We start from the raw sequence: 57310 nt of genomic DNA on the forward strand, positions 1-57310 counted from the left end.
GCGCTATCTGCACCACAACTACGTGGTGGCCCTGCTCAACGACCTGTTCGGCATCCAGGCCCGCGGCGGCTGTTCCTGCGCCGGGCCCTACGGCCACCGGCTGCTGGCCATCGACACCGCCGCCTCCGACGCCTACCTGGACGAGATCACCCGGGGATGCGACGGCGTCAAACCGGGCTGGGTCCGGATCAACTTCAACTACTTCATCTCCGAGACGGTGCGCGACTATCTCGTCACCGCCGTCGAACTGATCGCCGCCCACGGCCACCGGCTGCTGCCGGACTACCGCTTCGACCCGCACACCGGCGGCTGGCACCACCGCCGCGCCCCCGCCGGACCGCCACTGCGGCTGTCCTCCTTCGGCTACGACGCCGAGGGCCGGCCGGTCGTCCGCGACGAGCGGCGCCGGGCGGGCGAGGAGTCGCTCGCCGGCCGGCTCGACGAGGCCCGGCGCCTGTTCGCCGCCCGCCCGGACGGCGTGGACGACGGGCCCACCGGACTGCCCGGGGACTTCGAGCGGATGCGCTGGTTCCATCTGCCGCCCGTGTGCTTGGAGCGGGGCGCGGGCCCGGAATGAATCCGCCCCGCCCCCTGTTGGCAGGGATACCCGCAGCAATACCCCGCCGGGTATAGAGAGAAGGAGAGCCGGGCCCATGCCGACGATTGAGCTGACCAAGGACAACTTCGAGGAGACCGTCACGAGCGCGGGCATCGTGCTGGTGGACTTCTGGGCCGCCTGGTGCGGACCGTGCCGGATGTTCGCCCCCGTCTTCGAGAAGGCGGCGGAGAGCCACCCCGACATCGTCTTCGGCAAGGTCGACACCGAGGCGCAGCCCGAACTCGCCGCCGAGTTCCAGATCTCCTCGATCCCGACGCTGATGGCCATCCGCGACCGCACCGTCCTCTACGCCCAGCCCGGCGCCCTCCCGGCCCCCGCGCTGGAGGAGCTGATCGGCAAGATCCGCGCCGTGGACATGGACGACGTGCGCCAGCAGCTCGCGGCCCGCGCCGGCCAGGCCTGACCGCCCGCCGGAGCCGGCCGCCCCGGGGCGGCCCCCGCCCCCGCCCGGGTCCGTCCCGACCGGATCCGTCCCGACCGGGACCGGATCCCCCGTTCCGCCGCACCGCCGCCGGAAACTCCCCCGATTCCGGCGCGGTGCGGCGCGGTGCGTGATATTCCACCGCACCGCGGAAAGCCCTCGCGGCCCAACGGCCCGAGGGCTTTTCGTCGTATTCCCCCGTGGCGAGCCGGCGGGGGCCCGGCCGCGGAACGCACCCGGGGCCCCGTAATCGCCGGGCGGACATCGAACCGCCCGAGGCGGGACGGATCTTCACCGCCCGGGCATCCGGGCCCTCATACGGCCGGGGAGCGCACTCCCGCGCCTATCGGTGAAATCGCCAGTCCTTTCCCGGCCGCGCAGCACGCGGAGCCCGGACCGCAGCAGGTCATGGCCGTGTCCGCCGGGCCTCCGGCGGCCGGCCGGTCCACCGCGCATTGACAGTGGAAAGGCCCGCCCCCATCTTTGGTGCACCCCCGGCCGGCGGGTGCCGCAATGGGCCGTGCAACGCCTCTCGCAGCGCCGCTTTTTCGTCATCGGGCCGGTTTCCCGGAAACGGTCGGCTTCTTTTCCGGACCGGGGGGCGCGGCAGCACGGATATGGATTCACCAACCCCCAGGAGGAAATCCATGGCCCCGAACCGATTAGTGCGCCGGCTCGCCGCTCTCGCGGCGGCGGTCGGCCTCGTGATCCTCGTACCGGCCACCGCGCAGGGCGACCCGACCGCCACCGCGCGGACCACGCGGACCGCGCAGGCCGCACAGGGCACGCAGAGCGACCCGGGTGCGCCCGGCACCGCGAGCGAGCGGCAGGGCGCGGCGGTGGAACGGACCACCACCGTGCGCTACGGCGCGTACACGATTCCGGCGTCGGCCGGCGAGGAGCACGGGGAGATCAGCAACCGGATCGCGCTCAACGTCGAGAAGCCGTGCACCAACTGCTTCATCACGAGCGTCAAGCCCAACCTCGTCTACGAGGACGGCTCGAACGCCAACGTCAACACCGGCCCGATGCTCCACCACATGGTGCTCTTCAAGGGCAGCGCGACCGACGTCACCTGCAGTCGCCCGGGTCAGCGGATCTTCGCCTCCGGCAATGAGCGGGTCGAGAGCGTGTTCCCCGACGGCTACGGCATCAAAGTCGGCTCCGGTGAGCGCTGGACGATGCTGTACGACCTGATGAACCACGCGGACACGGAGAAGACCGTCCACATCGAGCTGACCTTCACCCACGAGTCCGCCCTCTTCTCCGGCCGCAAGGCCCTCACTCCGCTCTGGATGGACGCCGGCGGCTGCCGCGGCAGCGAGTTCGAGGCTCCGGAAGGGGTCAGCGAGAAGAGCTGGACCTGGACCTCCACCGTCTCGGGCGAGCTGATCCACATGCGCGGCCATCTGCACCACGGCGGTACGGCGGTGAAGACGGAGAACCTCACCACCGGGCGGCTGCTCTGCGAGTCGGTGGCCGAGGAGGGCGGGACCCCCGAGTTCATCGACCTCCACGGGCGCACCGAGATCTCCGACATGTCCTCCTGCACGGGTACGCCACTGGGCGCCATCAGCCGCGGTGACGAACTGCGCATCACCAGCCGGTACGAGCTGACGGGCCACTCCCACCACGGCGTGATGGGGATCATGGTCGGCTGGATCGCCCGGAGCTGATCCGCCCCGGCCGCGGGGCCGCCGGGAGGGCCGCGACCGGTCCGAGGGCGGGGCCCCGCGGGCCCGCGGGGCCCGGGTCCGGAGCCCGATTCCGCAGCCCGGTCCAGGGGCGGGGCGGGCCCCGGTCCCGGCCGGGATCTCCTCCCGCGCCGCTCCGGCCACTCCGCTTCCCCCGTCCCACGGTTCCCCCACCCCCGCACCCCGCGGTCCGGCACCCCCGCGCCGCACCCCCCACCCGCAGAGAGGTGATCCCGTGCAGACGGACCGGCTCGGCGAACCCGTACTCTCCCTCTTCCGCGCCGTCACGGGGCTGATGTTCCTGTGCCACGGCCTGGCCTCCGTGTTCGGCGTGCTCGGGGGCAACCGGGGCACCGGCGAGGCCGTCCCCTTCGGTGTCTGGCCCGGCTGGTGGGCGGCCCTGATCCAGCTCGTCTGCGGCGCGCTCGTCATGGTGGGACTCCTCACCCGGGGTTCCGCGGTGATCGCGTCGGGCTCCATGGCGTACGCGTACTTCGTGGTGCACCAGCCGGACGGCCTGCTGCCGCTGGTCAACCAGGGCGAGCTGTCGGCGGTCTACGCCTGGGCGTTCCTGCTCATCGCCGCCCTCGGGCCGGGCCCCTGGGCGGTGGACGCCCTCGTCCGCCCTTCCGGCGGGCGGGGCGCCGGCCGCCGCGGGGCCGTCACCACGGCGGACTGACCCCGCGTCCACCGCGATCCCCGGAGGCCCCCGTAAGGGGCGGTTCTCCGGGGATCGCGCCGACCGGAACCGGCAGGAGCCCGGGGAGGAGGGCGGGAAGAGGGCCGCGGGAAGGACCGGAGGAACCGCGGCGGAGCGGCCGGGAACGATCGGTTCCGTGCAGACGCGGTCAACTGGGCGTCGTGGAAAGTTGACTGACTTCCATTTCGCGCAACAACCCGGTATCGCACCATCGCAGAAACCTTCTGTCCGCTTAACTGAGCGCCGGTCAACGTCGACGGGGGAAGGCAGCGCGTCCGGATGGGCAGACACAGCAGACAGAGTCACGCGGGGTACGTCCGGAGCACGGCCCTGCGGGCGGCGGCCGCTCTCGGCGTGGCCGGGACGATCGCCGTGGCGCTGGGCGCCTCGTCCGAGGACGACAGGACCGCCCGGGCCCGCGCCGACGTCCGCGCCCAGGACCGGGGGCCCGGCCTCCCGGCGAGCCCCGCCGGGTCTCCCGGGCCGGGAACGCGGACCTCCTCCGGCACCTTCTCCCCCGCGTCCCCCGCCGCGCCCCGGCCGGTGCCCGACGGCCCGGAGGCCGGCTCCCTGCGGAGCGGGGCCGCCGCGACGAGCACGCCCGGCGACCGGGCGGCGGACGACCAACGGGGCCGGGCCGGCGCACACGGCGCCGGGGCACGGGAAGCGCAGCGTCCGGGGCGGCAGCCCGGCGGCGGATCCGCCCCGGCCGGCGACCGGTCCGCGCCCGGCTCCGCGGACGCCGTGACGGAGCCGGGCACCGAGGAGCCGGCCGACGGCGCGGGCGGGGGGAGCGAGGACGGCGGCGAGAGCGCCTCGCCTGGCGGCATCGTGCACGGCGTCACCGGAGTGGTCGGCGGTCTCACCGGGGACCTCACCGGAGGACTCGGCTGGGGCGGCAGCCTGCTCACGGACTGAGCGGCCGGCGCCCCGGCGGCACCCCACCGCGTCCGGCCGTTCCCCCGGACCCCTTTCGCGCCCCTGTCCGGCCGCCCCTCCCGGCCCGGTTCGCGCGCCCCTCCTCCCCGCTCCGGCACAGCGCCGCGCGTGCGGGCCGCCGGCACTCCGGTGCCCCGCCCCTCCGGAGGCCCTCTCCCGCCTCCCTTCCGACTCCGGGCCCCGCGCTCCGCCGCCGCGCCGCGCGCGTGCGGCCGCCCGCAGCCGGCGCCCCGGCGGCGCCGTCCGTAGCGTGGGCACGCTTCCATACGCCCCTCACCAGGGCGTTAGCCTGCTGTGCATGCGAAAGGACAGCGGGAGCGGCGACAACGGTGACCAGGGCGTGCGCGCCGCCGGCGGACGGAGCGTCCCACCGGGTCCGCGCCTGCGCCGGGCCCGGCTGGGGACTTTCGCGTATTTCGCGCTCAACGGGTTCGTCATGGGCGTCTGGGTGGTGCACATCCCGTCCATCGAGGACAGGGCGGGCATCTCCCACGCCGTGCTCGGCTGGCTGCTGCTGTGCCTGGGCGCCGGGGCGGTCGCGGGCCTGCGGCTCGGGGGCTCGCTGAGCGACCGGTTCGGCAGTCACCGCACGCTGCCGGTGGCCGGGGTGCTGTGCAGCGGCTCGCTCCTGCTGCCGGGTCTGGCGGAGAACGTCTGGGCGCTGGGCGTCGCCGTGGTCGTCTTCGGCTTCGGCAACGGCTGTATGGACGTCAGCATGAACACCCACGCGGTGAGCGTCGAACGCGGCTACGGCCGGCCCGTCATGTCGGCCTTCCACGCTGTGTTCTCGGTCGGCGGGGTCCTCGCGGCCCTGGTCGGCGCCCGCACCATCAGCTGGGACTGGAGCGTGCCCCTCACCCTGGGCTGTATCGGCGGGCTCTGCGCGGTCGCCTCGGTGCTCGTCGCGCCGACCCTGCTGCGGCCCGGGACACTCAGCGCGGCGGAGGCAACGGCCGGGGGCCCCGGCCCGGAGGCGGCCGGGGCGCGGGAGGCGGCGCCCGCACTGGACGTGCCCGCACGGGAGGTGCCCGCACTGGACGTGCCCGTACCGGGAGAGGGCGCACGGCAGGACGGCGCACGGGAAGAGGCCCCGAAGGCGGCCCTGCCCCAGCAGCCCGCGCCCGTCGCGGAGTCGGTCCCCGCGCCGGCGGCCAAGCGGCGCCCGCCCCGCCGCGTGTGGGCGCTGGCCCTGCTGGCCCTGATCCTGATGCTCAGCGAGGGGGTGGCCTACGACTGGAGCGTGCTGCACGTGCAGACCGTGCTGGACGCCCCCGCCGCCACGGCCGCCCTGGCATACGGCGCCTTCGCCACGGCGATGACCGCCGGACGGCTGTCGGCGGACCGGATCGCGGCCCGGTTCGGTCCCGTCTTCGTGGTCCGGTACGGGGCCGGCCTGGCGGCGGCCGGGCTGACGGCGGTCGCGCTGTCGCCGTGGGTGCCGCTCGCCCTGGTGGGCTGGACGGTCTTCGGTCTCGGGCTGTCCGGCTGCGTCCCGCAGTTCTTCAGCGCGGCGGGCCATGCGGACGCGGAGGCCTCCGGCGCCAACGTCTCCCGGGTGGCGGGCCTCGGCTATCTCGGCATGCTGGCCGGGCCCGCGATCATCGGGCCGATGACGGCGTTCATGCCGCTGAACATGACGTTCTTCCTGCCGGTGGCCTTCTGCGTGACGGCGGTCTTCACCGCGGGCATCCTCCGCCCGCCGGCCCCCGTCCCGGCCACCGGGACCGCCGCACCGGCCCGGACCCGGGCCTGACGGAACGGCCGGGAACCCGGGACCGGAACCCGGGACGTCCGGGACCTGTGGACGATGCCGCGGCCGCCCCGGACGGGCAGACTGCGAGCATGGCCGTGGCAATGGTGGACGTGAACGGGCTGCGCAAGGTGTACGCGGGCAGACCCGTCGTGGACGGGGTGTCCTTCGCCGTCGAGGAGGGCGAGATCTTCGGCATCCTCGGCCCCAACGGCGCGGGCAAGACCACGACCGTCGAGTGCGTGGAGGGCCTGCGGACGCCCGACGGCGGCACCGTCCGCGTCGCGGGGCTCGACCCGGTGGCCGACCACGACGAGATCACCCGCATCCTCGGCGCGCAGCTCCAGGAGAGCGAGCTCCAGGCGAAACTCACCGTCCGGGAGGCCCTGGAGCTCTACAGCTCCTTCTACCGGGCACCGGCGGACTGGCGACTGCTCGGCGAACGGCTCGGCCTCACCGCCCACTTGGACGCCCGGTTCGAAAAGCTGTCCGGGGGCCAGAAGCAGCGGCTGTTCATCGCCCTCGCGCTGATCGGCAATCCCCGCATCGTCGTCCTCGACGAGCTGACCGCCGGACTCGACCCGCGCGGACGGCGCGACACCTGGTCCCTGATCGAGGACGTCCGCGACGCGGGCGTGACGGTCCTGCTCGTCACCCACTTCATGGAGGAGGCGCAGCGGCTGTGCGACCGGGTGGCGGTGATCGACCGGGGCCGGCTCGTCGCGCTGGACACCCCGTCGGAGCTGATCCGGCACGCCGCCAACGCGACCCTCATCTCCTTCACCCCCTCGCGGCCGGTCGGCCACGGGACGCTGGGCGCGCTGCCGGGAGCCGCGTCCGTCACGGAGAAGGCCGGCCGGATCACGATCGGCGGGACGGACGAGACCGTGAACGCCGTGATCGCGCTGCTCGTCCGGGAGGACATCACCGCGGAGCGGCTGCGCGTCGTGGACGCCACACTCGACGACGCCTTCCTCGACCTCACCGGACGGCGCCGGGAACCCGGCCCGGCCGGCCCGGCCGACGGGTCCGTCACGTCCGGTTCAGCCGCCGCCTCCGAGGGAGCGCAGTGAGATGCCCCTGCCCGCAGCACCGTCCGGCGCGTTGTCCCGCGCCCTGTCCCGCACCTCGTCCGGGACCGTGTCCCTCGCCGTCCTGAAGGCCGAGGCGCGGCTCTTCCGCCGGGAGCCCGGGGCGATCTTCTGGATCATCGCCTTCCCGACGATGCTGCTCGTCATCCTCGGCCTCATCCCGGATTTCCGCAGGCCCGGCGAGGGCCTCGGCGGGCTGCGCGTCATCGACCTGTACGTCCCGACGGTCGTCCTGCTGTCGACCATCACGGCGGGGCTGCAGAGCATGCCGTCCGTGCTCACCGGCTACCGCGAACGGGGCATCCTGCGCCGGCTCTCCACCACGCCGGCCCGCCCCGTGAGCCTGCTGCTGGCCCAGATCACCGTGCACTTCGGCGCGATCCTCGTCGCGGCCGCCGTCGCCCTGGTCGTCGGGCGGACCGCCTACGGCGTCGCCTTCCCGCGGCAGCCGTTCGGCTATGCCCTGGGATTCGGCATCGCGACGCTCAGCGCGCTCGCCCTGGGCACCGTCATCTCGGCGGTCTCGCCCAGCACCAAGATCTCGAACGTCCTGGGGTCGCTGGTCTTCTTCCCCGCGATGTTCACGGCGGGCGTCTGGATTCCGGTGCAGGTCATGCCCGGGACGCTGCGGACGGTCGTCGAGTTCACCCCGCTGGGCTCGGCGGCCCAGGCCCTCGGCCAGGCCTCGGCCGGGAACTGGCCGGACTGGACGCACCTCGGGATCAGCGCCCTGTGGGCCGTCGTCCTGGTCACCGCCGCGGCCCGCTGGTTCCGCTGGGAGTGACGGCCGGGGCGGGACGCGGCCGGGCACCCGCGCCCGGGCGGGCTCCGGGGGCGTCCCGGCCGGCGTGCGGAGCGGCGGACGCCTCCCGGTAGACGTGCGGGGCGACGCCCGTGACCTTGCGGAAGACCCGGCTGAAGTAGGCCCGGTCGTGGAAGCCGACGGCGCGGGCGATCGTCTGCACGCTGTCGTCGCTCTGCCGCAGCCGCTCCTTGGCGCGCTGGACGCGCAGCCGGGTGAGGTAGTCCCAGAGGGTCAGGCCGAGTTCGCGGTGGAAGAGGCGGCCGAGGTGGTTCTCGCTGACCCCGGCCGCGCGGGCCATCTGGCGGCGGGACAGCGGACGCCGGTAATGCTGCTCGATGTACGCCAGGGCGTGCCGTACGGGCGCGTGGGCGCGGTGCGCGCCCGGGTCGCCGCGGCGCGTCATCCGGGTCAGCAGGCCGGCGGTCTCCTCCTCGGTCAGGATGTCCCGGCCCAGCAGCATCAGCGCGGGATGCGGCTCGGCACGGCGCACGTCGTCGCGGGTGAAGCCGCGGTCGCTGAGCATCAGGACGGGGACGGCCGGCTGTTCCTGTCCGCCTTCCCGTCCGCGTTCCTGGCTCGCGATCTCGTACATCCGCTCGACGATGTCGAAGCCGTCCATGTCGGCGGGTTCGCGCGGGACGACGAGCAGGCAGGGCACGTCCTCCGCGAACAGCGCGAGCGCCGCCGTGCCGTCGGCCGCCGTGCGGACCGGGTGCCCGGGCAGCGCTCCGCCGAGCAGCCTCCGGAACCGCTCGCGGGACGCGGCGTCGCCGTCCACGACGACCACCGGGTCGGCCAGTCCGGGCGGACGCAGGGTGCGCAGGGCCTCGGCGAGATCGCGGCCGGCGACCGGGCCGTAGAGCAGGAACGGCGTGTGGCGGAGCGCGGGGTGGTCGTGCAGCCGCTGGACGGCGGACCACTCCTGCGGGCCGGGCCGGTCCGTGTCCCAGGCGACGGCCGCCGGGAGGGGAGCGGGGCCGGGAGCGGGGCCGGGAGAGGGGTTCCCGCCGGAGCCGTGGCCCGGGACGGGAGCGGGGACCGGGTTGCCGCCGGGGTCGAGGCCCACGCCGTGGCCCACGCCGGGGCCGGCGCCGGGGTGGACGTGGCGCAGGCCGTGGCCGGCGACCAGGGAGGCGATGTCGTCGTCCGGGTGCAGACGGCGCGGGTACAGCCCGCACCGGCGGGCGACCGCGGCGATCTCACGCGACGGGGCGCCGGCGGCGGCGACCAGCAGCGTACGGCCGTCCGGGCCGCCGCCGGGCGCGGGTGCCGGGGCGGCGCCGGGGGCGTCCGCCGGGGTGGGGAGCGGCAGTTCGAGCCGGAAGCCGTACCGGCCACTGTCCGTGCGGGCGGTGACCGATCCCCCGTGCAGCACGGCGAGACGGCGGGCGATGGCCAGCCCCAGCCGCATCCCGGGCGCACCGGAGGCGAAGGGCTGGAACAGGTCTTCGGCCCCGGCGGCCGGCGGGGCCGGTTCGGGCCGGGTGATGAGCACGCGGAGCAGCGGCGGCCGGACCTCGGCCTCCAGCGTCAGCCGGACGGCGCCGGGGCCGGGGCCGGGGCCGGATCGCGGACCGGAGCCGGGGCCCCGGCCGGAGTGCGGGCCGGGGTGCGGGCCGGGGTGCGGGCGGGGCCCGTCGGCCGGTGCGCGGAACGCTCCGTCGGCGGGCCCGTCGGCCGCCGCGTTCAGCAGGTTGAGCAGGATCTGCCGGAGGCGCGGGCCGTCCGCGCTGATCGCCGGGAGCCGTCCGGGCAGCCGGAGCCGCCAGCCCTCGCCGCCCGGACGGGCGCGGGCGGCGGTGTCGAACACCTCGGCGAGCAGGGGGCGGGGGTCGAGCAGGTGGCGGGAGAGGTCGAGGGCGTCGATCTCGGAGCGGGAGAGATCCAGCAGGTCGTCGATGAGCCGCAGCAGCCGGCCGGCGTGCTCGTGCGCGGTCCGCAGGGCGTCGGTCCGCTCGGCGAGCCGCTCGTCCGGACCGGGGAGGGCCGGGAGCGCCGGGGACCCGGACGGACTCCCGGACGAGACCCGGCCCCCGGCCCCGGTTCCGGCCGCAGCCCGGTTCTGCGCGGCTCCGGCCCAGAGGTGCGGTTCCGGCTCGAAGCCGGCACCCGAACCCGAACCGGAACCGGAGCGGTACGGGGGCCCGTTGCCGGCCGGAGCGGCCCTGGCAGGCTCCTCGGACGCGTCCTCGGTCCGGGCGCCCGCCCGGGGGGCGCCCGGCGCCGGCGGCGGCTCGGGCGGTGACTCCGGCGGCACCGGCGGCGGCTCGGGGCGGGTGTGGTGGAGGATCGCCTCGACCGGGGTGCGGAGTTCGTCGGTGGCGTTGTCGAGCAGCCGGGTCTTGAGCCGGTTGGCCTGCTCGGCCGCGTCCCGGGCGCGGCGCACCTCGTCGAACAGCCGGATGCCCTTGAGCGCCGCGCTGATCTGGTCCCCCAGCGCCCGGTACAGCGCGCCGTCCCGGTGTGCCGTGCCCCGGCGGCCGCCCGCGTCGAAGAGGGCGAAGCCCAGCTGCTCGTCGCCGATGTGGAGCGGTTCGGCGACCAGCGTCCAGCGCCGGTCGCCCGGCGGCAACAGTTGGTCGGGGAGCAGGAGTTCGGCACGGTACGGCGTGTCCGCCGGAAGGCCCCCGTCCGGGCCGGCGACGGTTTCCGTACCGGATTCCGTACCGGATCCCGCGTCGGACCCCGTGCCGGGCCGGGGTGCGACGGACGCGTCCCGTTCCTCGCGGGTGAGGACGGCGCGGGCCGGCCGGGAGAGGTCCGGAGGACCGGCCGGGCCGAAGGGGGCGGCGGCCGGCGCACCGGGGGCGGTTCGCGCCGGGGTGAACACCGACGCCCCATCCTCGTACAGGACGAGGCGGCAGCCGGCCACGCCGATGGGCGGCAGATGGCGGGAGAGCGCCCCGGTGAGGGCGTCGAGGTCGACGGCGGTGGTGAGCGCCGTGCCCAGTTCGCGCAGTCGGCGCGACTCCTGCTCCTCGGCCCAGCGCTCGCCCTCCAGCAGCCGGCCGGACTTGTCCGCGACCATCAACCGCGCCTGTCCGACGAGGCGTTCGACCCGGGCCGCGTCCACGGGTGGCGCGCCGGCGGTCAGCAGGGCGCGGGCCCGCAGCAGCGCGGCGTCCCAGGCGGCGGCGTCCTCGGACGTGCGGACCTCGCTGCCGATCAGCCGTTCCAGCAGCGGGAGGAAACCGGCACCGGCCGCGGAGCCGTGACGGAGCGCGGCGGCCAGTTCCGGCCCCGCCCCGGGAAGTCCGGCGAACACCCGCGCGGGCGGCACCTCGGGCGCCTCCGGGTCCGGTGGTGTGTCCGTCCCCTGGGTCACCAGCGGGGACGGGCAGCCGCAGGACCGGCGCGTCACCAGCGTGCCCGGCACCACGCTGCGCGCCGGCGGGCGTGTACCGCGCAGCCGGGCCAGCAGGGTGTCCACGGCCAGTTCCCCGAGTTCGGCGAAGGGCAGGGCCACCGAGGTGAGCGGCGGATCGGAGAGCCGGGCCTCCGGGGAGTCGTTGAAGCTGATGACCGCCACGTCCTCCGGCACCCGGACGCCCCGCCCGGTCAGGAAGCGCAGGGCGTCGGCCGCCAGGACGTCGCTGCACGCGACAACGGCGTCGAAGTCGCGCCCGGGGCGCAGCCCGCGGATGTCGAGCAGCACCCGCATCGCCGAGGCGCCCGCCCCGCTGCCGAAGTCGGCGGCGGCGGAGACCAGGGACCGGTCGAGCCGGAGGCGGTGCCGGGCCAGGGCGTGGGCGTAGGCGCGGTAGCGGTCGAGGGAGACGGGGTTGGCCAGCGGGCCGCGGATGCAGGCGAGCCGGCGGCGGCCGTGGTGCCCGACGAGATGGCCGACCGCGTCCCGCATGCCCGCGTGGTTGTCGAGGTGCAGGGTCTCGTGGCCGTCGAGACCGCGGTTGAGGCTGACGACCGGGAGTCCGCCGAGCCGCCGGGCCAGCCGCCCGGCACGGTCGCTCGCGGCGGGGAGGCCGAGGGTGGAGGTCCAGCAGATGACGCCGTCGAGCCGGTCGGGGCCGATGAGTTCGTAGAGCGCGTTGCGCGGCCCGCCGCCGGGGCGGAGCGGGCCGCCGGGTAAGCAGACGAGGTTGACGTCGTTGCGGTCGGCCGCGGCCAGCACGCCGGACCACAGGGTGGCGCCGACGCCGAGGTGGATGTTGGCCGTGACGAGGCCGAGGGTGAGGCGGCCACCGTCGTAGCGGCCCGCGGCGGGGCGGTCCGGGCGGCGGTCGGCCCGGCCGTCCGGGCGGCGGTCGCGGCGTGCGTCCGGGCTGCCGTCCGGGCGCGTGTCCGGGCGCGTGTCCGGGCGGCCGCCGGCGCGGCTCTCCCGGCCGCCGTCCGCGCCGTCCGGTGGCCGCGCCCGTACGGGCCCGTGTTCCGCCATGGTGCCTCGCTGGTCGTCGGAAACGACCCCGGGCCGCCGCGCGAGCGGCATACCGGCCGGGGGTCGTGGACGATAGCGGCGGGCCCGCGCCCGGACAAGGCCGGAGAGTTCTCCGGTCCTGCCCGGGCGCTGGGCCCGTGAGGGGAGCCGCCGCGGCGAAGCTGCCCGCGGTCCCCGGTGGTGCAGCGGGCCGGATGCGGCGCGGTCGTCCCCTCCTCACCCCGCCCGGTGAGAACGGAACCGACCGGCCGGACCGGCCCGGCGGGCCGGCCGGGTCAGATCTTCCCGACCCCCGCGCCCGCGGTGACGCTCGCCTTCACGCTGTCCGCGTTCTCGGCCGAGTAGCCGTACGGGATCGGCGCCACGCTGCCGCCGCTCTGTCCGGCACCGGAGTTGACGAACTTGTTGTTCACGGCGCGCAGCGTGCCCGGCCCGGAGGACGCCTCACCGAGGTGGAAGGGGTCCTCGGTGTTCTCGAAGTAGTTGCCCTCGACGAGCACCCCGGCGCCCTCGGTGGACGCGACGCCGTAACTGCCGACGTTGTCGAAGTAGTTGTTGAGGACGTGCACCGGGTTGCCGAAGCGGACCCGCGGGTTGCGCTGGTTGGTGCCGTCGAACCAGTTGTGGTCGTAGGTCACCCGGAGCTTGCCGGAGTCCTCGCCGCCGTTGCTGTCGGAGTGCCCGAGCAGCATGTTCTTGTCCTGGTTGTGGCTGCGGTTCCAGGAGACGGTGATCTGGTCCGAGGCCCGCTTGATGTCGACGCCGCCGTCCTTGGCGCCGGAGATGTCGTTGTGGTCGATCCACACCTTCGTCGAGTACTGGACGTTGATGGCGTCGTCGTTCGAACCCGTGAAGGTGAGGTTCTGGATGATCACGTTCGAGACCTTGCTGATGTTGAGCCCGCTGCCGGTGATCCGGCCGGAGGTGCCGACCCCGACGACCGTCTTGTTCGAGGCCACCTTGGTCATGGAGCTCAGCGAGATGGTGCCGTTGACCCTTACGGTCAGCGGGCTGCTGCTCTGCACTGCGTCGATGAAGGCGCTCGCGCTGGAGACCGTGACGGTGGAGCCGCCCGCTCCGCCCGTGGTGCCCGCGCCGAAGCCGACGGGAGAGGCGGCGGCCGCGGGGGCCGCTCCCTCCCCGCCCTGCCGCTCGGCGGCCCCGCCGCTGCCGGCGGTCAGCCCGCCGAGGGCGACGACGGTCGCCGTCACGGCGGCGGCGCTGGCCAGCTTGCATCGCGCGCTCGTCCTGCGCATGGAAATCTCCGTCCGATGTGGGGGATGTGAGGGGGAATCGAACCGTTCCTGCACCGGTGCCGCGCGGCCGGCATCTCCGACGATGTTAGGGCGGCCCCTGTGGACGATCAGGCGCCCCATGTGGACTATTGCGCCCGCCCGTTACCCATCCCGCCCGGCGCCGGTGCCACGGTGGGCGGCCGGTTCCCGCCCCGCCGTCCGGATCGTCCCCGCGCCCTGCCGGTGAACGCGCGCGGCGGCGCGGGCGGGGCCCCGCGGGTACGGCGGACGCGGGGGCCCGGCGTGCCGGGCCCGCCCCCCGCGCGGGCCCGGCGTCACCGTCGGCACCAACACCGGCGCCTCCCCCGGCTCAGCCGCCGGATGAGCCCGGATCAGCCCCCGTACGGGTGCCCGGCGCGGGCCTCGCGCAGGGCGCGGCCCCACCAGAGGAGCTGGTCGAGCAGGGTTTTCGCGGCGGCCACGGCGCCCTCGCCGTCCCCCCGGAGGCCGTCCTCGCCGAACCGGTCCCAGGCGTTGTGGAAGCTGACCGTGTCCCGCACCGTGACCGTGTGCAGCTCGGCGAAGACCTGCCGCAGATGCTCCACCGCCCGCAGGCCCCCGGACAGTCCCCCGTACGAGACGAAACCGGCCGGCTTCGCCTGCCACTCCTCCCGGTGCCAGTCGATGAGGTTCTTCAGGGCCGCCGGATAGCTGTGGTTGTACTCGGGCGTCACCACGACGAAGGCCTCGGCGGCCGCCAGCCGGGGGCGCAGCGCCTCCAGGGAGCGCGCGGTTCCGTCACCGGGCCGGCCCGAGGGCCCGGTGACCTCCAGCGGCAGCCCGGCCGGGTCGATCACGTCGACCTCCAGTTCGGGGCGCTGCCGTGCGGCGTCGGCGAACCAGTGCGCCACGGCCGTCCCGAACCGGCCCTCGCGGACGCTGCCGATGATGACCGCGAGCCGGAGCGGGGCAGACGGGGTGACAGCGGACGGCGCGACGGACGGGGAGGACACGGTGGTGAGAGACATCGGAAACTCCTCTGGGGAACTGATGGCCGAACGAAGACACGCGGCCGGCGACGCACACCGTCTTCCGGCTCGCCACAACAGCCTTCAACCTCAACGATGGTTGAGGTCAAGTGCCGCCGGCGCGGCCACCGGCACCGTCCCCGGCCGCGGCCCACCGGCCCCGGCGGCCGGGGCGAACCCCTGAGCCGGCCGGCCCGGACGGCCCGAGCCGCCCGTCGGCCGCGCAAGGCCCGGGAAACCCACGGAACCCGCACACGCCGTTCAGCACCATGAGTCCCGTTTGCAGTGCAACCTTGCGCCGTGCTGCCCTTGGCGGCCGGACCCACGGAGAGGAGCAGGCGGATGACGGACCTGGAAGCGGTCGCGAAGGAGGCGGCCGGTCCCCGGCGGAAGGCCGAGATCTTCGGCGCCACCCTCGATCTGCTCGCCGAGCGCGGCTACGACGAACTCACCATCGAACAGGCGGCCGAGCACGCCGGGGTCAACAAGACGACCATCTACCGCTGGTGGGGCTCCAAGCCGGAGTTACTCCGCGACGCCCTGCTGGACTCCGGCGTCCTCCGCGTCACGGTGCCCGACACCGGAAGCCTGCGCGGCGATCTGACCGCGCTGACCGACGCCGTGCGCGGCCTGCTCCGCGAGGAGCGCACCCGCGCCCTCGTCGAGGCGGCGCTCGTGGGGGCCGTACGCCACCCGGCGCTGCGCGAGCTGGTCGTCTCCCTGCTGGACGAGGGCTTCCTGCGGCGGCAGCCGATCCTGGAGCGGGCCGCGGCCCGGGGCGAACTGCCCGCGGGCTTCGATCCGAGACCCCTGGCCGACGCCCTGGCCGGAGCGCTGTGGACGCAGCTCCTGCTGCGGCGGCGGCCACCGGGCGAGGAGTTCACCCGGGCCCTGCTCACCCTGCTGCTGGACGGCTGCCGGCCCCGCCGCTGACCACCGGCCCGCGCACCCCGGCCGGCCCCGCCGGACCCGCGTACCCCGGCCGGCCCCGGCCGCGTCCCGCCACCACAGGACGCCGTCATCCGGCCCTGCCGCCCGCTCGCCCCCACCGCCGGGCGCAGCCATCGCCCGGGACACCCCGCGGCTGCCCGCGGACGCACCGGCGGCGGATGCCCCGGACTCCCCGCACCCACCGCACTGCGCCCAACGCCTCGGCCCGCGAGCGGGAGTTTGCCGCCGACAGCACGGGCAAGGCGCTGAAGGTGAGTGATACGAGCGAGATCCGGGTCGGCCGGCGAACCCTCACCCTGCACCGTCCGGACAAGGTCCTCTTCCCCGACGACGGCATCACCAAGGCGGACCTCGTCGAGCACTACCGCGCGGTCTCCCGGCGCATGCTCCCGCACCTCCGCCGGCGGCCGCTCATGATGGTCCGCCACCCCGACGGCATCGACGGCAAGCCGCTGGTCCAGAAGAACATTCCCGGTCACTTCCCCGACTGGGTGCACCGCGCCGAGGTCGCCAAGGAGAGCGGCGGCACCGTCACCCACGTGGTCTGCGACGACGCCGCCACCCTCGTTCACCTCGCCGACCAGGCCTGTATCACCCCGCACCGCTGGCTCTCGCGCGCAGACCGGCCGGACCACCCGGACCGGCTCGTCATCGACCTCGACCCGTCCGAGGGCGCCGGCTTCGAGGACGTGCGCTGGGCGGCGCACCGGGTGTGCGAGCTGCTCGACGGACTCGGGCTCCCCACCCTGCTGATGACGACCGGGTCGAGCGGCCTGCACATCGTCGTCCCGCTGGACCGGCAGGCGGACTTCGGCACCGTACGGGCGTTCGCGCGCCGCGCGGCCGGGCTGCTGGCGGAGCGCCACCCCGACCGGCTCACCACCGAGCAGCGCAAGGCCGAGCGCAAGGACCGGGTCTATCTGGACGTCCAGCGCAACGGCTACGCGCAGACGGCGGTGGCCCCGTACGCGGTGCGCGCGCTCCCCGGAGCGCCGGTCGCCACGCCGATAGCCCGCCGGGAACTGGACGACCCGGAACTCCACGCCCGGCGCTGGACGCTGGCCACGATCGGGGAGCGGCTGGCCGCCGACGACCCGTGGGCCGGGATGCCGCGCCGGGGACGCACGCTGCGGGCGGCGGAGCGGCGGCTCGCCGAGCTGTGACCGACGCGGGCGCGCGGCCGACGCGGGCGCGCGGCCGGAAACGACAGCGAGCGGCACCCGCGGACCCGTCTCCGATCCACCGATGCCGCTCAGCCGTCCTGCTCGGCCGTCCTGCTCGGCCGTCCTGCTCGGCCCGCCCCCGCCGGTCGTCCCGGCCGCCTCCGCCGCGTCGGCCGCACGAAACCGCGGGGGTCGCCCTCCTCAGGAGGAGGTCAGACGCCGATCGCGCCGCCGTCCGCGCGCCAGACGCAGACCACCGACGGGCGGACGAGCTTCCCGGGTCCGTCGGGCCACGCCGAGGCGGGGTTCTCGACCGTCGCCCCGTCCACCTCGCCCGGGTGCTGCACACAGACCAGCACCCGCTTCTCCTGCACGACCGGACCGCAGGTCTCGGCGCCGATCGGCACCGTCAGGAACTGCCGGACCTGGCCCTCGTGCCGGCCGCGGTCGGCCACGCCGAAGAGGCCGTCGTGGCTGCCGAGCGCGTTGCCGTCCGTGGAGAGCCACAGGTTGCCGTGCGGGTCGAAGGTGATGTTGTCCGGGCAGGAGATCGGGCTGACCTCCTCCTTGGGGAAGCCGGCGTAGTAGGTGGCCGGGTCCTCCGGGTCGCCGCAGACCAGGAACAGCCGCCAGGCGAAGCGTTCCGCCGTCGGGTCGTTGCGGCGCTCGGCCAGTTCCAGCACCTGGCCGTGCTTGTTCTCGTTGCGCGGGTTGGCCTCGTCGGCGGGCGCCTTGCCCGCCAGACCGCGCTCCTTGTTGTTCGTCAGCGCGACGTAGACGCGGCCGGTGCGCGGGCTGGCCTCGACGTCCTCGGGGCGGTCCATCTTGGTGGCGCCCATCTTGTCGGCGGCCAGGCGCGTGAAGACGTACACCTCCTCGGCGGTCATGCCCGGCACGTACGAGGTGTCGCCCTCGGCCAGCTTGATCCACTCGCCGGAGCCGTCGAACTCGCCGTCCCGGAGCGGCCTGCCGCTGCCGTCGACCTCGCTCGCGGGGCTGTCGCCGGTGAGCTTGGCGACGTAGAGCGCGCCCTCGTCGAGCAGCGTGAGGTTGTGCTCGCGGGCGGCCCGGCTGTGACCGCGCATCATCCGCTTGCTGGAGACGAACTTGTAGAAGTAGTCGAACCGCTCGTCGTCGCCCATGTAGACGACGGGGCGGCCGTCCCGCGTCAGCCGGGGCTGGGCGGCCTCGTGCTTGAAGCGGCCGAGGGCGGTCCGCTTGCGGGGCGTCGAGTCCGGGTCGTACGGGTCGAGCTCGACGACCCAGCCGAAGCGGTTCGCCTCGTTGGGCTCCCGGCCCAGGTCGAAGCGCCGGTCGAACCGCTCCCACTTGCGCTCGCTGACCGCGTCGGTGATGCCGTAGCGCTTCAGGCGTGCGACGGTCCGCGGGTCCGTCACGGCCTCGGCGTTGCCGAAGTACTGGTTGAAGTTCTCCTCGCCGGAGAGGACGGTGCCCCACGGGGTGGTGCCGCCCGCGCAGTTGTTGAGCGTGCCGAGCACCGTGGTGCCCTCCGGGTCCGCGGAGGTGCGCAGCAGGCGGCTGCCGGCGGCCGGGCCGGTGAGCCGGAACGGCGTGGTGGCGGTGATCCGGCGGTTGAGCCGGTGGCGGGTGACGGGGCTGAGCGCGCCGCTGCGGCGTTCCTCCTCCACCACGACGACCGACAGGCCGTGCGCGGCCCAGGCGATCTCGACCTGTTCCCGGGCCGGGTTCTCCGGGTCGTAACCGGCGAACATCAGTTCTTCGTTGGTGTACTCGTGGTTGGCCACCATGACCTGGCGGCACCGCTCGCCGGGCAGGTCCAGCAGGGTCAGATAGTCGTTGTTGTAACCGAACTGACCGGCCTGGGCCCGGGCCGTCTGCCGGTCCGGGTCGAAGGCCGGCGCCCCGCGCAGGATCGGTTCTCCCCAGCGGATGACGACCTGCTGCCGGTACCCCTGGGGGACGGTGACGGCGTCGGCGGTGTTCGGCGGGACCGGGGTGAACCGGAGCCCGCGCGCGGCCCGCCCGCCGTGGTGGTGGCCGGATCCCCGCGCCGCCGCGGCGGAGGAGGCGTCCAGGGGCGCGGCCTCGGCGCCGGGCGCCTGTCCGAGCAACGACGCCCCGGCCGCCGAGGCGACGGTGACGACGGCGCCGGCCCGCAGCATGGACCGGCGCGAGAGGGCACCGGCGATGACGTCGCCCGCGTAGGCGTTGTCACTGGTGTTGGGCACTTCGTGGAAGCAGGCGTTCCCGCACCGGTAGCGGCAGGTCATCGCCGACCTTCCACCGGGATGCGAGCTGATCAGAGGCAGCAGTCTCCGCACGTGATTCTCCTCCGTAGGGGTTCCTCCGGCACCGGCTCCCGACCGGTTACGACCGGGTACACCGACAGTCTCCGCGCGTTGACGCTAGGGGCGTAGACCCGCGCGCCGGAAACCCCCGGATGAACCCGGGGTGAAGCACAGGAGACGGTGACGCCTGCACGGCCACCGGTCTGCCGCAAGCCCCGCACCGGCCGGAGCGCGGCGAGATCCGGACAACTGGACAACGATCGGCACCGGACCGGCTGTCCGCGAAGACAAGATCTCGCCACACGCGGCGACTTCTGGGACGCTGTCGCAGAGCCGCACGCCCGGCCGGGCCGGCTCGGCCGAGACGACGCGTGGTGCCGCGCGGCGGAGGCGCGAGGAGCACACGTGATCGACGAACCCCCGACCCCGGTCGTACGGGCCGTTCCCCAGGGCTTGTTGACCGCGGGGCCGCGGCCGGCGGGCACACCGTTCCGCCCGCCGAGGAGGGCGCCCGCGCCCGGCCGGACCCCTGCTGGCTAGCCTTACATGTCCGTCCTGGTCAGGGACGAATCCCGCACCTCGGACATTCATCGCACCCGATACTTGTAAAGGGCTTCTCCCATGGGCATTCGGAGTCTGCTGCGAAACGTGTTCAGCCGGTCCCGGGCGGGGCGGGAGGAACAGGCACCCCCGGCGGCCGGTGCGGCCGGCGCGACGGACACCGCCGGCCGGGCCGGTGCCGGCGACAGCTCCGGCACGGCCGTACCGGAGCAGTCCCGGGCGGCCGGGGAACCGGCGCCCGGCGCGGGCTCCGCGTCGGACCGGCCGGACCGCACCGCCGAACCCGCCACCGGCCCGGCCGGCAGGCCGAAGACGGACGGGGAGTCCGGCGGGATCACCGCCGACCTGATGTCGGCCTTCGACGCCCCCCGGGGTCCCGCGCAGCGGACGGCGGCGTCCGAGGACGCCAAGGCGGCGCCCGGCGACAAGACCGGGGGCGATTCCGGCGACAAGGCCGGCGGCAAGACCGGTGACGAGACCGCACCCGCCGCCGACACCTCGGACACCGCCGCCACCGCCACCACCGCCGACAGCACCGCCACCGCCGCCACGAGCGGCACCGGCCCCGCGGCCGAGGCCAACCGGGCCGCCGAGGAAGCCATAGCCGAGGCCGGGGCCCTGTCGACGGGTGCCGTTCCGGAGCCCGTCGCCGGCCCGGCCGCCAAGACCGCCGGCTCGCCGGACGCCGCCGGCACCGGCAGTGACGACAAGGCCGGACGGAACCTCGCCGCGGAGGGTGCCGCCGAGGCGAAGGCGGAACTCGACGCCGTGGACGCCACGGTCGCCGAACTCTCGGGCGACGCACCGCCGGAGCCGGTGGCGGACGCCGAGGCCGAGGCCGAGGCGGCCACGGACGGCAAGCCGGCGCCCGGCACCGCGTCCGGAGCCGGAACGGCCGCCGAGGAGGCCAAGGCGGAGGCCGCGTCGCTCGCGGGCGACAACGACCCCGCCGCGCGCGACGCCGAGCCGGAGCAGGCTCCGGCCGCCGCGGAGCCCGCCGCGCCCGCCGCGCCCGCCGCCGAGAAGACCACGGCGGCGAAGACGACCACGGCCGCGCGGAAGACGGCCACGAAGAAGACGGCCGCGCCGAAGAAGGAGGCGGCACCCGCGAAGGAGGCCGCACCGAAGGACGAAGCCGCGCCCGCGAACGAGGCCGCGCCGACGAAGGCGCCCGAGCCGGAGCAGCCCGCGAAGGAGGGCGCCGCCGGGGCGATTTCGCTGGAGAAGGTCCGGAAGACCGCCCCCGGCCTGGTCAACCTCTACAAGGCCGCCTCCACGGCCCTCGACAAGGAAGGCCTGGCCGGACAGCGCGCCGCCGTCTACCTCGTCCTGGACCGCTCCGGCTCCATGCGCGGCTACTACAAGGACGGCACCGTCCAGCACCTCGCCGAGCAGGCCCTCGGCCTCTCCGCCAACCTGGACGACGACGGCACCGTCCCCGTGGTGTTCTTCTCCACCGACATCGACGGCACCGCCGACATCGCCCTGGACGACTACAAGGGCCGGATCGAGGCGCTCCACGCGGACCTCGGCCACATGGGCCGGACCAACTACCACCGCGCCATCGAGACCGTCGTGGAGCACTACAAGAAGTCCGGCTCCACCGCCCCGGCCTTCGTCATCTTCCAGACCGACGGCGCTCCGACCAGCAAGGCGGCCGCCGAGAAGGCGCTGTGCGAGGCGGCGGAGCTGCCGGTCTTCTGGCAGTTCATCGGCTTCGGCGAGACGGACGCGAAGGGCTTCGACTTCCTCCGAAAGCTGGACACGCTCTCCGTGCCGGAGCGGCGGAAGGCCGACAACGCGGGCTTCTTCCACGCCGGTCCGGAGCCCAAGAAGCTCACCAACCGCAAGCTGTACGAGCAGTTGCTGGCCGAGTTCCCCACGTGGCTGGCGGAGGCCCGGGAGAAGGGCATCCTCGGCTGACGGACGTCCCGCGGCCCGTGGGTGAACACCCGCGGACGGGCCGTGGACACGACACCGGGCGCGGCCCGGCCGGCTCCCCCGCCGGCCGGGCCGCGCCCGTCCCGTTCCCTCCGGCCGTGCTGCCGGCACCGGTATCCCTTGCCGGTCTCCGGTGCCGGTGCCGGCCCCGGGTGCCGATCCCGGGTGCCGATCCCAGTACCGGTCCGGTGCCGGTCCCGGTGCCAGGCCCGTCCCGGGGTCGGTCCCGGTCCTGGTGCCGGTCTCCGGTGCCGGTGCCGATCCCGGTCCAGGTCTCGGGGTCAGTGCCGGTTCTGGTCCCGGTGCCGGTCCCGGTCACAGATCCCGGGCCGGGGCCGGTTCTGGTGCCGGTCTCCGGTGCCGGCAGCGTCCCCCGGCCGCGTCCACGTGCTCGGCGGTCCTCAGCGCCGCGCCCGGTTATTCCCGTGACTCCGCAGAGCCTTGGGATCCCCGGGCGCGGCTGTCCGCAGGGCGGCGGAGCCGCCGTTTCAGCCGGTGACCTCGATCCGCTCCGCCCCCGGCCTGCCGCCCACGCCGCCGGATCCGGCCGGTCCGGTGGCACCGGCGGCCCCGGCGTCCGCCGAACCCTCCGTGCCCGCCCCGGCCGCACCGCCCGCGCCGCCCGCGCCGCCGGCCAGCCGGGAGAGCATCGCGGCGAGGTCGATCCCGGTGGTGGAGCCCAGCAGTTCCATGCCCTGGGCGACGTTGTCCGCCACCGCGCGCGGCAGCTTCCCGGCCCCGTCCGTGGAGATCACGGTCAGCTTGTCGATCGCCGCCATCGGCTCCGCCGCCTTCGCGACGACCTGCGGCAGCACCTCGACGAGCATCTGCAGCACGGCCGCGTCGCCGTACCGCTCGAAGGCGTCGGCCTTCTTGTGCATCGCCTCGGCCTCGGCGGCGCCGTGCGCGGCGACCGCCGCGGCCTCCGCCTCGCCCTCCAGCCGCACCGCCTCGGCCAGCGCCGCGCGCCGCTGCTTCTCGCCCTCACCGGTGAGCCGCGACTCCTCGGCCTGCGCCTCGGCCTGCTTCACACGCGCCACCCGGTGCGCCTCCGCCTCCTGTTCGGCCCGGTACCGTTCGGCGTCGGCCGGCTTGCGGATCTCCGTGTCGAGCTGACGGTCCTTGAGCGCCGCCTGCCGCTCGGCGACCTTCTCCTGCTCCGACAGCACCTCCTGCTGGCGCGCGGCCTCGGCCAGCGGTCCGGCCGCCGCGGCGCGGGCGGCCGCCGCGTCCGTCTCCGCCTTGATCTCGGCCTGGCGGAGCGCCAGCACCCGCTGCGCTACGGCGATCTCCTCCTCGGCCCGCAGCCGCGCCTGCTCGGCGATGCGGCGCGCGTCGGCCTCGGCCGTGTCGGCCTCCTGCCGGGCGCGGGCGGCCTCGGGCCGGCCGAGGTCCTGCAGATAGCTGCCCTCGGCGGAGATGTCCTGGATCTGGAAGGTGTCGAGGACGAGCCCCTGACCGGAGAGACTGGCCTCGGCCTCCTCCGCGACCTGCCCGGCGAACGCCGCCCGGTCCCGGATGACGTCCTCCACGGACATCCGGCCGACGATCGAGCGCAGGGCGCCGGACAGCACCTCCTGGGTGAAGCCGACCACCCCGTCCTGCTGCTGCAGGAACCGCTGGGCGGCGGCGCGGATCGCGTCCTCGTCCCCGCCGACCTTGACGATGGCGACCCCGTCCAGGTCCACCTTGACGCCGCGCAGCGTCACCGCGCCGCGCACGGCCACCGGGATGTGCCGGCTGGACAGGTCCATCACATGGCGCTGCTGGACGAACGGCACCACGAAGACGCCGCCGCCGACCACGACCTTCTGGCCGCTGGTGTCATAACTGACGCGGCTGGTCACCGCGTCGACGGACTTCTTGCCCCGGCGTCCGGTGATGATGAAGGCCTCGTTCGGCCCGGCCACCTTGTAGCGGGAGACGACGATGACGGCCAGAAGAACAAGGAGTACGGCGACTCCGACCACGGCGACGAGCACTGGGCTCATGGGGTCCTGCCTCTCTGCGGACAACCGGACGAATCACAACAGCGGGAGCCCCCGGGGCCGGGTCGCCCGTCCCCCGTGGACGTACGAACCGGCGGCCCGCGGGCGGCGGGGCATGCGGCAGGGCCGGGGTGTTCCACCGGCCCGGCGGGCCGACGGGGGCAAGGGGACCGCTAGCGCTCCACGGCCCGCACCTCGACCGCCGTGCTGGACAGCGCGGCCGTCACCCAGATCTCCTCCCCGAGCGGCTGGGCCACCTCGCTCCGCGCCGCGTACTTGACGGGCTGACCGCCGGCCCGGAGCAGCACCTCTCCGTAGCCGCCCGGCGGAATGGGCGTGACCACCGAACCCGGGGTGCCGACGAGATCCGCGGAGCGGAGTGTCGGCGCGGTCTGGTCCCGCATCAGCGCCCGGCTCAGCCGGAGCACGAGCCAGGCCGTGCCCAGCCCGGCGGCCGTGCCCGCGGCGGTCGCGACACCGGGCCCGGCCCCCGTGGTGCCGAGCGTGATGGCGCCGCCGAAGCCGAGCATCGAGACGAACCCGGCCAGGGCCGGCAGCGAGACCATCCCCCCGAAGGCCCCGTCCAGCACCCCGTCCAGCACGCCGTCGAAGACGAACGCGAGGACCAGCAGCACCAGCCCCGCCGTGCCGAGTCCCAGAAACCACGCCATCCGGCCCCCCTCTCCGCGCGGGGAGCGGGCCCGCGCCGGCCCCGCGCTTACCGCGTTCCGGGCAGTCTGGCAGCCGGGCGGCACCGAGCACACTGCCGGATTCCGGCAATCTTCACGCCTTCCTGATGCCGGAGAACGGCCCCGGACCGCACCGTGACACCCCGGGCGCCCCTCCCGGCCCCTGCCCCGCCCCGCGCCCCCGTCCGCCCACCGGATAACCGGACGGGTGGCGCCACCCGCTCCGATACGATATTGACCGCCCGCAGAACCCTCTCCATCACTCCGCGCATCCACCTGCTACCCGGGAGCAGCCGCAATGGCTCGACACCTCATCACCAGCGCCCTTCCGTACATCAACGGGATCAAGCACCTGGGCAACATGGTGGGGTCCATGCTCCCGGCCGATGTGTACGCCCGCTATCTGCGGCAGCGTGGTCACGAGGTGCTGTACATCTGCGCGACCGACGAGCACGGCACCCCGGCGGAACTGGCCGCCAAGGAGGCCGGGCTGCCGGTGGACGAGTTCTGCGCCCGGCAGCACGACGCGCAGAAGGCCGTCTACGACGGCTTCAACCTGGAGTTCGACTACTTCGGCCGCAGCTCCTCCGAGCAGAACATCGAGATCACCCAGCACTTCGCGCGCCGCCTGGCGGAGAACGGCTTCATCGAGGAGCGCGCGATCCGCCAGGTGTTCTCCATCGCCGACGACCGCTTCCTGCCGGACCGCTACATCGTCGGCACCTGTCCGCACTGCGGCTACGACAAGGCCCGCGGCGACCAGTGCGAGAACTGCACCCGCGTGCTCGACCCCACCGATCTGATCGAGGCCCGCTCCGCGATCAGCGGCAGCGCCGAGCTGGAGGTGCGGGAGACCAAGCACCTCTTCCTGCTCCAGTCGAAGCTGGCCGGTGAGGTCGAGGCGTGGATCGACGCCTGCGGGGACGAGTGGCCGACGCTCGCCTCCTCCATCGCCCGCAAGTGGCTGACCGAGGGCCTCCACGACCGCTCGATCACCCGCGACCTCGACTGGGGCATCCCGGTCCCGGCCGACACCTGGCCCGAACTGGCCGCCGAGGGCAAGGTCTTCTACGTCTGGTTCGACGCCCCGATCGAGTACATCGGCGCCACCAAGGAGTGGGCGGAGCGCGCGGGCGAGGGCGAGGTCCGGGACTGGAAGTCCTGGTGGTACGAGCCCGCGGGCGCGGACGACGTCCGCTACACCGAGTTCATGGCCAAGGACAACGTCCCGTTCCACACGGTGATGTTCCCGGCCACCCAGCTCGGCACCCGCGAGCCGTGGAAGAAGGTCGACTACGTCAAGGCCTTCAACTGGCTGAACTACTACGGCGGGAAGTTCTCCACCTCCCAGCGGCGCGGTGTCTTCACCGACGCCGCCCTGGAGCTGCTGCCGGCCGACTACTGGCGCTACTTCCTGATGGCGAACGCCCCGGAGTCGGACGACACCTCCTTCTCCTGGGAGCTGTTCTCCTCGGTCGTCAACAAGGACCTCGCCGACACCCTCGGCAACTTCGTCAACCGGGTGCTCTCCTTCTCCCGCAAGCGCTTCGGCGACACCGTCCCGGCGGGCGCGGAGGCCGGCGAGGCGGAGCGGAAGCTGGGCGAGGAGATCGCGGGCCTGCTCGCCGAGTACGAGCGGCAGATGGAGGCTCTGCAGTTCCGCAAGGCGGCGCAGGCGCTGCGCGCGCTGTGGAGCGCGGGCAACTCCTATCTGGAGGAGAAGGCCCCCTGGCTGGAGATCAAGACCGACCAAGACGCGGCGGCGCTCACCCTCCGTACGGCCATGAACCTCATCCACCTCTACGCGGTCGTCTCCGAGCCGTTCATCCCGGCCTCGGCGAAGGCCATGCGCGCCGCGTTCGCCCTGGCGGACGACACCGCCGCCTGGGTCACCGCCGAGGAGGCCGCGGCCCTGGCCTCCGTCCCGGCCGGCACGGCCTTCACCGTCCCGCCGGTCCTCTTCGCGAAGATCACCGAGGACGACCTGGCCGCCTACCGCGAGCGCTTCGGCGGCGAGGAGTAACCCACACGGTCCGCGGACGGGCCGCGGAGAAACTGCCCTCAGCGGCCCGTCGGCATATTTCCCCGGTGCGGCGTGTCAGGTGATGAGTTCCACGATGCACCGCGCGCCGGACCCCCGCGCGAGCCGCCCGTCGCCGGTCACGAGCGGCACGGTGAGATGCTCGGCCAGCGCCACGTATGCGGCGTCGTACGGCGTGTAGTTGTTGCGCAGTTCCCACATCCTCGGAATCAGGTGCTTGCAGGGCACCCGCTCGATGGGCAGGTCGGGCAGCACGCGCACCGCCCGCTCGGCGACTTCCACGTCGACTTTCCGGGCCCGCAGGAGGTTCCGCAGGGTGCTGAGTGCCTCGTAGTCGATCACCCCGGGGGCGACCAGCCGCTCACCGGACATCCGGGCCATGCATGCCTTGCCCGCCGGACCGGCGTCGATGAGGGACGAGATCAGTACGGAGTTGTCAACGACGATCATTCGTCCCGGCCTTCACGCTGTGCTTCGACAATGGCCTCCATCGGGACCTCCCGCACCAGGTCGGCCCGGACCACGGTGAGGATGTCCTCGATCGGCTCCTGCGCCGCCTGGTCCTCCAGCATCTTCCGCAGGTACTCCTGGAGCGATCTCCCGGAGTCCGCGGCGCGCCGGCGCAGTATGGCGTAGGCCTGGTCATCGACGTTTCTGATCTGAACGGTAGCCATGCATGCAGAATAGCGCGACATCGACGCCGAAGTAGCGCTTCCTGCCCGAAAAAAGAGGCCCGGGACCGCGCAACGCGGTCCCGGGCACGTACGGCGGCCTACCGTTCCTGCTTGACCTGCGGCTTCCGCAGGCTGAGGTGGAGCTCCCGCAGCCGGGCCTCCTCGACCTCGGTCGGGGCGCCCATCAGCAGGTCCTGGGCGTTGCCGTTGAGCGGGAAGGCGATGGTCTCGCGGATGTTGGGCTCGTCGGCCAGCAGCATCACCATGCGGTCCACGCCCGGGGCGATGCCGCCGTGCGGCGGGGCGCCGAACTTGAAGGCGCGGAGCATGCCGCCGAACTCGCGCTCGACGTCGTCCCGGGAGTAGCCGGCGATGCCGAAGGCCTCGTACATGACCTCCGGCTCGTGGTTCCGGATGGCGCCGGAGGACAGCTCGACGCCGTTGCAGACGATGTCGTACTGCCAGGCGAGGATGTCCAGCGGGTCCTTCTCCCGGAGCGCCTCCAGGCCGCCCTGCGGCATGGAGAAGGGGTTGTGGGAGAACTCGATCTCGCCGGTGTCCTCGTTCTTCTCGAACATCGGGAAGTCGACGATCCAGCAGAAGCGGAAGACGTTCTCCTCGAAGTGCCCGGCGCGGCGGGCGGCCTCGACCCGGACCGCCCCCATGATCTTGGAGACCTCGTCGAACTCGCCGGCGCCGAAGAAGACGGCGGTGCCGGGCTTGCCGCCGACCTCGGCGATCAGCTTGGCGGTGTCGTCCTCGGTGAGGAACTTCGCGATCGGGCCGGTGAGCTTCGCGTCCTCGCCGATCCGGATCCAGGCCAGGCCCTTGGCGCCCTGCTCGACGGCGAACTCGCCCATCTGGTCGAAGAACTTCCGCGGCTGGTCCGCGGTGTCCGGCACGGCCAGCGCGCGGACGTGCTTGCCGGCGAAGGCCTTGAAGCCCGAGTCCGCGAAGATGTGCGAGACGTCGGTCAGCTCCAGCCGGGCGCGCAGGTCCGGCTTGTCGCTGCCGTACTTGAGCAGCGCCTCGCGGAAGGGGATGCGCGGGAACGGCGAGGTGACCTCACGGCCCTGCCCGAACTCGGTGAACAGGTCGGTCATCACCTTCTCGATGACCCGGAAGACGTCCTCCTGCTCGACGAAGCTCATCTCGATGTCGAGCTGGTAGAACTCGCCCGGCGAGCGGTCGGCGCGGGCGTCCTCGTCGCGGAAGCAGGGGGCGATCTGGAAGTAGCGGTCGAAGCCCGCGATCATCAGCAGCTGCTTGAACTGCTGCGGGGCCTGCGGCAGGGCGTAGAACTTGCCGGCGTGCAGCCGCGAGGGGACGAGGAAGTCGCGGGCGCCCTCGGGCGAGGTGGCCGAGAGGATCGGCGTCGCCATGTCCATGAAGCCGAGGGCGGTCATCTCCCGGCGGAGATAGGCGATGACCTGGGAGCGCAGGATGATGTTGCGGTGCATCCGCTCGCGGCGCAGGTCGAGGAAGCGGTACTCCAGCCGGCGCTCCTCGTTCACCCCGTCCTCGGTGTTGATGGTGAACGGCAGCGGCTCGGCCGCGCCCAGCACCTCCACCTCGTCGACCTCGATCTCGATCTCGCCGGTCGGCAGGTCGGGGTTGACGTTCTCGGCGCCGCGGGCGCTGACCCGGCCGTCGATCCGGACGACGGTCTCCTTGGTCAGCGAGCCCAGCACCTCGTTGGCCGGCGTGCCCGGCCGGGCCACGAGCTGGACCAGGCCGTAGTGGTCGCGGAGATCGATGAAGAGGATGCCGCCCAGATCGCGACGATTGTGCAGCCAGCCGCTCAGTCGCACCTCGGTGTCGACGTCAGCGGCGCGGAGTTCGCCGCAGGTGTGGGACCGGTACCGATGCATCGCTCATCCAAGTCGTCGGATCGTCGTCGGATCGTGGTGGAGGGCGGTGGACGCCCGTGGGACCCGGCCCGTCGCGGGCCCCGTCAAGGGTACCGGTAGCCACCTGCACCACAGCCGGTCGTCAGAATGCCCCAAACCTGCCTAAAGTGATGTAATGCGCTCCGAGGATGTCCTGTCCGCCACCGCGACCGGTCTCTGGCGCTGGGACACCGTCTCGAAGGCCCTGCGGGTGGACGCCGAGGCGGCCCGGCTGCTGGGGTTCGACGCGGTCGCCACCACGCTCTCCCCGGGGGCCACCCGGGCCCGCTTCCACCCGGTGGACTGGGTGGAGATGAACGAGGTCGTCAGCCTCGCCCTCACCGAGCGCACCCTGGCCGAGGTGGTGATGCGGGTGATCGGCGACGACGGCCGGGTGCTCCGCCGGATCCGCGTCCGCGCCCGCCCGCACCGGCACATCGGCCGGGTCACCCTGATCGGCACCGTCCAGGAGCTGCCCGAGGAGCCGCGGCACGCCGACGACACCGCGGCGCCGCCCCGGGTCACCGGCGACTGGCGGCGGGCCCGGGAGGCCTTCCTGCTGGACGCCGGGCGGGCCCTGGCCGAGGCCGGGTCCACCGCCGAGGTGCTGCGGGTGGCCGGGAACCTCTCCATGCCGGGCTTCTCCCCGAACGGCCTGGTCGTCTTCTCCGCCGAGGGGGACTGGCTGCGGATCGTGGGCTTCCAGGGCAACCGCCCCGACGACGAGCAGCCGCCCTTCGAGGAGATGCCGCTGGACACCCCCTATCCGGCCGCAGAGGTGGTGCGCACCGGCCGGGCCGTCTATCTCTCCTCGCCCGAGGAGTTCCGCGAGCGGTATCCGCTCACCTGGCCGCTGGTGTCCCGCTTCGGCCTGCAGTCCTGGGCGTACGTCCCGCTGATCACGGCCGGCCGCACCACCGGAGCCTGGCTGGCCACCTTCGACCACCGCGTCGCCTTCACCCCCGACGAGCGGTCCATCCTGGCCACCGTGGCCCGGATGCTGGCCCAGGCGCTCTCCCGGGCCGGCACCCAGGAGTCCCAGCGGGAGCTGGCGGTGGGGCTCCAACGGGCCATGCTGCCCCCGGTCCCGCCCGAGACCCCGGGTATGACGGTCGCCGCCCGCTACGTGCCGACCGGCGGCGGGCTCCAGCTCGGCGGCGACTGGTACGACATGATCCCGCTGCCGTCCGACCGCGTGGCCCTCATCGTCGGGGACGTCCAGGGCCACGACGTGCGCGCCGCGAGTCTGATGACCCAGCTGCGGATCGCCCTGCGCGCCTACGCCTCCGAGGGGCACCGCCCGGACGCCGTGCTCTCCCGCGCCTCGCGCTTCCTGGCCGGGCTCGCCGAGCGGCGGCCGGACGGCGGGGGCGGGGAGGACGGCGGGGAGGACCCGCGCTTCGCCACCTGCCTCTACATCGAGGCGGACCCGGCGTCCGGGACCCTGGACATCGCCCGCGCCGGCCTTCAGGAGCCCGTCACGCGGATGCACGACGGCACCATGATGACCCGGACCACGACCGGCGGTCCGCCGCTCGGGGTCTCCCCGGACGCCGACTACCCGATCACCAGGATCGTCCTGGAGCCGGGGGAGCTGATGATGCTCTTCACGGACGGCCTGCTGGAGACCGGCGGACACACTCTGGAGACCGGCTGGCAGCGGCTGCGCGAGGCGATCGAGGAGCATGTGTCGGAGGACATGGAGACGATGGCCGACGGTCTGATCCAGGCCGTGCACGGCCCCTCCTCGCACTACCGTCCCGGCCCGCTCGCCGACCGGCGCGAGGACGACATCGTGCTGCTGCTGCTCTGCCGGAACGGCCCCGGCTGCGGCGCCCCCGCCCTGTACCCGCCGCGCCGGCTGCGCCGCGCGGTCATGACCATCGCCCAGGCCGAGCCGGAGCGCATCTCGCTGGCCCGGCGCCAGCTGCGCGAGCTGATGCACGACTGGTCGGACCCGGAGCAGGTGGACTCGGCCGAGCTGATGCTCTCCGAGATGGTCACCAACGTCCTGGTGCACACGGACGGTGACGCCGTCGCCGTCGCGGAGATCACCGCGCCGAAAGGAGACGACAGCCCCGGCCGGCGGCTCCGCGTCGACGTGGCCGACAGCAGCGACGAGCTGCCGCACCGCCGCCGGCCGGGCGAGCTGGCCTCCTCCGGGCGCGGCTTGATGCTGCTGGAGCTGCTCGCCCACGCCTGGGGGGTCGACCCCCGGGGTGAGGGCAAGAGCACCTGGTTCGAGCTGTTCGAGAACACCGGCCCGCCCGGTCCGGGCGACCGGGAGCCGGGCGGGCCGGTGTTCCCCGAGGCCGTCGCGGACTTCGCCGCCTGACCGGCCGGCGGGCGAGCGGCCGGGCGGCCGGGTGAGTCCTACCGTGCGCCCCCGGACATCCCGTGCACGGCCGGGATCGTCCCCAGCCGCCCCTTCTGGAAGTCCTCGAAAGCCTGCTGGAGTTCCTCGCGGGTGTTCATGACGAACGGGCCGTAGTGGGCCATGGGCTCACGGATCGGCCGCCCGCCGAGCAGCACGACCTCCAGGTCCGGCGTGTGCGAGTCCTGCTTCTCGTCCGCGCGGACGGTGAGCGAGGAACCGGCGCCGAAGACGGCGGTCTGGCCCAGGCGGATGGGACGGCGCTCGGCACCGACCGCCCCGCGGCCCGCCAGGACGTAGGCGAGGCCGTTGAAGTCCTCGCGCCAGGGCAGGGTGATCTCGGCACCGGGGGCCAGCGTCGCGTGGACCATCGTGATGGGCGTGTGCGTGATGCCCGGGCCCTGGTGGCCGTCCAGCTCACCGGCGATGACCCGCAGCAGCGCACCGCCGTCGGGCGAGGTGAGCAGCTGCACGCTGCCGCCCCGGATGTCCTGGTAGCGCGGCGCCATCATCTTGTCCTCGGCCGGGAGGTTCACCCACAGCTGGAGCCCGTGGAAGAGCCCGCCGGACATGACGAGCTGCTCCGGCGGCGCCTCGATGTGCAGCAGGCCGGCGCCGGCCGTCATCCACTGGGTGTCACCGTTGGTGATGGTGCCGCCGCCGCCGTTGGAGTCCTGGTGGTCGAAGATCCCGTCGATGATGTAGGTGACGGTCTCGAAGCCGCGGTGCGGGTGCCACGGAGTCCCCTTCGGCTCCCCGGGCTGGTACTCCACCTCACCCATCTGGTCCATCATGATGAACGGGTCCAGGTGCCGGTAGTTGATCCCCGCGAAGGCCCGGCGGACGGGGAAACCCTCGCCCTCGAAGCCGCTCGGCGCGGTCGTCACGGCGCGTACGGGGCGGGCCACGGCGTCCGCCGGCGCGGTCACGCGCGGCAGGGCCAGGGGGTTCTCGACGGTGATGGCGGGCATGGGGTCCTCCTCGGGGTCTTAGTTGAACAATAAACAACAACCCGAGGCGCCGCCATTCCCGAGACCGGACATCGTCCGCTCGTCCGGCACCCCTCGTGCGGGGAGCATGCCCCATGCGCGGGGCGGCGCGCGAGACCGCCTCGGGCCCGCGGCGGACGCTGCGCGACGCGGCGCGCGACGGAAGCGGACGGCGGGGCGGACGGCGGGCGGAGCCGGCTGCGCCCTCTCCCGAGGTCGCGGCCACAGCCCGCGATCACCGCGCGGGCGGTTCCCCTTCCCGCCGCCGCCCCGCCCCGCTCCCCGGCGCGGCCGGCGGTGGTGCCGGTTCGTGCGGAGATCCGTCAGAACGGCGTCAGCGTGAGGGTGAAGCCGGTCGGGCGGGTGTCCTGGATGTAGGAGGCGAAGTCCGCGACGTCGTCGAAGGCGAAACCGTACGCCTTGCCGTCCTCGGTCGCCGCGTGGACCGCCTTCGCGTAGTGGTTGGTCAGCTCGCCCCGGTAGAAGGCGGCCGGGTCGGTGGACGGCTGGGCGGCGTCGGTGAGCAGGGTCGAGCGGTTGAAGCCCGCGCCGAGGACGGCGGCGACGGGACCGGTGGTGCCGTCGTTGGGCGCGGCGAGGTTGCCGTCGCAGAAGAACACGTCGCGGGTCGAGGGCTTGGCGAAGGACACGGAGGCCGGGCCGTCGAAGGTGAACCGCTCACCGCGCACCCGGCCGGTGAACGTGCCGGCGTTGGTGGTGACCTTGAGGTCCTTGCCGGTGTAGGTGCTCCACACCTCGTCGATGTACGGGGCGAGGTAGTCCTCGGGGAAGAGGCCCGCGTCCAGGCCGTGGCCGGGAGCGATGATGCGGGTGTCGTCCACGACCAGCCGTGCGAACTCCTCGATCCGCCGGACGGCGGCGAAGGCGGCGGAGCGCCCGCCGTCGCGCAGGGTCCCCGTCGTCTGGTCCTTCTCACCGGTGAGCCGGATGCTCAGCGGCACGCTGAACATGTCGACCATCGTGGTGTTGCAGAACATGCCGGCCGCGTTGTACGTGAACTCGGCGCAGTCGTGCAGGACGCCGTAGTTGGGGTCCGACTCGACCCACCCGGCCGGGTACTGCAGGGCCGCGTCGCCGTTGCCGTCGGCCACGGCCTTGAACTTGAGCTTCTCGCCGAGGGACACGTAGATGCGGCCCGACATGTGGGGGAGGGACAGCTTCGTCTCGCCGCTGCCCGCCAGGGGGATGGCGTAGTCGGTGAAGCCGTCGGCTCCGTTGTCCGACAGGGCGATGGGCACGACGGTGCCCTCCGGGGTGAGCCGTACCTGCCGGCCGTCGAGATTGCCGACGACGTAGAGGTGCACGGAGGCGTTGTCGAACGAACCGCTGTTGTTGGCGATGGTCACCGGGAGCGAGCCGGGGGCCGAGGTGCGGGCCTCGCCGCCGAGGGCGTGCGGGGCGACGGTCGCGATCGCCGGGACGGCGACGGCCGCGCCGCCCAGGGCGAACAGCATCTTGCGACGGGTCAGGCTGCGCTGATGACGGGGTGCCATGGGTACTCCTTCGGACCCGGCCGGGGGACCGGGGCGTTCGGGGGGTGGGGGAAGCGAGCGGGAGGCGGCCCGGCGCGGCGCCGCGGGCGCTCAGGCGATGGTCCACTTCTGGTTGGCGGCGCCGGTGCACGTCCAGATCTGGAGGCGGGTGCCGTCGGCCGAGGAGTTGCCCTTGGCGTCGAGGCACTTGCCGGCTCCGGTGTTGACCAGGTCGCGGGCGGCGGTGTGGGTCCACTGCTGCGCCGCCGTGCCGTTGCAGGTGTAGAGCTGCACGGCCGCGCCGTCGTCGTGCGAACCGCCCTTGACGTCCAGGCATTTGCCGAGGGCCCGCACGGTGCCGTCGCTGCCGGCCGTCCACTGCTGGGCTTCGTGGCCCGTGCAGTCGTGCAGCTGGATCGGCGTGCCGTCGGCGCTGCTCGCGCCCGCGACGTCGGCGCACATGCCGCCGATGCCCTGGATGGCGCCGGTGCGCGGGGTGCCGCCGCTGTCACCGGAGCCGGAGGGGGTGACGCGGACGTAGTCGATGGTCATCGTCTGCGGGAAGGACGTGCCGGCGTCGGGGCTGCCGGGCCAGTTGCCGCCCACCGCGAGGTTGAGGATGAGGAAGAAGGGGTGGTCGTAGACCCACTTGTTGCCGCCCACGTCCGCCGGGCCGCGGGTCTGGTAGGCCCGGCCGTCCACGGACCAGGTGATCCCGGAGGGGCTCCAGTCGACGGCGAAGACGTGGAAGTCGTCGGCGAAGGCCGCGCCGTTCGGCAGCGTGTACGCGGCGCCGATACCGCCCGAGCCCGAGTAGCCGGGGCCGTGGAGGGTGCCGTGGACGGTGCCGGGCTCGTTGCCGACGTTCTCCATGATGTCGATCTCGCCGCTGCCGGGCCAGCCGACGGAGCCGAGGTCGTCGCCCAGCATCCAGAAGGCCGGCCAGATGCCCTGGCCCCGCGGGATCTTGATGCGGGCCTCGAAGTGGCCGTACTTCTGGGTGAAGGTCTTCGCCGTGTTCAACCGCGCGGACGTGTACTGGCAGGTGCCGTACCAGCACTTCAGGCCCGGGTCGCTGTTCTTGCGGGCGGTGATGACCAGGTTGCCCTTGCCGTCGAGCGCGGCGTTGCCGGTGCTGTTCGTGTAGTACTGGAGCTCGTTGTTGCCGTTGCCGCTGCCGCCCGTCTCCAGGGTCCACTTCGAGGAGTCGGGCGCGCTGCCCGCGGGGCCGTCGAAGTCGTCGGACCACGTCTGCGCCGGGGCGGCGTTCGCGTGCTTCGTGGCCGGGCCGGACGTGGTGAAGAGGATGGCGGAGGCGAGGGCGGTGGTGAGCAGGAGCACCAGCCCTCCGAAGGACCATCGGCGTGCGCGATGAGCTGCCATGGCGGGGACACACCTCGTCTGTGGGGAAGGTTCGGCGTCGGGCGCCGGACGGTGCGCGTCGAGGACGCGGACAGACGGATTCCTGAGAGCGCTCTCATGGTGCGCCGCACACCGCCGGCGGGCCATGACGATACGCACGACGGATGGCCCCGCCAATCGGAACGAGAAGCTCCAAACGCCTCTGACCTGCACAAACGCAGGGAAGCGCGGAGAGCTGAGGAACGCTTGAGCCGCGCTTAAGCCGGACTTAAGACACCGGCCGCGGACCGTGACGCTTATGTCTCGGATGCGCCCGGCCGCCGCCCGGGGCCGGGTCGGGGCGCCGGCGCGGGCCCGGACCCGACGGCGCCGTCGTCGGCACGGAGGACGGGCCGGCCCTCAGCCGTACATCCGGCGCATCGCGAAGTCGACCATCTGCTCGACGGCCTTGGCGTCGAAGACCATCCGGTGCTCCCCCTCCATGTCCAGCACGAAGCCGTAGCCCGTGGGCAGCAGGTCGAGCACCTCGGCGCCGGTCAGCGTGAAGTACTTCGACTCCTTGCCGGCGTAGCCGCGCAGCTCCTTGAGCGAGGTGAAGAGCGGGATCACCGGCTGCTGGGTGCTGTGCAGCGCCAGGAAACCGGGGCCCTCGCCGCGCGGGCAGTAGATCTTCGAGGTCGAGAAGATGTGCTGGAAGTCCTCGGCCGACATCGATCCGGTGGTGAAGGCCCGTACCGCGTCGGCCAGCGAGGGCGGCGACGGCTCGGGGTAGAGCGGCTGGCCCGGCTGGGCGCCGTAGCCGCCGCGCCCCTGCTGCGGAGGTGGCGGAGGGGCCGCGTAACCCTGCCCGGCGCCCGGGTTCTGGTCATAGCCGTACATGACCCAAAGGGTAACGAGTCACAGTTGACCGGCGGGGGCTTGCGTCTTATTACTGACCGGTAGCATCATGGCGTGACCACGTTTGGTACGCAGTAGAGGTATGCCACCTCCCCGAAGCTACGGAGCCGTCGCCATGGGGCACTACAAGTCGAATCTCCGCGACATCGAGTTCAACCTCTTCGAGGTGCTCGGCCGCGACAAGCTGTACGGCACCGGCCCGTTCGCGGAGATGGACGTCGACACCGCTAAGAGCGTCCTGTCCGAGATCGCCCGCCTCTCCGAGAACGAACTCGCCGAGTCCTACGCCGACGCGGACCGCAACCCGCCGGTGTTCGACCCGGAGACCAACACCGCGCCGATCCCGGAGTCCTTCAAGAAGAGCTACCAGGCCTTCATGGACGCCGAGTGGTGGCGCCTGGGCATCCCGGAGGCGCTGGGCGGCACCATCACCCCGCGCTCCTTGCTCTGGGGCTTCGCCGAGACCATCCTGGGCTCGAACCCGGCGATCTGGATGTACTCCTCCGGCCCGGCCTTCGCCGGCGTGCTCTACGACGAGGGCACCGAGGAGCAGAAGAAGATCGCGAAGATCGCGGTGGAGAAGCAGTGGGGCTCCACCATGGTGCTGACCGAGCCGGACGCCGGCTCCGACGTGGGCGCCGGCCGCACCAAGGCCGTCCAGCAGGAGGACGGCAGCTGGCACATCGAGGGCGTGAAGCGCTTCATCACCTCGGGTGAGCACGACATGTCCGAGAACATCATCCACTACGTGCTGGCCCGCCCCGAGGGCGCCGGCCCCGGCACCAAGGGCCTGTCCCTCTTCATGGTGCCGAAGTACGAGTTCGACTTCGAGACCGGCGAGCTGGGCGCGCGCAACGGCGTCTACGCCACGAACGTCGAGCACAAGATGGGCCTCAAGGCGTCCAACACCTGCGAGATGACCTTCGGCGACCGCCACCCCGCCAAGGGCTGGCTCATCGGCGACAAGCACGACGGCATCCGCCAGATGTTCATGATCATCGAGTTCGCGCGGATGATGGTCGGCACGAAGGCCATCGCCACCCTCTCCACCGGCTACCTCAACGCCCTGGAGTACGCCAAGGAGCGCGTGCAGGGCCCGGACCTGGCCGCCTTCACGGACAAGACCGCCCCGCGCGTCACCATCACGCACCACCCCGACGTCCGCCGCGCGCTCATGACGCAGAAGGCGTACGCCGAGGGCATGCGCTCCCTCGTGCTCTACACCGCCTCGATCCAGGACGAGATCCTGGTCAAGGAGGCCGCGGGCGAGGACGCCTCCGCGATCCACCGCCTCAACGACCTGCTGCTGCCGATCGTCAAGGGCTACGGCTCCGAGAAGTCCTACGAGCAGCTCGCCCAGTCGCTGCAGACCTTCGGCGGCTCCGGCTACCTCCAGGAGTACCCGCTGGAGCAGTACATCCGGGACGCCAAGATCGACACCCTCTACGAGGGCACCACCGCCATCCAGGGCCAGGACTTCTTCTTCCGGAAGATCGTCCGGGACCAGGGCCAGGCGCTGACCGCCCTCTCCGAGGAGATCAAGAAGTTCCTCGGCGACGCTGAGGGCGGCGAGGAGCTGGCCGACGCCCGCGCCGAGCTGTCCAAGGCCGCGGTCGACCTGGAGGCCATCGTCGGCCACATGCTGACCGACCTGGCCGCCACCGAGCAGGACGTGAAGTCGATCTACAAGGTCGGCCTCAACACCACCCGCCTGCTGATGGCCTCCGGCGACGTCGTCGTCGGCTACCTGCTGCTCAAGGGCGCCGCGGTCGCCGCCTCGAAGCTCGCCTCGGCCTCCGCCAAGGACAAGCCCTTCTACGAGGGCAAGATCGCCGCGGCCAAGTTCTTCGCGCACAACGTGCTGCCGGGCGTCTCCGTCCAGCGCACGCTGGCCGAGAAGACCGACAACTCCCTGATGGAGCTGGACGAGGCCGCCTTCTGAGGCACCACCGCGTCCGGAACGCGCACCGCGTTCCCCCGCACCCAGGTCCCCGTCCGCGGATGAGGCCCTGAAACCCCGGCCCGCACAGGCCGTCCGCGCCGACGCGCGGCCGGGGTCCCGACCCCCGCCCGGCAGGTCCCACCGGGCGGGGGTCATCTGCTGTGTGCCGCGAGCCCGTTCGGGCCCGTCCGGGCGCTTTCCTATGCTGAGACCATGAGCAGACCTCCCCGCTTCACCCGCGCGCACACCGACGACCTGATGTCCTACCTGGCGGCGAGCCCGTCGCCCTACCACGCGGTCGCCAACGCCGCGGGACGGCTGGAGACGGCCGGGTTCCGGCAGGCCGGGGAGACCGAGGCGTGGGACGGCACGCCCGGCGGCCGGTACGTCCTGCGGGGCGGGGCGCTCATCGCCTGGTACGTCCCCGACGGCGCCGGCCCCGAGACGCCGTACCGGATCATCGGCGCCCACACCGACTCCCCCAACCTGCGGGTGAAGCCCGTGCCGGACACCGGCGCGCACGGCTGGCGGCAGATCGCCGTCGAGATCTACGGCGGCACGCTCCTCAACACCTGGCTCGACCGGGACCTCGGCCTCAGCGGCCGGCTCACCCTGCGCGACGGCTCCAGCCGCCTCGTCACCGTCGACCGGCCGCTGCTCCGCGTGCCGCAGCTCGCCGTCCACCTCGACCGCGCCGTTAACACCGAGGGCCTCAAGCTCGACAAGCAGCGCCACATGACGCCCATCTGGGGCCTCGGCGACGTCCACGAGGGCGACCTCGTCTCCTTCGTCGCGGACGAGGCCGAAGTCCCCGCCGGGGAGATCGCCGGCTGGGACCTGATGGTCCACAGCGTCGAGCCCCCCGCCTACCTCGGCCGCGACCGCGAACTGCTCGCCGGGCCGCGCATGGACAACCTGCTGTCCGTCCACGCCGGCACGGCCGCCCTCACCGCCGTCGCCCGGGACGGCGGGAAGCACCTCACGGCCATCCCCGTCCTCGCCGCCTTCGACCACGAGGAGAACGGCAGCCAGTCCGACACCGGCGCCGACGGGCCGCTCCTCGGCGGCGTCATGGAACGCTCCCTCTTCGCCCGCGGCGGCACCTACGAGGACCGCGCCCGCTCCTTCGCCGGCTCCTTCTGCCTCTCCTCCGACACCGGCCACGCCGTCCACCCCAACTACGCGGAGCGGCACGAGCCCGGCCACCACCCGATGCCGAACGGGGGCCCGATCCTCAAGGTCAACGTCAACCAGCGCTACGCCACCGACGGCGCCGGCCGGGCCGTCTTCGTCCGCGCCTGCGAGCGCGCCGGGGTGCCCTGGCAGGCGTTCGTCTCCAACAACTCCATGCCCTGCGGCACCACCATCGGCCCCATCACCGCCGCCCGGCACGGCATCGCGACGGTCGACATCGGCGCCGCCATCCTCTCCATGCACTCGGCCCGCGAACTGTGCGGCGCCGACGACCCGCACCTGCTCGCCGACGCGATCCGGGCCTTCCTGGAGGAGTGAGCCGGGGGCGGTTTCCCGGCCCCGGGGCGGCGCGGCGGCTCCGGGGCCGGAACGCCGTGGCGCGCGGGGCACTTGACACCCGCCGAATCCTCTTCACACCAAGCGGCGCATGGAGCCCCCCGCCCCGGGTATCCGGAGGCTACGCACGGAGCCCAGAGAGCCAACGCTTGAGGAGGCGGATCCCATGGGTATCGGCGGATGCATCGGTCTGATCGCGGTGGGTGGCATCCTCACCTTCGCCGTCAACTGGGACATTGCCGGAGTCAACCTCGATCTGGTCGGCCTCATCATGATGGCGGTCGGCCTCATCGGACTCGCGGCCTACGTGAGCATCCTGAAGCGGCGCAGGGTCCAGCCGCCGGCCCCGGGCGCCCCGGTGGTCGAGGTCGAGGACCACAACCGCTACTACCGGTGACGCGCGGCAGCGGAGAAGCATTCAGCTGCGGGACACGGCGTCCGCGGTCCCCCGCACCGGGGCCGCGGACGTTTGCGTTCCGTCCGGCGGCCGGCCCCGCCGTGCTGGACCGAGGCCCCGGCTCGCCGCGCGCCTCCGTCCGCCCTCTGGCGGGCCGGGGGGATTCGGCCTCGGCTCGGGCGACCGCGGTCGGCCGCCTCCGGCCCCAAGTCGGGCCGCACGTCCGTCCCACCGCGGCCAGGCCACCCCCGGCTCCGGCACGTGCGCTGAGAGCCGGTTTCCGGCGTGGGGTGGGTCAGCCGGGCCGCACGTTCAGCCCGGCCGCACGTCAGGGAGCGTCGAGCCCCGCCAGCACCAGCGGCAGCCGGTCAGCGCCGCCCTCGGCCACCGTCACCGGAACTCCCCAGTCCTGCTGGTGCACATGGCAGGCCGGGAACTCCTGCGCCGGGTCGTCGTCACAGGACGCCGCCATCGCCGAGACGTGCAGCACCCCCTCCGTGAACCCCTCGGCCAGGACGAGATCGCGCCCGAGCCCCGTGTCCGTACCGGAACCCTCCGCCAGCAGCTCCGGCGGCGTGGCGCTGACGACGAGCCGGGTCGCGGGACCGTAGCGCTCGTCCAGCTTCTGCCCGGCGGGCGGCCGGAACACCACGTCCAGCCGGAGCCGCCCCGGCGCCACCTCGGTGGCCGCGCGCTGCGTCCGGTGCGCCACCGGCTCGACGCGTACCGCCTCCTCGGGCAGGCGCAGCCGGGTCAGCCGGTGCCGGGCGGACTCCACGACCACGATCGCGTCGCCGTCGAGCACGGCGTCCGAGGGCTCGCGCAGATCGGTGGCGAGGGTGGTCACCTCGCCGGTGGCCGGGTCGTAGCGGCGCAGCGCGTGGTTGTACGTGTCGCTGACGGCGACCGAGCCGTCGGGGAGCGCGGTCACGCCCAGGGGATGCTGGAGCAGAGCCTGCCCGGCGGGGCCGTCGCGGTGCCCGAAGTCGAAGAGGCCGGTGCCGACGGCCGTGCGGACGACGAACTCCCCGCCCGCGGCCCCCGGTCCGGCCGGCTCAGGCTGCTCGTCCGGCTCGGACCGCTCATCGGCCTCGGCCCGCTCGATCCAGCGGAGGGCGCTGGTCTCGGAGTCGGCGATCCACAGCCGGTCCCCGGCGGCCGCGAGCCCGGACGGCTGCGCGAACCACGCCTCGGCGGCGGGCCCGTCCACCAGGCCCTCGTTGGTCGTACCGGCGACGGCCTCGACGGTGCCGCCGCCGCCCGCTCCCTCGACCCCGCCCCCGTCCGCCGGCGGGGTCCATGTCCACAGCTGGTGGACGCCGGCCATGGCGATCCACAGCCGGTCCGCGAACCAGGCCACGTCCCAGGGCGAGGAGAGATCCGTCTCCCGGGCGGGCCCGGAGGTCGCGGAGCCCTGCCACCACTGGCGGCCGGTGCCGGCGATCGTCGTCACCCGCCCCGTCTCCAGGTCCACCGCCCGCAGAGCGTGGTTGACCGTGTCGGCCACCACGACGGTGCCGTCGGGCAGCAGCGCCAGGCCCTGCGGCTCGCTGAACCGCGCCTCGTCCGGACCGCCGTCGGCCAGGCCGCGCTCACCGCTGCCGATCCGGCGGACGACGGTCTCACCGTCTGCGGCCAGCTCCACCAGCGCGTGCCGGGTGGAGTCCGAGACGAGGAAGGTGCCGCCGGGCAGCCGCACGGCCTTGCCGGGGAACCGCAGATCGGTCGGCACCGGCTCGGGCGCGACGTACGGACCCTCGCCGCGCCGCAGCGTGCCCTTCGCGGCGTGCTGCTCCTCCAGCTCGCTCACCAGGCGCTCGATGGCGTGGGCGTGCCCCTCGCCCGCGTGCTGGGCGACGACGTAGCCCTCGGGGTCGATGACGACGAGCGTGGGCCAGGCCCGCACGGCGTACTGCTTCCAGGTGGCCAGCTCGGGATCGTCGAGCACGGGGTGGTGCACCTCATAGCGCTCGACGGCGTCCACGACGGCTTGGTGCTCGGCCTCGTGCACGAACTTCGGCGAATGAACCCCGATCACCACGACCGTGTCGCGGTGCTTCTCCTCCAACTCCCGCAACTCGTCGAGTACGTGCAGACAATTCACACAGCAGAACGTCCAAAAATCCAAGATCACGATCCGCCCCCGCAGGTCGGCGAGGGTGTACGAGGTGCCGCCGGTGTTGAGCCAGCCGCCCTTGCCGATCAATTCGGGAGCGCGGACGCGTGCGTGCTTTGCCATCCGTCCATGGTGCCCGACGACGGGCGAGGCCCGGACGCCGGGCACGGGCGCGCGCTGCCGGCCGCCGGGCGAACGCGCGACGGCGCCCCCGGCGGTCTGACCAGGGGCGTTACGTCGAGCGGGTCCTCCCCGACACCCCCAACGCCCCGGGTGCCAATCGACGGACTTGGCCGGGGTCTCCCAGGTGGCCCGGGCCGGTCAACGCGTCACGGCAGCACGGCTTCGTCAGGGTCCGGCGACCCGAGGCGGCCGCCACGTGACTCGGCGACCAGCAGGGCATCAGCCAGGCACTCGGCGAGCCGTTTCGCCGCATACCGCAGTTCGGACACCGTCGCCTTCGGGTCGTTCAGGACTCCGCGCGCGAGATCAAGGACGTCCGCGCCGGTCTTGAGCTGCGCGGCCTCGACGTTGTCGGCGAGCTTCGTCAAGAAGCCGCCGGGGTTGTCGTCCGGAATGTATGCGCGTCGGCCCTCCGGTCCGGGCCATGGAAGCAGGCGGACGGGGGTCAGTAGGCTTCGCATCGTCGTTCGCTCCTTGCAGCGATCGGCCATGCCCCGGGCCGTGCCAGCGGCGCCGGGGTCTTTCATGTCCACAACCGTAACCTGACCGCACCATGGCGCACCAGGTCACACCAATGCGCACGGGTGTGCTAGTGGGCGCACTATTGGCTCATGGTCCGCACCATCAACGCCGACGACCCACGCCACCCGTACCAACAGATCGCCGACCACCTCGCGGAAGAGATCACGTCGGGCGAACTGTCCGGCCGGGTCCCGTCCGAGCTGGAGTTGCGCCGCGAATACTCATCCGGGGCGTCGACGGTCCAGCGGGCATTGACCGTGCTGCGTGAGCGCGGCTTGATCTACACGGTTCCCGGCCGCGGGTCGTTCGTGAAGCAGCCCGACGACGCGGAGGGGTGATCGTCCGCCTCCGACTAGGGCGGGAGTTGGGCGCGGTCCTCCGAAGATGTGCTGGACTGGGTCGAGGCATCCGGCATCCGGATGCTGTTCGTCTTCGACCCCGACGGCGGGGCGTCTTCCTCATGGGCAGGGCAGACGGAACTCGGCACGATGACCGACCTGACGGCCGACATCATCCCGGAGAAACGCGAGCGCATCGATGCCATCAAGGCGGAGATGGCCGACGCCGAGCGGGGACACGATGCCAAGGCACCCGCCGGTGAACACCTGGTGCCAAGCGCGCCGTGAACGCGGAGGCCGGCCCTGGGGGCCGGCCTCCGCTGATGCTCGGTTCAGCGACCGTCCGCCGGGATCCGGCCGTCGTTCTTGCCGCCCTCACACCTGCGGGACGGATCCTGCGCGGTCGGCCCCGCGTCGTCGACGGGCGACTCGTCCTCCTCGTCGGCGTCCGTCAGACGGGCGCCGCGCGACGTGGCGACCCTCAGCGCGTCGAACAGGCACTCACTGAGCCGGGTCGCGGTGAACCGCAGCTCGGACGGGGACGCCTTCGGGTCGCGCAAGATCCCCTTGGCGGCGGCCAGCACGCTCTCGCCGATGCCGAGCTGGGCCTCCTCCATCTCGTCGGCGAGCCGGGACAGCATGCTGTTCGGGTCGCTGGTGCGGAGGTAGGCCGGTTTTCCGGAGTCGGACCACGGCAGGAGGCGGGGGCGGGTGTTCACGCGACCACCTCCGGCAGGTCGATTCCCTGCGGCACCAGCACCAGCCGGATGCGGCGGCGGTGTCGTCGTTCGCGCTCGGTCCTTCGTTCATGGGCGATGAGATACGGGCGGACGAGTCCGATGGCCGGGCCGTCCGGCACGGGCGATCCCGGACACCGGGGAGCGGCGGGTGCCGCGGACAACGAGGTTGCCCCCGTTGCTCGGTGACGTCCCCCAGGAGGAAGCAGCAGCCGCAGCAGCGGACGAAGCAGCCTCTCGGTAGTTTTGAGCATGTCGTCAACCTCCAAGCCAGGTTGGTGGCCACGCCCCCGGGCCGTCGCCACGGTCGCGGGGGTCCTTTCGCGAAGACCCTCGCGCCCGTCCCCGCGCAAAGCCATGCCATGGCCCTATGGGTGCGCCCTATATTGGGCGTATGGGGGAAAAGCGCGCGGACGTGTGGTCCCACCCGCAATTGGTGTCGACGGTCGCCGCCGGGGACTGGGGCGCCGTCTTTCGTACGTACCGGCAGCTCACCGGGATGAGCCAGACGCAGCTCGGGGAGCGCGTCGGCCTTGTTCAGCCCGAGGTGTCCAACATCGAGCGCGGCCGGAGGCACGTCACTTCGGTCGAGGTGCGGCAGCGGATCGTGGAAGGGCTTCGCGTCCCGGCCCACCTCCTCGGAACCGACCGACCGGGCGCCGACTCACCGGTGCCCGCGCTCGCCGGGCCCGGGCCGGACGAGGACCTGCTGGCTCGCGTGACGAGCGTGGTCGACGGCGAGCACCCCGTGGACGCCGCCACGCTCGACTGGCTCGACCGGCTCCTGGCGGAGCATCGCCGGGCCGAGGACGAGATCGGTTCGCGGCCGTTGGCGGCCTTGATGCGCCAACAGCTCCGGACGGTGGTGGACCTGTACGGCAGCGCCCGGGGCCCGTTGGCGGGCCGGGTGGTCCGTCTGGCGTCCGAACATGCGCAGTTCCTGGCATGGATGGCGCAGGATCAGGGGAAGACGGCAGCCGCGCTCGCCTGGTACGACCGCAGCCATGAGTGGGCACTGGAAGCCGGTGACGCCAATATGGCGGCCACGACGCTCAGCATGAAGGCGCACATGGCGTGGTCGGGCGGCCGTGGGGACCGGTGTGTGCGTCTGGCGGAGGCGGCTCGCTGGTCAGCCCCGGGAACGTCCCTCGGAGTCCAGGGCATGGCCGCTCAGATGGCCGCCCGAGGTCACGCACTGAGCGGCGATGCCGACGACGCCGAGCGGCTCCTGGACGAAGCGCAGGAACTCATCAACCGTGCGGCACGGCGCCGGGAGGACGAGCCGCCGTGGATGTACTTCTACGGCGAGACGTGGTTCACGCTGCAACGGGGGATGGCCGCACTGCACCTGCGCGACGGGAAAGCGGCGGTGCGCCACCTCACGGCCGGGCTGGCCGCGCTGCCGGACGACTACCGGCGCGACAAGACCTGGTACCGGGCCTGCCTGGCACACGCGCTGGCCGAAGCGGGTGAGGCGTCGCACGCCGCCTCGGTGGCGCTGGCCATCGTGCCCGACGCTGCCGAGATCGGCCGCCCCCACGCGTGGAACGAGCTGCACACCGTGGCCGCTGCCCTGATGCGGCGAGGTGCGAGGGAGGCACGGCAACTCGTGGCCACCCTGCGAACGTACGACTGATGGAGGGCTCGGGGCGCCGCCGCGTCCTGGCTCTGGCGCCCCGGCGCCTCCCCCGCTCAGGCCTCCCGCGTGGCCGGGCGCGGGTCCGGGAGGCCGAGGACTCGGTCGCGGAGGACGGGAAAGTCGGCGCGGGTCTTGGCGACGCGGGAGAGGTCGAGGTCGGCGGTGAGGATCTCCTCGTCCTCGCCGGCCTCGGCGATCACCTCGCCCCAGGGGTCGATGATCCGGCTGTGCCCGGCCTGTTCGACGCCGCCGTGTGTTCCGGCCGAACAACAGGCGAGGACGTAGGCCTGGTTCTCGACGGCGCGGGCGCGGGCCAGCAGGGTCCAGTGCTCGCGGCGGCGGGCGGGCCAGCCGGCGGGGATGACGAGGAGTTCGGCGCCGGCGTCGGTGAGCCGGCGGAACTGTTCGGGGAAGCGCAGGTCGTAGCAGGTGGCCAGGCCGGCCACGGTCCCGGTCTCCGTGTCGGTCCCGGCCTCCGTCCCGGTTCCGGCCTCCGGGAGGCGGACGGTGACGATCTCCTCGCCGCCGCCCATCATCGCGGCCTCGCCCTTGTCGAAGCCGAAGCGGTGGATCTTGCGGTAGGAGCCGCGGAGGCCGCCGTCCGGGCCGAGGACGACGGAGGTGTTGTAGAGGGTGCCGTCGGGGGCGCGTTCGACCACGGAACCGGCGTGCAGCCAGACCGACGCTTCGGCCGCGGCGGCGGCCACGGCGGTGACGCTGGGGCCGTCGAGGGTCTCGGCGTACTCCTCGAAGAGGTCGTAGGCGAAGGCGCCGGTGGGCCAGAGCTCGGGGAGGACGACCAGGTCGGAACCGGCCTGTTCCCGGACGAGTGCGGCCACCCGTTCACGGCGCGCTTCAACCGTTTCGTCGGAATTGACCGCGATCTGCAACAGGGAGGCGCGCACGGTACCACCACTCTCGGCCTTCGGCCCGCCGTGACGGGCCTACGATCGTCACACGAAAGCACTGCCGGTGTGCCCACGCGCAGCGTAACTTAACTGCGTGAGCCGGTGGCTCAAGCACCCAGCCCGCGTACGAACCGCCGAGGGGTCACGTGACCGTCCACCCAAGCCTGCAGCCCTACATCGACGCCTGGACCCACTCCATCGAGGCGATCTCCGAGCTGGTGACACCGCTCGTCGAGGGTGAGTGGAACCGCGCGACCGCCTGCCCCGGCTGGTCCGTGCGGGACGTCGTCTCCCATGTGATCGGCGCGGAGTGCGAGATGCTGGGCGATCCCCGGCCGATCCACTCGCTGCCGCGCGATCTGTACCACGTGAAGGACGAGCTGACCCGCTACATGGAGGTCCAGGTCGATGTGCGGCGCTGCCACACGGCGCCGGAGATGACCGCCGAGCTGGAGTACACGATCATCCGCCGCTCACGGCAGCTGCGCAACGAGAGCCGCGATCCCGGCACGAAGGTCCGGGGGCCGCTGGGCGGCGCGGAGCTGACGCTGGAACGCTGCCTGCAGCTGCGGGCGTTCGACGTCTGGGTGCACGAGCAGGATCTGCGCCGGGCACTGCGGCAGCCGGGCAATCTGGACTCGCCGGGCGCGCTCGTCGCGCGCGAGCTGTTCCTGGAGGCGCTGCCGAAGGTCGTCGCCAAGGACGCGGGCGCCCCGCCGAACACGGCGGTGGTGATCGACGTGCACGGGCCGGTGGAGTTCATGCGCACGGTGCGGGTGGACCCACAGGGCCGGGCCTCGGTCAGCGGCAGCCCCTCGCTGGGCCCGGCGGTGACGCTCACCCTGGACTGGGAGACGTACGCGCTGCTGGCCTGCGGCCGGGTCAAGCCGGCGGCGGTGGCGGACCGGATCAAGACGGAGGGCGACCAGCGGCTCGCCGAGGCCATCCTGCGGAACTTCACGACGACGCCGTAGGGAGCCGGAGAGCCGTCGGGGTCGCGAGGTGCGCGCGGCTGCCGCGGGGCTCGCCCCGCCCGTTCCCCGGTCGCCCGTTCACCGGCCCGGGTCCCCCCGTTTCCGTACCGTCCTCTGCCGTTCCGTCCGGACCGCGGCCCCACCCGCGGTCCGTGACCTCCGGGCGCATGCCGGCTCCGTCAGCCCGGCCGCCCCAGTGTGCTGACGCTCCGTCAGCCCTGGCGTACGGCCGGCGGCACGTGCACCGTCTCCACCCGGCTGGCGACCGTCCTCTCCCGTTCCCGCCGGTCCGCCCGCCCCCGCAGCCGCAGGATCTGGGCGACGCCCAGCGCCTGCAGGACGAACACGGAGGCGAAGGCGACGCGGTAGTTGTCCCCGGTCGCGTCCAGCAGCACGCCGATGGCCAGCAGTGTCGTCATCGAGGCGGTGAAGCCGCCCATGTTGACGATGCCGGAGGCGGTGCCGATGCGCTCCGGCGGGTTGGCCGGGCGGGCGAAGTCGAAGCCGATCATCGAGGCGGGACCGCAGAGCCCCAGGACCAGGCTGAGCGCGACGAGCAGCCATCCCGGCGCCGTGCCCGGCCAGGCCAGCGCGGTGCCCCAGAGGAGGGCGGTCGAACCGATCGTGCCCAGGGCGAGTGGCATCCGGGCCCCGTGGTGCCGGGCGATGAGCTGCCCGTAGACGAGGCCGACGGCCATGTTGGAGAGCACCACCAGGGTCAGCAGCTCACCGGCCTCCTCGCGGGACATCCCCTGGGCCTCGACCAGGAACGGCATCCCCCACAGCAGCAGGTAGACCATGCCCGGGAACTGGGTGGTGAAGTGCACCCACATGCCCAGCCGGGTGCCGGGCTCGCGCCAGGAGTCGGCGATCTGCCGGCCGACGCCGAAGCGCGGGGCGGGCATCCTCCCCGTCACCGTCCCCTTCCCGGCGCCGGCACCTGAGGCGGGGGCGGTGCCCTCCGGGTGGTCCTTGAGGAAGACGAGCACCAGGACGAGTACGGCCACACCGCCGGCCGCGCTGCCCGCGAAGGCCGGGGTCCAGCCGAAGGCGCCGAGCAGCCTGGCCAGCACCAGGGTGGACAGCAGATTGCCGGCCATCCCGATCAGCGCCGCCACCTGCGCGATCAGCGGGCCGCGGCGGGCGGGGAACCAGCGCGAGCCCAGCCGCAGCACGCTGATGAACGTCATGGCGTCACCGCAGCCGAGCAGCGCCCGCGAGGCCAGGGCCATGGCGTAGGAGTCGGAGAGGCCGAAGCCGAACTGGCCGGTGGTGAAGAGGGCGATGCCGAGGATGAGGACGCGCTTGGTGCCCAGCCGGTCGACCAGCAGGCCCACCGGTATCTGCATGCCCGCGTAGACGAGGAGCTGGAGGATGGTGAAGGTCGACAGCGCGGAGGCGCCCACCTGGAAGCGGTCCGCGGCGTCGAGCCCGGCCACGCCGAGGCTGGTGCGGTAGGCGACGGCCAGGAAGTAGACCAGGACGCCGATGCCCCAGACGAAGGCCGCCCGCCCGCCGCCGCGGGGGTCGGCCACGGCGGAGCCGGGGAAGGCGGGCGCGGGCCCGCCGGAGCGCGTGGCGGAGCTCACCGGTCACCGCCTCCGGCCAGCTCCCGCACCCGGCCGATGTGCCGGCTCACGGCCGCGGCGGCCGCGTCGGCCTCACCCGAGCGCAGGGCGCGCAGGATCTCGGTGTGCTCGGCGATGTTCTTGGCGATGCGGTCGGGGTGGGCGTGCATCACGGCGACGCCCATCCGCAGCTGCCGGTCGCGCAGCTGGTCGTAGAGGCGCTCCAGGATGAGATTGCCGGCGCTGCGCACGATCTCGGCGTGGAAGCAGCGGTCGCTGACGGAGAAGGCCGGCAGGTCGCCGGCGGCCGCGTGGCGCCGCTGCGCGTCGAGGAGTTCCTCCAGCCGCTCCAGCAGGCGCGGGCTCGCGGGGACGGCTTTGCGGGCGGCGTGCTCCTCGACGAGCAGCCGGGTCTCGACCACGTCGCGGATCTCCTGCGCGGAGACGGGCAGCACCAGGGCGCCCTTCTTCGGGTAGAGCTTGAGCAGCCCTTCGGCCTCCAGCCGCAGCAGGGCCTCCCGCACCGGGGTCCGGGAGACGCCGGTGGCCTCGGCGAGATGGCCCTCGGTGAGCAGCTCGCCGCCCTCGTAACGGCGGTCCAGGACGGCCTGCTTGACGTGGGCGTAGACCCGGTCGGCGGCGGGCGGCCGCTTGCCGGGGGCGGTGCCGGAGGAGGTCTCGGAGGCGGACTCGGGGGTGAGGGCGGACAGCATGGACACAGCTTAGATACAAGAGATGAACGGCTTCGGAGCGGTCCGGGATGCGGACGGGACGGGCGGCTGAACGCCGGGAAGCCCGGACGCGCATGGCGTCCGGGCTTCCGGGGTCGAGCGCTGCGGGGCCGGGGCACGGCCCCGCGGGCGGTACGGCTCCGGGCCGGCCGGTACGGGGCCGGCCCGGCCCGTGGCCGTCGGGCCGTGGTCAGGCCCAGGTGATCAGCCGCTTGGGGTGCTCCAGTATCGCCGCGATGTCCGCGAGGACCTTGGAGCCCAGCTCCCCGTCGACCAGCCGGTGGTCGAAGGACAGGCCGAGGGTCGTCACCTGGCGCGGCTTGACCTTGCCCTTGTGCACCCACGGCCGCAGCTTGACCGCGCCGAAGGCCAGGATCGCGGACTCGCCGGGGTTGAGGATCGGCGTACCGGTGTCGACGCCGAAGACGCCGACGTTGGTGATGGTGACCGTGCCGCCCTGCATGGCCGCCGGGGAGGTCTTCCCCTCCCGTGCGGTGGCCACCAGTTCGCCCAGCGCCCGCGCGAGCTCCGGCAGGGTCTTGGCGTGCGCGTCCTTGATGTTCGGCACCATCAGACCGCGCGGAGTGGCCGCGGCGATGCCGAGGTTGACGTAACTCTTGTGCACGATCTCCTGGTTCGCCTCGTCCCAGGCCGCGTTGATCTCCGGGTTGCGCTTGATCGCGACCAGCAGCGCCTTGGCGACCAGCAGCAGCGGGTTGACCCGCAGCCCGGCCATGTCCGGGTCCTGCTTGAGCTCCTGGACGAGCTTCATCGTCCGGGTCACGTCGACGGTGATGAACTCCGTGACGTGCGGGGCGGTGAAGGCGCTGCCGGTCACCGCCTGCGCGGTGGCCTTCCGTACGCCCTTGATCGGCACCCGGGTCTCGCGGCCGCCGGCGGAGGCCGACGCGGGCGCGGCGGCCGGTGCGGCGGCGGGCGCGGGGGCCGGGGCCGTCTCCGGGACTTCCGCGGGGGCGGTCGCGGCGGCGGCAGCGGCGGCCGCGGCGTGCACGTCCTCGCGGGTCACGATGCCGTCCGGGCCGGTCGGGACGACCGAGGCCAGATCGACGCCGAGGTCCTTGGCGAGCTTGCGGACCGGCGGCTTGGCGAGCGGCCGGGGGGCCTCCGTGACACCGGCCGGGGCGGCCTGGACCGGGACGGCCGCCGGGAGTTCCGGGGCGGGCGCGACCGGCCCGCCGTTGGTCCGCCCGGCACCGGCACCGGCACCGGACGCGGCACCGGGCTGCGGCTTGCGCGCGCGGCGCTTGGTGGACGCGGCGGAGACGCCGTAGCCCACCAGGACCGGCTGCCGCTCCTGCGGCTGCTCCGGCTCGGCGGGGGCCGCAGCCTCCGCGGCCGGGGCGGGCGCCGGCTCGGCCGCGGGCGCGGCGCCACCGTCACCGTCAGCGCCCGGCTGGGTGTCGACGGTGATGAAGACGGAGCCGACGTCGACCGTCGCCCCCTCCTCGAAGTGCAGTTCGCGCACCACGCCGTCGAACGGGATGGGCAGTTCCACGGCCGCCTTGGCGGTCTCGACCTCGCAGACGGTCTGCCCGTCCGACACGGTGTCGCCGGGCGCCACGTACCACTTGAGGATCTCGGCCTCCGTGAGCCCCTCGCCCACGTCGGGCATCCGGAACTCGCGGAAGCGCTGGGAAGTCGCTGTCATCGTCACTTTCCCCGTCCCTTCAGTACGCCAGAGCGCGGTCGACGGAGTCGAGCACCCGGTCCAGGCCGGGCAGGTACTCCTCCTCCAGCCTGGCCGGCGGGTACGGCGCGTGGTATCCGCCCACGCGCAGCACCGGGGCCTCCAAGTGGTAGAAGCACCGCTCGGTGATCCGGGCGGCGATCTCCGATCCCGTACCCAGGAATACCGGAGCCTCGTGCACGACGACCAGCCGCCGGGTCTTCTCGACCGAGCGCTGGATCGCGTCGAAGTCGATCGGGGACATCGAGCGGAGGTCGAGGACCTCCAGCGACTTGCCCTCCTCGGCGGCCGCGGCGGCCGCCTCCAGGCAGACCTTCACCATCGGGCCGTAGGCGACGAGGGTGAGGTCGGTGCCCTCGCGGGCGGTGACGGCCTCGTGCAGCGGGCCGGGGACGGCGGCGGTGTCGACCTCGCCCTTGTCCCAGTAGCGCCGCTTGGGCTCGAAGAAGATGACCGGGTCGTCGCTGCGGATCGCCTGCTGCATCATCCAGTAGGCGTCCGAGGAGTTGGACGGGGAGACGCACTTGAGCCCGGCGACGTGCGCGAACAGCGCCTCGGGCGACTCGCTGTGGTGCTCGACCGCGCCGATGCCGCCGCCGTAGGGGATGCGGATGACGACGGGCAGCTTGATCTTGCCCAGGGCCCGCGCGTGCATCTTGGCGAGCTGGGTGACGATCTGGTCGTACGCGGGGAAGACGAAACCGTCGAACTGGATCTCGACGACGGGGCGGTAGCCGCGCAGCGCCATGCCGATGGCGGTGCCGACGATGCCGGACTCGGCGAGCGGGGTGTCGATGACCCGGTCCTCGCCGAAGTCCTTCTGCAGACCGTCGGTGACGCGGAAGACGCCGCCGAGCTTGCCGACGTCCTCGCCCATGACCAGGACCTTGGGGTCGTCCTCCATGGCCCGGCGCAGGGACTCGTTGATCGCCTTGGCGATGGGAAGCTTCATGATCTTCTCGGCGGCCATGTCAGTTGCCCTCCTCGGCGAAGGACGCCTGGTAGGCGGCGAACTGCGCGCGTTCCTCATCGACCAGGGCGTGGCCGTCCGCGTAGATGTTCTCGAAGATCGCCGTGGTGTCGGGGTCCGGCATCAGCCGGATCGCCTCGCGCACATGGCGGCCCAGCTCCTCGCTCTCCTGGTCCAGCGCGGCGAGGAACGCCGCGTCGGCGATGCCCTCGGCCTCCAGGTAGGCGCGCAGCCGCAGGATCGGGTCCTTGGCCTCCCAGGCCTCCCGCTCCTCGTCCCGCCGGTACTTGGTCGGGTCGTCGGAGGTGGTGTGGGCGCCCATGCGGTAGGTGAACGCCTCGACGAGGGTCGGGCCCTCGCCGCGGCGGGCGCGCTCCAGCGCGGAGCGGGTGACGGCGAGGCAGGCCAGGACGTCGTTGCCGTCGACCCGGACGCCGGGGAAGCCGTAGCCCTGGGCGCGCTGGTAGAGCGGGACGCGGGTCTGCCGCTCGGTGGGCTCGGAGATGGCCCACTGGTTGTTCTGGCAGAAGAAGACCACCGGGGCGTTGTAGACCGCGGAGAAGGTGAACGCCTCGGCCACGTCGCCCTGGCTGCTCGCGCCGTCGCCGAAGTAGGCGATCACGGCGGAGTCGGCGCCGTCCTTGGCCACGCCCATGGCGTAGCCGGTGGCGTGCAGCGCCTGCGAGCCGATGACGATCGTGTAGAGGTGGAAGTTGTTGCTCGTCGGGTCCCAGCCGCCGTTGTTCACACCGCGGAACATCCCCAGCAGGTTGGTCGGGTCCACGCCCCGGCACCAGGCGACGCCGTGCTCGCGGTAGGTGGGGAAGACGTAGTCGTCGTCCCGCAGCGCGCGGCCGGAGCCGATCTGCGCGGCCTCCTGGCCCAGCAGCGAGGCCCACAGGCCCAGCTCGCCCTGGCGCTGGAGCGCGGTGGCCTCGGCGTCGAAGCGGCGGGTCAGCACCATGTCCCGGTACAGCCCGCGCAGTTCCTCCGGGCCGAGGTCGATGGAGTACTCGGGGTGCTCGACGCGCTTGCCCTCGGGGGTCAGCAGCTGTACGAGCTCCGGCTGCCCGGCGGCGGCCGACGCGGCTGCCGCTGCCGGCGGCTTCTTGGCGCCGGCGCGCTTCGCTGTGGTGCGGCGTGGCTTGCGCCCCGCCGTGCTCTCCACGGTCACGGTGTGCTCCTCCGTCTGTCCGGCCCCCGGGGTCGCCGGTGGCCCAGTAGGTCCCCTTGCCGACGGCAGGGGGGGCTCACCCGATTCGAGCGGCGCACGGGGTGGGTGCGACTGCCGGACCGGGTGTGACAGGCGCCCGGCTCCGGCCGCAGGACGCACGTTACCCAGTGGTTCGCATTCCTGCGAAACCCCTTCTGACCTGGGATTTTGCTTGGATTTCCAAGTAAATCGGGAAAGTCGGGGAACACCACTGGTCACAGCCCCGCGGCAGCCGGGACAACGGCACGTTAACCCGGCGGGCAAGAGCACGGGAAGAGCCCGCGGAGGAAAGCCGCGCCGTGGGCCCTTCTTGTTGAGGCCCCGGTTCCGGATCGGGTACGCAGCGTGATCTAACATTTGACAGGTGCCGCGCTCATCCGTTGCCCCCGCTCCGCCGGACCCCGTCCCGGACCCCCTCCCGGGCCCGGTCACCCGGGCCGGGGCCACCGCGCCGGCGCTCCGGCCGGACGGCGAAGACGGCGGGTACGGGGACTTCGGCCCCGGCGGCCCCGGCGCGGAGAGCCCCGGGGCGGACACCCTGGCCGTGCTGCTGCGCCGCTACGGGCTCGGCGAGGCGCTCTCCTGCGAACGGGTGACCCAGGGCCTACTCAACCGCGGCTACGCCCTGACCACCACCCGCGGCCGCTTCTTCCTCAAACACCATCTCGACGGCGACAGCCCCGCCATCGCCCGCCAGCACCGCGCGACCGCCCGGCTCGCCGCCCTCGGCCTGCCCGTGGCCCCGCCGCTGGCCGACACCGCCGGCTCCACCGTCGCCGTCACCGGCGGCCGCTGCTTCGCCCTGCACCCCTGGATCGACGGCCGGCACCGCTACGGGGCCCAGCTCGCCCGCACCGAGTGCGGACACCTCGGTGAACTCCTCGGCCGGATGCACAGCGCGCTGGAACGGATCATGCCGCCCGCGCCGCCGGCCGCACCGGGGCCGGGCGCCACCGGCCCCGGCGACCGCCTCCGCTTACCCGGCCAGCGCCGCCCCGCCTCGCCCACCAGCCCGCCCGCCCTGGCCAGCGCCGAACCCGCAGACACCTACGCCCTGATCGACGAACTCCTGGCCCGCGCCCGCCGCCGTCCCCGGCGCGACGCCTTCGACGAACTCGCCGAGCACCGGCTCACCGAACGGCGCGCCCTGCTCCGCCGCCACGCCCACCGGCGCCCCCGGCCGGGCGCCGAACCCGCCGCGGGCTGGGTGCACGGCGACTTCCACCCGCTGAACCTCCTCTACCGGGGCGCGGAACCGGCCGCGGTCGTCGACTGGGACCGGCTCAGCGTCCAGCCGCGCGCCGAGGAGGCCGTACGGGCCGCGGCCATCTTCTTCGTCCGCCCCCGCGGCCCCCTCGCGCTGCCCAAGGTCCGCGCCTACGCGCGCGGCTACCGGCGGGCCTCCGGGGCGGACGCGGCCGAACTGGCCGCGGCCGTGCACCGGGTGTGGTGGGAACGGCTGAACGACTTCTGGATGCTGCGCTGGCGCTACGAACTGCGCGACCCGCGCGCCGACGCCCAGTTCCCGGCGGCGGCGGCCCTGGCCGTGTGGTGGACCGAGCACTACGACGCGGTGCGCGACGCGTTCACCACCTGAGGGACGGGGCGGCTCCGGACGGCGAAAGGCCCCCGCCCGTACCGGACGCGGTGGTCCGGTACGGACGGGGGCCGTGAAAACCGCTGCGGAGCGGGCAACCGGCCGGGGAAGCCCCGGGCCCGGTCAGCCGTCGGCCTCTCCGCCCTCGATCACCCCTCCGTCGCCGCCCGCGCCGCCCGGGTCACCGCCGGCGCCGCCCGGGTCACCGCCCGGTTCGCCGCCCGGGTCGCCGGAGTCGCCCGGTTCACCGCCCGGATCGCTCGACGTGCTCTGGGACGGGGTCGACGCCGGGGGCGAGGTCGAGGCGCTCGGCGTCTCCTCGCCGGTGGGCGACTGGGACGGGGTGTACTCGCCGCTCGGCTGTTCCGGCGTGTAGTCCTCGTTCTGGCCGCCGGTCTCGGGGGCCGTCTGCTGGTCCTGGGAGGCCTCGTCCTCCGGCGACTGCGACTTCTCGGTGTCCTGGCTGCGGGAGACCGTCGGCGACGGCTTCTGGTCCTGCTCCTGGTCTTCGCCGGTCCCGTTGAGCGCGAAGATGATCCCGACCGTGAGGATGATCGCGGCCAGCGCCGCCACGAGCAGCACCGGGCCGCGGCCCCCGCCGGAGCCGCCCCGGCCGCCGCCGTAGCGGGTGCCGTCGAAGCCTCCGTCGTCGCCCCGCGGCGGGCCCAGCAGCGGGGCGGGGATCTGCGAGGTGTCGCCGCCGCTCGCCGGCATCATGGCGGTCGCGCCGGCGGCCATGCCGGCCGTCGGGGCGGCCCCCGCCACGGCGACCGTGCCGGTGTCCCAGGTGCCCGTGTGGCCGCCGTGCGCGGTCAGCATCTGCAGGGCGTACTGCGCCAGCCCGCGCATCTCCTCGGCGGTCTGGAAGCGGTCGTCCGGGTCCTTGGCCAGCGAGCGCATCACCAGCCCGTCCAGCTCCGGCGGCACCGCGTCCGACACCCGGGACGGGGGCACCGGGATGTCCTGGACGTGCTGGTAGACCACCGACAGCGGGCTCTCGCCGGTGAACGGCGGGCGGTGCGCCAGCAGCTCGTAGAGCAGGCAGCCGGTGGCGTACAGGTCGGAGCGGGTGTCGACGGTCTTGCCGAGGGCCTGCTCCGGCGAGAGGTACTGCGGGGTGCCCATGACCATGCCGGTCTGGGTCATCGTGGACTGCGCGCCGTGCAGCGCGCGGGCGATCCCGAAGTCCATGACCTTGACCGCGCCCGTGTTGGTGATGATCACGTTCGCGGGCTTGATGTCGCGGTGCACGATGCCGTGGTGGTGGCTGTAGGCCAGCGCCTCCAGCACGCCCGAGACGATGATCAGCGCCTGGTCCGGCGGCGGCGCCTCGGAGTCGATCAGCAGATCCCGGATCGTCCGGCCCTCGACGAGCTCCATGACGATGTAGGGGACGGTGCTGCCGCCGGTCACGTCCTCGCCGGAGTCGTAGACCGCCACCACCGCGTGGTGGTTGAGTCCGGCCACCGACTGGGCCTCGCGCGTGAAGCGGGCCTTGGAGACCGGGTCCTCCGCGAGATCGGAGCGCAGCAGCTTCACCGCCACCGTACGGCCGAGCCGTACGTCCTCGGCGGCGAAGACCTCCGCCATGCCGCCGCGGCCGAGCCGGTGGGTCAGGCGGTAGCGCCCGTCCCCGACCAGTCCGCCGTCGCCCCACAGCTCGGGGGAGTCACCGGAGCCGTTGCCGTTCCCGTTGCCGCCGTTCGCCGGTTCGGATTCGGACGGGCCCCCGGAGCGCGTCTGTGCCATCAGTCCTCGCCGTAGTCATCTGTCCGCTGTAACGCGGCCGGGATCCCCTCGCCGAATCCCCTGCCGCCGGCTCGGGGACCCAGGGGTCTTCCGGTAGGCACGCTACAGCCTCCGCGCGGCGCGCCGTTCCCCGGTGGACAGACCATCCAAACCGCTGAGGGGCTGCGGAGGCAAATCCTCCGCCCGACCGTGGTGATGCTGTAACGCTTCTCGAACTCTTCTCGCCCATCCGGTCACGGAACGGGCACCCGGCTTGACGTGGCCGACCCCTGCGGCAGACTTGGCCGGTAATCATGGTTGTTCGAGCAGCCGGCCGGGGCCCGCATCAGCACGGCCGTCCGCACAGGGGGAGTCAGTCACATGAGCGAGGACGGCGGGCAGGGCCGCTACGAGGGGCGCTCGGTCGCGGGCGGACGGTACCGGCTGCGCGACCTGCTCGGCGCGGGCGGGATGGCCTCCGTGCACCTGGCCTACGACACCGTGCTGGACCGGCAGGTGGCGATCAAGGTCCTGCACACCGAGCTGGGCCGC

At 73.4% G+C, this 57310-nt stretch carries 46 protein-coding genes (2 of these 46 only partly in view); 22 read left to right on the top strand and 24 right to left on the bottom strand.

What is annotated here, in order from left to right:
- The 8 genes from IF83_RS0109105 to IF83_RS0109140 all read left to right on the top strand — a co-directional run.
- On the top strand, positions 1-577 hold the 3' portion of the coding sequence (locus tag IF83_RS0109105) for an aminotransferase class V-fold PLP-dependent enzyme (protein WP_030543569.1). 1145 nt of this gene lie to the left of the window's left edge; 577 of the gene's 1722 nt are visible here — the last part of the coding sequence; its start codon lies beyond the left edge, outside the window; it ends in the stop codon at positions 575-577.
- Between the two features lie 76 nt (positions 578-653).
- Positions 654-1022, top strand: coding sequence for a thioredoxin (trxA, locus tag IF83_RS0109110; protein ID WP_030543570.1), 369 nt, complete (start codon positions 654-656; stop codon positions 1020-1022).
- A gap of 665 nt (positions 1023-1687) precedes the next feature.
- A complete protein-coding gene (locus IF83_RS0109115) occupies positions 1688-2716 on the top strand; it encodes a hypothetical protein (RefSeq protein ID WP_158711021.1) in 1029 nt (342 codons plus the stop codon).
- A gap of 253 nt (positions 2717-2969) precedes the next feature.
- Complete coding sequence (locus IF83_RS0109120; protein WP_078843310.1) at positions 2970-3413, top strand: DoxX family protein; 444 nt, start codon at positions 2970-2972, stop codon at positions 3411-3413.
- Positions 3414-3713: 300 nt separating this feature from the next.
- The gene (locus tag IF83_RS0109125) at positions 3714-4352 is read left to right on the top strand and encodes a hypothetical protein (RefSeq protein ID WP_158711022.1); all 639 of its coding nucleotides are present in this window, start codon (positions 3714-3716) and stop codon (positions 4350-4352) included.
- A gap of 457 nt (positions 4353-4809) precedes the next feature.
- Positions 4810-6126 carry an MFS transporter gene (locus IF83_RS0109130; RefSeq protein WP_244176974.1) on the top strand — a complete coding sequence of 439 codons (1317 nt, stop codon included), beginning with the start codon at positions 4810-4812 and terminating at the stop codon, positions 6124-6126.
- 89 nt (positions 6127-6215) lie between these two features.
- A complete protein-coding gene (locus tag IF83_RS0109135) occupies positions 6216-7196 on the top strand; it encodes an ABC transporter ATP-binding protein (RefSeq protein ID WP_167343578.1) in 981 nt (326 codons plus the stop codon).
- Position 7197: 1 nt separating this feature from the next.
- Positions 7198-7998, top strand: coding sequence for an ABC transporter permease (locus IF83_RS0109140; protein WP_078843312.1), 801 nt, complete (start codon positions 7198-7200; stop codon positions 7996-7998).
- On the opposite strand, the gene IF83_RS33675 is transcribed toward IF83_RS0109140, so the two are convergent.
- The 3 genes from IF83_RS33675 to IF83_RS0109155 form a co-directional block, all read right to left on the bottom strand.
- Positions 7964-12412, bottom strand: coding sequence for a substrate-binding domain-containing protein (locus IF83_RS33675; RefSeq protein ID WP_158711023.1), 4449 nt, complete (start codon positions 12410-12412; stop codon positions 7964-7966). The genes IF83_RS0109140 and IF83_RS33675 overlap by 35 nt on opposite strands.
- Before the next feature lie 275 nt (positions 12413-12687).
- Positions 12688-13668, bottom strand: coding sequence for a pectate lyase family protein (locus IF83_RS0109150; protein ID WP_030543578.1), 981 nt, complete (start codon positions 13666-13668; stop codon positions 12688-12690).
- Positions 13669-14039: 371 nt separating this feature from the next.
- Positions 14040-14675 (bottom strand): NADPH-dependent FMN reductase, encoded by a 636-nt coding sequence (locus tag IF83_RS0109155; protein WP_030543579.1) that lies wholly within the window; start codon positions 14673-14675, stop codon positions 14040-14042.
- A gap of 342 nt (positions 14676-15017) precedes the next feature.
- Here IF83_RS0109155 and IF83_RS0109160 point away from each other — a divergent pair, with 342 nt between their 5' ends.
- Entirely contained in the window at positions 15018-15608 is a 591-nt protein-coding gene (locus tag IF83_RS0109160) for a TetR/AcrR family transcriptional regulator (RefSeq protein ID WP_051722616.1), read from the top strand.
- 176 nt (positions 15609-15784) lie between these two features.
- The gene (gene ligD, locus IF83_RS0109165) at positions 15785-16789 is read left to right on the top strand and encodes a non-homologous end-joining DNA ligase (protein WP_078843313.1); all 1005 of its coding nucleotides are present in this window, start codon (positions 15785-15787) and stop codon (positions 16787-16789) included.
- Between the two features lie 212 nt (positions 16790-17001).
- Here ligD and IF83_RS0109170 read toward each other — a convergent pair whose 3' ends face one another.
- Positions 17002-19092, bottom strand: coding sequence for a PhoX family protein (locus IF83_RS0109170; protein ID WP_030543582.1), 2091 nt, complete (start codon positions 19090-19092; stop codon positions 17002-17004).
- 588 nt (positions 19093-19680) lie between these two features.
- Between IF83_RS0109170 and IF83_RS31865 the strand changes: the two genes are divergently transcribed.
- Positions 19681-21543 (top strand): vWA domain-containing protein, encoded by a 1863-nt coding sequence (locus IF83_RS31865; protein ID WP_078843314.1) that lies wholly within the window; start codon positions 19681-19683, stop codon positions 21541-21543.
- Between the two features lie 506 nt (positions 21544-22049).
- Here IF83_RS31865 and IF83_RS0109180 read toward each other — a convergent pair.
- Together IF83_RS0109180 and IF83_RS0109185 are read right to left on the bottom strand one after the other, a co-directional pair.
- On the bottom strand, positions 22050-23552 hold the full coding sequence (locus tag IF83_RS0109180; RefSeq protein ID WP_078843315.1) for a flotillin family protein: 1503 nt from the start codon (positions 23550-23552) through the stop codon (positions 22050-22052).
- Between the two features lie 170 nt (positions 23553-23722).
- Positions 23723-24220 (bottom strand): hypothetical protein, encoded by a 498-nt coding sequence (locus IF83_RS0109185; protein ID WP_030543585.1) that lies wholly within the window; start codon positions 24218-24220, stop codon positions 23723-23725.
- A gap of 316 nt (positions 24221-24536) precedes the next feature.
- Between IF83_RS0109185 and metG the strand changes: the two genes are divergently transcribed.
- Positions 24537-26261 carry a methionine--tRNA ligase gene (gene metG, locus IF83_RS0109190; protein ID WP_030543586.1) on the top strand — a complete coding sequence of 575 codons (1725 nt, stop codon included), beginning with the start codon at positions 24537-24539 and terminating at the stop codon, positions 26259-26261.
- Positions 26262-26336: 75 nt separating this feature from the next.
- Here metG and IF83_RS0109195 read toward each other — a convergent pair whose 3' ends face one another.
- From IF83_RS0109195 to aspS, 3 genes are all read right to left on the bottom strand, one after another.
- Positions 26337-26729: a type II toxin-antitoxin system VapC family toxin gene (locus IF83_RS0109195; protein ID WP_030543587.1), complete on the bottom strand. Its 393-nt coding sequence runs from the start codon at positions 26727-26729 to the stop codon at positions 26337-26339.
- Positions 26726-26953, bottom strand: a complete 228-nt coding sequence (locus IF83_RS30060; RefSeq protein ID WP_158711024.1) for a FitA-like ribbon-helix-helix domain-containing protein — start codon at positions 26951-26953, stop codon at positions 26726-26728. The genes IF83_RS0109195 and IF83_RS30060 overlap by 4 nt, the downstream gene beginning before the upstream one ends.
- Before the next feature lie 98 nt (positions 26954-27051).
- Positions 27052-28824 (bottom strand): aspartate--tRNA ligase, encoded by a 1773-nt coding sequence (aspS, locus tag IF83_RS0109205; RefSeq protein WP_030543588.1) that lies wholly within the window; start codon positions 28822-28824, stop codon positions 27052-27054.
- Between the two features lie 154 nt (positions 28825-28978).
- Here aspS and IF83_RS0109210 point away from each other — a divergent pair, with 154 nt between their 5' ends.
- Positions 28979-31177, top strand: a complete 2199-nt coding sequence (locus IF83_RS0109210; RefSeq protein ID WP_030543589.1) for an ATP-binding SpoIIE family protein phosphatase — start codon at positions 28979-28981, stop codon at positions 31175-31177.
- A gap of 38 nt (positions 31178-31215) precedes the next feature.
- On the opposite strand, the gene IF83_RS0109215 is transcribed toward IF83_RS0109210, so the two are convergent.
- The 4 genes from IF83_RS0109215 to IF83_RS0109230 form a co-directional block, all read right to left on the bottom strand.
- Entirely contained in the window at positions 31216-32187 is a 972-nt protein-coding gene (locus tag IF83_RS0109215) for a pirin family protein (protein WP_030543590.1), read from the bottom strand.
- 341 nt (positions 32188-32528) lie between these two features.
- The gene (locus IF83_RS0109220; protein ID WP_030543591.1) at positions 32529-33719 is read right to left on the bottom strand and encodes a glycoside hydrolase family 64 protein; all 1191 of its coding nucleotides are present in this window, start codon (positions 33717-33719) and stop codon (positions 32529-32531) included.
- Positions 33720-33809: 90 nt separating this feature from the next.
- Positions 33810-35081 carry a glycoside hydrolase family 16 protein gene (locus IF83_RS0109225; RefSeq protein ID WP_030543592.1) on the bottom strand — a complete coding sequence of 424 codons (1272 nt, stop codon included), beginning with the start codon at positions 35079-35081 and terminating at the stop codon, positions 33810-33812.
- Positions 35082-35459: 378 nt separating this feature from the next.
- Complete coding sequence (locus tag IF83_RS0109230; RefSeq protein WP_030543593.1) at positions 35460-35939, bottom strand: SseB family protein; 480 nt, start codon at positions 35937-35939, stop codon at positions 35460-35462.
- A gap of 133 nt (positions 35940-36072) precedes the next feature.
- Here IF83_RS0109230 and IF83_RS0109235 point away from each other — a divergent pair, with 133 nt between their 5' ends.
- The 3 genes from IF83_RS0109235 to IF83_RS0109245 all read left to right on the top strand — a co-directional run bounded on the left by IF83_RS0109235 (position 36073) and on the right by IF83_RS0109245 (position 39826).
- Complete coding sequence (locus IF83_RS0109235) at positions 36073-37899, top strand: acyl-CoA dehydrogenase (RefSeq protein WP_030543594.1); 1827 nt, start codon at positions 36073-36075, stop codon at positions 37897-37899.
- A gap of 213 nt (positions 37900-38112) precedes the next feature.
- Complete coding sequence (locus tag IF83_RS0109240) at positions 38113-39411, top strand: M18 family aminopeptidase (protein ID WP_030543595.1); 1299 nt, start codon at positions 38113-38115, stop codon at positions 39409-39411.
- A gap of 184 nt (positions 39412-39595) precedes the next feature.
- A complete protein-coding gene (locus IF83_RS0109245) occupies positions 39596-39826 on the top strand; it encodes a DUF6458 family protein (protein WP_030543596.1) in 231 nt (76 codons plus the stop codon).
- A gap of 328 nt (positions 39827-40154) precedes the next feature.
- Here the strand turns inward: IF83_RS0109245 and IF83_RS0109250 are convergent, their stop codons facing one another.
- Positions 40155-42065, bottom strand: coding sequence for an NHL domain-containing thioredoxin family protein (locus IF83_RS0109250; protein ID WP_030543597.1), 1911 nt, complete (start codon positions 42063-42065; stop codon positions 40155-40157).
- A 206-nt stretch (positions 42066-42271) separates the two neighbouring features.
- Entirely contained in the window at positions 42272-42652 is a 381-nt protein-coding gene (locus tag IF83_RS0109255; protein WP_244176953.1) for a hypothetical protein, read from the bottom strand.
- Between the two features lie 84 nt (positions 42653-42736).
- On the opposite strand from IF83_RS0109255, the gene IF83_RS0109260 reads away from it, so the two are divergent.
- The gene (locus IF83_RS0109260; protein ID WP_030543599.1) at positions 42737-42985 is read left to right on the top strand and encodes a winged helix-turn-helix domain-containing protein; all 249 of its coding nucleotides are present in this window, start codon (positions 42737-42739) and stop codon (positions 42983-42985) included.
- A 48-nt stretch (positions 42986-43033) separates the two neighbouring features.
- Positions 43034-43273, top strand: a complete 240-nt coding sequence (locus tag IF83_RS0109265) for a hypothetical protein (protein WP_030543600.1) — start codon at positions 43034-43036, stop codon at positions 43271-43273.
- Positions 43274-43317: 44 nt separating this feature from the next.
- On the opposite strand, the gene IF83_RS0109270 is transcribed toward IF83_RS0109265, so the two are convergent.
- Together IF83_RS0109270 and IF83_RS34660 are read right to left on the bottom strand one after the other, a co-directional pair.
- Positions 43318-43704, bottom strand: coding sequence for a hypothetical protein (locus IF83_RS0109270; protein WP_244176955.1), 387 nt, complete (start codon positions 43702-43704; stop codon positions 43318-43320).
- Positions 43701-43844 carry a hypothetical protein gene (locus IF83_RS34660; protein WP_244176957.1) on the bottom strand — a complete coding sequence of 48 codons (144 nt, stop codon included), beginning with the start codon at positions 43842-43844 and terminating at the stop codon, positions 43701-43703. The genes IF83_RS0109270 and IF83_RS34660 overlap by 4 nt, the downstream gene beginning before the upstream one ends.
- A 272-nt stretch (positions 43845-44116) precedes the next feature.
- Here IF83_RS34660 and IF83_RS0109280 point away from each other — a divergent pair, with 272 nt between their 5' ends.
- Positions 44117-45358, top strand: a complete 1242-nt coding sequence (locus IF83_RS0109280) for a helix-turn-helix domain-containing protein (protein ID WP_030543602.1) — start codon at positions 44117-44119, stop codon at positions 45356-45358.
- 56 nt (positions 45359-45414) lie between these two features.
- Here IF83_RS0109280 and IF83_RS0109285 read toward each other — a convergent pair whose 3' ends face one another.
- On the bottom strand, positions 45415-46266 hold the full coding sequence (locus tag IF83_RS0109285) for a carbon-nitrogen family hydrolase (RefSeq protein WP_030543603.1): 852 nt from the start codon (positions 46264-46266) through the stop codon (positions 45415-45417).
- 149 nt (positions 46267-46415) lie between these two features.
- Between IF83_RS0109285 and IF83_RS0109290 the strand changes: the two genes are divergently transcribed.
- Entirely contained in the window at positions 46416-47243 is an 828-nt protein-coding gene (locus tag IF83_RS0109290; protein ID WP_030543604.1) for a maleylpyruvate isomerase family mycothiol-dependent enzyme, read from the top strand.
- 212 nt (positions 47244-47455) lie between these two features.
- Here the strand turns inward: IF83_RS0109290 and IF83_RS0109295 are convergent, their stop codons facing one another.
- The 5 genes from IF83_RS0109295 to pdhA form a co-directional block, all read right to left on the bottom strand.
- Positions 47456-48832 carry an MFS transporter gene (locus IF83_RS0109295; protein WP_030543605.1) on the bottom strand — a complete coding sequence of 459 codons (1377 nt, stop codon included), beginning with the start codon at positions 48830-48832 and terminating at the stop codon, positions 47456-47458.
- A complete protein-coding gene (locus IF83_RS0109300) occupies positions 48829-49524 on the bottom strand; it encodes a GntR family transcriptional regulator (protein ID WP_030543606.1) in 696 nt (231 codons plus the stop codon). Before IF83_RS0109300 ends, IF83_RS0109295 begins: the two co-directional genes overlap by 4 nt.
- Before the next feature lie 208 nt (positions 49525-49732).
- Positions 49733-51211, bottom strand: coding sequence for a dihydrolipoamide acetyltransferase family protein (locus IF83_RS0109305; protein WP_030543607.1), 1479 nt, complete (start codon positions 51209-51211; stop codon positions 49733-49735).
- A 19-nt stretch (positions 51212-51230) separates the two neighbouring features.
- Positions 51231-52220: an alpha-ketoacid dehydrogenase subunit beta gene (locus IF83_RS0109310; protein ID WP_030543608.1), complete on the bottom strand. Its 990-nt coding sequence runs from the start codon at positions 52218-52220 to the stop codon at positions 51231-51233.
- Between the two features lies 1 nt (position 52221).
- Positions 52222-53394: a pyruvate dehydrogenase (acetyl-transferring) E1 component subunit alpha gene (pdhA, locus tag IF83_RS0109315; protein WP_030543609.1), complete on the bottom strand. Its 1173-nt coding sequence runs from the start codon at positions 53392-53394 to the stop codon at positions 52222-52224.
- Between the two features lie 577 nt (positions 53395-53971).
- On the opposite strand from pdhA, the gene IF83_RS0109320 reads away from it, so the two are divergent.
- Positions 53972-55030, top strand: a complete 1059-nt coding sequence (locus tag IF83_RS0109320) for a phosphotransferase (RefSeq protein ID WP_030543610.1) — start codon at positions 53972-53974, stop codon at positions 55028-55030.
- A gap of 123 nt (positions 55031-55153) precedes the next feature.
- Here the strand turns inward: IF83_RS0109320 and IF83_RS0109325 are convergent, their stop codons facing one another.
- On the bottom strand, positions 55154-56779 hold the full coding sequence (locus IF83_RS0109325; RefSeq protein WP_037679334.1) for a protein kinase domain-containing protein: 1626 nt from the start codon (positions 56777-56779) through the stop codon (positions 55154-55156).
- Positions 56780-57139: 360 nt separating this feature from the next.
- Between IF83_RS0109325 and IF83_RS0109330 the strand changes: the two genes are divergently transcribed.
- Positions 57140-57310: the 5' end (the start) of a protein kinase domain-containing protein gene (locus tag IF83_RS0109330; RefSeq protein ID WP_030543612.1), read on the top strand. Its footprint extends 1539 nt past the window's final position; 171 of the gene's 1710 nt are visible here — the first part of the coding sequence; its start codon is at positions 57140-57142; its stop codon lies beyond the right edge, outside the window.

Source organism: Streptomyces albus subsp. albus (assembly GCF_000719865.1).
Lineage (GTDB): Bacteria > Actinomycetota > Actinomycetes > Streptomycetales > Streptomycetaceae > Streptomyces > Streptomyces albus_E.

What these genes read in the sequence shown, in the direction of transcription:
- IF83_RS0109130 (WP_244176974.1), top strand. Translation starts at nt 4,810, where the DNA reads ATGGGCGTCTGGGTGGTGCACATCCCGTCCATCGAGGACAGGGCGGGC.
- IF83_RS0109125 (WP_158711022.1), top strand. Translation starts at nt 3,714, where the DNA reads ATGGGCAGACACAGCAGACAGAGTCACGCGGGGTACGTCCGGAGCACG.
- IF83_RS0109255 (WP_244176953.1), bottom strand. Translation starts at nt 42,652, where the DNA reads ATGAAAGACCCCGGCGCCGCTGGCACGGCCCGGGGCATGGCCGATCGC.
- IF83_RS0109260 (WP_030543599.1), top strand. Translation starts at nt 42,737, where the DNA reads ATGGTCCGCACCATCAACGCCGACGACCCACGCCACCCGTACCAACAG.
- IF83_RS0109180 (WP_078843315.1), bottom strand. Translation starts at nt 23,552, where the DNA reads ATGAGCCCAGTGCTCGTCGCCGTGGTCGGAGTCGCCGTACTCCTTGTT.
- IF83_RS0109240 (WP_030543595.1), top strand. Translation starts at nt 38,113, where the DNA reads ATGAGCAGACCTCCCCGCTTCACCCGCGCGCACACCGACGACCTGATG.
- IF83_RS0109250 (WP_030543597.1), bottom strand. Translation starts at nt 42,065, where the DNA reads ATGGCAAAGCACGCACGCGTCCGCGCTCCCGAATTGATCGGCAAGGGC.
- IF83_RS0109135 (WP_167343578.1), top strand. Translation starts at nt 6,216, where the DNA reads ATGGCCGTGGCAATGGTGGACGTGAACGGGCTGCGCAAGGTGTACGCG.
- IF83_RS0109210 (WP_030543589.1), top strand. Translation starts at nt 28,979, where the DNA reads ATGCGCTCCGAGGATGTCCTGTCCGCCACCGCGACCGGTCTCTGGCGC.
- IF83_RS0109140 (WP_078843312.1), top strand. Translation starts at nt 7,198, where the DNA reads ATGCCCCTGCCCGCAGCACCGTCCGGCGCGTTGTCCCGCGCCCTGTCC.
- IF83_RS30060 (WP_158711024.1), bottom strand. Translation starts at nt 26,953, where the DNA reads ATGGCTACCGTTCAGATCAGAAACGTCGATGACCAGGCCTACGCCATA.
- IF83_RS0109225 (WP_030543592.1), bottom strand. Translation starts at nt 35,081, where the DNA reads ATGGCAGCTCATCGCGCACGCCGATGGTCCTTCGGAGGGCTGGTGCTC.
- IF83_RS0109160 (WP_051722616.1), top strand. Translation starts at nt 15,018, where the DNA reads ATGACGGACCTGGAAGCGGTCGCGAAGGAGGCGGCCGGTCCCCGGCGG.
- metG (WP_030543586.1), top strand. Translation starts at nt 24,537, where the DNA reads ATGGCTCGACACCTCATCACCAGCGCCCTTCCGTACATCAACGGGATC.
- trxA (WP_030543570.1), top strand. Translation starts at nt 654, where the DNA reads ATGCCGACGATTGAGCTGACCAAGGACAACTTCGAGGAGACCGTCACG.
- IF83_RS0109310 (WP_030543608.1), bottom strand. Translation starts at nt 52,220, where the DNA reads ATGGCCGCCGAGAAGATCATGAAGCTTCCCATCGCCAAGGCGATCAAC.
- IF83_RS0109235 (WP_030543594.1), top strand. Translation starts at nt 36,073, where the DNA reads ATGGGGCACTACAAGTCGAATCTCCGCGACATCGAGTTCAACCTCTTC.
- IF83_RS0109195 (WP_030543587.1), bottom strand. Translation starts at nt 26,729, where the DNA reads ATGATCGTCGTTGACAACTCCGTACTGATCTCGTCCCTCATCGACGCC.
- IF83_RS31865 (WP_078843314.1), top strand. Translation starts at nt 19,681, where the DNA reads ATGGGCATTCGGAGTCTGCTGCGAAACGTGTTCAGCCGGTCCCGGGCG.
- IF83_RS0109185 (WP_030543585.1), bottom strand. Translation starts at nt 24,220, where the DNA reads ATGGCGTGGTTTCTGGGACTCGGCACGGCGGGGCTGGTGCTGCTGGTC.
- IF83_RS0109150 (WP_030543578.1), bottom strand. Translation starts at nt 13,668, where the DNA reads ATGCGCAGGACGAGCGCGCGATGCAAGCTGGCCAGCGCCGCCGCCGTG.
- IF83_RS0109220 (WP_030543591.1), bottom strand. Translation starts at nt 33,719, where the DNA reads ATGGCACCCCGTCATCAGCGCAGCCTGACCCGTCGCAAGATGCTGTTC.
- IF83_RS33675 (WP_158711023.1), bottom strand. Translation starts at nt 12,412, where the DNA reads ATGGCGGAACACGGGCCCGTACGGGCGCGGCCACCGGACGGCGCGGAC.
- IF83_RS0109155 (WP_030543579.1), bottom strand. Translation starts at nt 14,675, where the DNA reads ATGTCTCTCACCACCGTGTCCTCCCCGTCCGTCGCGCCGTCCGCTGTC.
- IF83_RS0109115 (WP_158711021.1), top strand. Translation starts at nt 1,688, where the DNA reads ATGGCCCCGAACCGATTAGTGCGCCGGCTCGCCGCTCTCGCGGCGGCG.
- IF83_RS0109245 (WP_030543596.1), top strand. Translation starts at nt 39,596, where the DNA reads ATGGGTATCGGCGGATGCATCGGTCTGATCGCGGTGGGTGGCATCCTC.
- IF83_RS0109280 (WP_030543602.1), top strand. Translation starts at nt 44,117, where the DNA reads ATGGGGGAAAAGCGCGCGGACGTGTGGTCCCACCCGCAATTGGTGTCG.
- IF83_RS0109215 (WP_030543590.1), bottom strand. Translation starts at nt 32,187, where the DNA reads ATGCCCGCCATCACCGTCGAGAACCCCCTGGCCCTGCCGCGCGTGACC.
- IF83_RS0109230 (WP_030543593.1), bottom strand. Translation starts at nt 35,939, where the DNA reads ATGTACGGCTATGACCAGAACCCGGGCGCCGGGCAGGGTTACGCGGCC.
- aspS (WP_030543588.1), bottom strand. Translation starts at nt 28,824, where the DNA reads ATGCATCGGTACCGGTCCCACACCTGCGGCGAACTCCGCGCCGCTGAC.
- IF83_RS0109300 (WP_030543606.1), bottom strand. Translation starts at nt 49,524, where the DNA reads ATGCTGTCCGCCCTCACCCCCGAGTCCGCCTCCGAGACCTCCTCCGGC.
- IF83_RS0109305 (WP_030543607.1), bottom strand. Translation starts at nt 51,211, where the DNA reads ATGACAGCGACTTCCCAGCGCTTCCGCGAGTTCCGGATGCCCGACGTG.
- IF83_RS0109325 (WP_037679334.1), bottom strand. Translation starts at nt 56,779, where the DNA reads ATGGCACAGACGCGCTCCGGGGGCCCGTCCGAATCCGAACCGGCGAAC.
- ligD (WP_078843313.1), top strand. Translation starts at nt 15,785, where the DNA reads ATGCCCCGGACTCCCCGCACCCACCGCACTGCGCCCAACGCCTCGGCC.